Below are 57,671 nucleotides of genomic sequence, written 5' to 3' on the forward strand. Positions count from 1 at the left end.
ATCCGGCCCCCGCAACCAATCTTTAAAGCACCTTAACGGGTGTTTTTTTGTTTTTATCTTCCGTAAAACGGCGCAGCTTAGCGCTGTGCCAATGAAACCCCGCTAGCAAAATACTCTTTTATCCCCTGCAAGATCGCTGTTGCCATCTGGTGTTGATAACGCGTGGTGCGTAATCGACGCTCCTCCTCCACGTTACTGATAAACGCCGTTTCCACCAGAATCGAGGGAATGTCCGGTGCTTTGAGTACCGCAAACCCTGCCTGATCCACCGTGCGCTTATGCAGATGGTTAATCTTACCGATATGCTTTAACACCGCATGACCAAACTTCAGGCTGTCATGGACGGTCTGGCGCTGCACCATATCAAACATCGTATGGTCGAGATAACGGTCGCCGCTCAGACTGACGCCGCCAATCAAATCAGATTCATTCTGCGTCTGTGCCAGAAAACGCGCCGCCGCCGAGGTAGCACCTTTGGTCGAGAGTGCGAATACCGAAGAACCGCGTGCGGCACGACTGGTGAAAGCATCTGCATGGATTGAGACAAACAGATCGGCGCGCTGCGCGCGCGCTTTAGCTACCCGAACCCGTAACGGGATAAACACGTCGTCGCTGCGGGTCATATAAGCTTTCATATTCGGCTCACTGGCAATCAGCTTTCGCAGTTGCAGTCCGATCTTCAGCACGATGTCTTTTTCACGCGTTTTGTATTTGCCGTGCGCACCGGGATCTTCGCCGCCATGGCCAGGATCGATCATGATCACCAGCGGCCGATCTCGCCCTGCTTTGCCTGGTAACGGCGGCGGAACCAGGGCCTCCTTCTGCTCCAGCGCCCCCTGGTTATAGTCTTTCAGCAAAGCCAGCAGCGGATCGTCTTCGGTAGCCGCTGCTGACTGCTGCGGATAAAGATCCACCACCAGACGATGACGAATCCCGGCAACCGGCTGGAGAGTAAACACTTTGGGGTCGACCGGCTTTTTCAGCTCCAGCACAATACGCACCGTGTGGGCATCAAACTGCCCGACTCTGGCCGCCTGAATATAGGGATCATCCACGCGTACCAGCTTATCGACACCCCGCAGCACCGGATTGAGCTGGCTATTTTCAATATCCACCACCAGCCGATTGGGCCCGGACAGCATAAACTGCTTGTACTGAAGGGGGACGCTGGATTCCAGTGTTAAACGTGAATAGGTTGATGAAGGCCAGATGCGTACAGCCACAACATGACTACTGGCTGCCAGCCCCAGCGGACTGACACTCAGTAGCCATAATGCGCCGGTATACTTTAAAAACCGGCGTCGGGAGCAGCACTTATCTCTTGCACACATAGTCATCCACTACTGTATTGGGTAAATTTCAGTCATTTGCGAAAAAATGCGTCATCGCTTATTGCCTACAAATGAGTAACAACTTCAGCTAACTCACAGATAATGCAGGCTATTAGTTACTTGTTCACCTAAAAAAAAGTAAATTTTCGTCAACATTGCCCCTTGCAAAATGCGCGATAAAAGAATAAAAATACAAAAATTTCGAATAATCATTCACTGAGGATTTGCCGTGAAGGAACGTAGTACCGAACTGGTTCAGGGCTTTCGCCATACCGTTCCCTATATCAATGCGCATCGGGACAAAACGTTTGTCATCATGCTGAGTGGCGAAGCGATCGAACACGAGAACTTCTCTACCATCATTAATGATATTGGTCTCCTTCACAGCCTTGGTATCCGTCTGGTGGTGGTCTACGGCGCTCGCCCACAGATCGATGCCAGCATGGCGGATCGTCAGTTGGAACCGGTTTACCACAAACACACGCGCGTCACAGACAGCCAGTCGCTGGAGCTGGTCAAGCAGGCCGCAGGCAGATTGCAGCTCGATATCACGGCACGCCTGTCGATGAGCCTGAATAACACCCCACTTCAGGGCGCGCACATTAATGTCGTCAGCGGTAACTTCATTATCTCCCAACCATTGGGCGTGGATGATGGCGTTGACTACTGTCACAGTGGCCGCATTCGCCGTATCGATGAAGAGGCGATTCACCGTCAGCTGGATAATGACGCCATCGTCCTGATTGGCCCGGTTGCCGTTTCCGTGACCGGCGAAAGCTTTAATCTGACGTCAGAAGAGATAGCGACCCAGGTCGCGATTAAGCTAAAAGCGGAGAAAATGATTGGCTTCTGCGCCGAACAGGGTGTGACCAATCGGGAAGGACAGATCGTGTCTGAGCTGTTCCCTAACGAAGCACAGCAGCGCATTGATGAGATGGAAGGCGAAGGCGATTACCTCTCTGAGCCCGTCCGCTTCCTGCGCGGTGCCGTAAAGGCCTGCCGCAGTGGCGTACGTCGTAGCCACCTGATCAGCTATCAGGAAGATGGCACGCTGATTCAGGAGCTGTTCTCACGCGATGGCATCGGCACCCAGATTGTCATGGAGTCGGCGGAACAGATTCGCCGCGCCACCATCAACGATATTGGCGGAATTCTTGAGCTGATCCGCCCACTGGAGCAACAGGGTATCCTGGTGCGCCGTTCACGTGAGCAGTTAGAGATGGAGATCGATAAGTTCACCATCATCGAGCGCGATAATCTGACCATTGCTTGCGCTGCGCTCTATCCGTTCCCGGAAGAGAAGATTGGCGAGATGGCCTGCGTGGCGGTTCATCCTGACTATCGTAGCTCCTCCCGTGGCGAACTGCTGCTTCAGCGCGTGGCGCTACAGGCGAAACAGATGGGGCTGAGAAAGCTGTTTGTGTTAACCACACGCAGCATTCACTGGTTCCAGGAGCGTGGCTTCACGCCGGTTGAAATTGAGTCTCTGCCAGAGAGCAAAAAGAAAATGTATAACTATCAGCGCCGGTCTAAAGTTCTGATGGCAGACCTGACCTGATTAGCATGCAGTAGCTGCACCGCCTGCACTCCGGCCATGTTCAACCGTTACTGCTCAAGGCATCTAATGAAAAAAGCCCCTCACTGTTGAGGGGCTTTTTTTGTGCTCTGTTTACTGCACTCCGCTCTGCAACGGCAGAGACTTTTGCAAATTCGTCACCGACTGCCAGGTTTTCCATCCCGGCTGATGCGCATACTCAGTGGTGGATGCATTGCCAGAGATTTGCGATGTGATCGCCATTCCCTCTTGTTTCATCACCGCCTGATTAAAGAAGTGAGCCAGGGAAACCGGCGTCAGCTTCTCGATTTGCGCAATCACTTTCTGCCGGGTATCAAACTGGTAGTTCTGTCGAGTGAAGTCACGGCTGTAGCGCCCCGCTTCTTCATCCAGGGTTTGCGGCCGCTGGCTCAGATCGTTAATCATCGCCTGCTGGTACTGTGCAAAGTCGCTCGGCTTCATCTCGCGCAGACGTTTTTCTGCCTGCGGATAGAAAGCCTGATAGCGTTTCAGCAGATAGGCCGGTTGCTGCGTATTACTTTGCAACAGGAAACCAATCCCCCACTGTCTGCCTACTGGCATCTGGAAAGCAAAGACGGCATAACCTAACTGTTCCTGAGTACGTAACTGGCTGTAGAACCACGGTTGAACAATCTGGCTTAACAGGGTGCTGTTGGCCATACTTTGGTACTCACTGTAGCCCAGCGGAATGTACAGTGCCGCCAGCGCGGAGTCAGTGCTACTGCCTGCTTTCTCCAGATTCGCTTTGACCGGATGTTTAAACGCCACATACCGACTGTGCCAGTTCGCGTCTTGCTGGATCGCCAACTGTTGCGTCAGCGAGTGACCGAGTTTTTCGACCTCTGCCGCACTGAGGTTTCCCACCACCATCATTTCCGGCGTGGCATCACGGAGCAGGCTGTCACGGTAGGCCATAACCTGTTGCAGGGTCATGCTTTTTACCAGCTGACGCCGCGTATCACGTTGGGTATAGGGCACCTGAGAAACCAGTTGCAGCGGTTCAACCGCTTGTTCGTAGGCTTTGCCTTTGTCGGCGGCATCCAACCGCTCCAGATACCAGGACTTAGCCTGCTCAAGCTGCGTTTCAGTTGGCGTAAAACCGGCATAGCCTTCAATCAGTTTCTGGAACAGCGCAGGTAAGCGCTGCGTAAAGCCGCTGGCATTAAACACTAATCCTTCGTCTTCGCTGGTCGAGAAACTAATCCCCCCCACCGAGGCCTGAGAACTCAGCTGATCCAGCGCCAGGCTCGACAAATAGTCATTCAGCCCAAACAGCACCTGCTGTTGTGCATCACTGATAGCCCCTTTGTTACGCAGGGCCAGCGTAATGGTTGCCTTGGGTTCACTGGCATAATACTGACTTGGCATCCAGTAGAGCCGGATAGGATCGTTGCTTTTCAGCCGTTCCGGGTGGGCATATTTTTTGCCGTCCTGTGGGATCAGGCTGAAATCGTCCGGGATGTAGGGATTCAGCTCCGGCAAAGAGAGAGTGATTTGGCTGGCACGCTGCTGCCAATCGGCAAAGGTGGCAGCGGGAATACGGTCAACCTCATACGGTGCATGGACAAAATAAGCCTCTTTGTTGTGCGGTTCATCCGGGCTGATGTACCAGAGGCGCACGTTCTGCGGCGTCAGTTCCGCCAGGCGGCTCTGAATAGCCGCGGGGTCCCACTGGTCTGCCAGGTAGGGAGCATCGAGGGTGTGGGCGATTGGCGTACGCAGCATGGTATCTGCCAGCCACGAAATATAGTCCATATCGCGCGTAATAGAGGGGTAGCGGAAATCCAGCGCCAGCACATGGGAAACTTCATCAAAATAGTGCTGGTCAATGCCCTGCTGCTGTAACAGATGCAGGTAGCTGAAAATGGCCGCCACCACTTCGTCCCGTTGCGCCAGACCTTTATCCGTCAACGAAACCGAGATAGCAAACACGCCACTGCTGCGGTTGGTCATCGGATCGGCACCCGCGTTAATACCATCCGCCAGCCCCTGCTTTTGCAGCCAGTCTGACAGCGTATTTTTACTGCGATTACCAATCAGGTAGCTAATCAGCGTATCGGTTTTACTGCGGAACCGGTCGCTGTCATTCGCAATACGAAACTCCAGTCGCAGCTGCTTACGCGGCTGGGCAGGCACATAGTGAATGATGATGCCTTTCTGCGCATCGGTCACCACTGGCACGGTAATCGCAGGCACTGTGGCATTGTGATTAGGCACGCGGCCAAAGGTTTGTACCGCAATGGCGGCCATTTCTGGCAGTGGCTTGTTACTGTAAATCACCGCTTTCATCAGGTTGGCGGAGTAGTGCTGATGATAAAAATCCACCAGCGCCTGATGCAGATTACTACCCGGTTTATCGCTCAGCGTCTCTAAGTTACCCCCGGAATAGCGGGAACCTGGGTGGGCAGGATTGAGGGTTTCAGCACCGACCTGCGCCATGCGCAGCCCGTCGCGTGAGCGCGCCATGGTCAGTTCGGCATTCACCGCATTGCGTTCTTTATCCGCATTGGCTGGATCGAGCAGCGGCTCAGCAATGGCATCGGCCAGTCTGTCGACTGCGGGCATTAACGCGTCATTTTCTACTTCAAGGTAAAAAGCGGTGCGATAAGAAGCCGTGCTGGCATTGTGGCTCCCGCCGTGTTTCTTGAGGAACTCCGAAAAGTTTTCCGGCTCTGGATAGCGTTTTGATCCCATCAGGATCATATGTTCGAGGTAGTGGGCCAGGCCCAGTTGCTGATCGGGGTCGTCCAGCGAGCCAATGGGTAGAGTGAGAGCCGCCAGCGCTTTCTGCGCCGCACTGTCAGAAACCAGCAAGACCGTCATGCCGTTATCCAGCGTAATCGCCTGATACTGCCGCGGATCTTTCTCACTCTTGTGGATGATTTCATTCACAGGCTGCCAGCCTGCATCGTTTTGTGCTTGCGCACCGATCGCCGTCAGGCTCAGCACTATCGCTACCAGCCAGCTTGCGTATTTATGCATCTAATCACCTTGTCTTCTCTCTAACGGTAGCCGCTGGCGCATCCTGTGCACCTTATATTCAGCAACCGTCCTACTGCCTGCTATGCATCATCTTCACTCACTCACCGCCTTTAATACTGGCGATGAGCAACCCAATCACTCTACCTTGTCTCCTCAGGGATCGGAATAACGTAGCCACGTCAGCGTGCTTTCACGTTGCATTCCTCCCGATACGGTCACAGTTTCCCGACGGCAGGGGGCGTAACCCGGCTCAGTCACCACGTGGCTGCGCCAGCCTGCTGTTTCATGGCCCAGTAGACGGTCTGCAGCTACCTGCCCTGCTTCGCGCTGTAAGCGTTGCTGCACAAACCCCTGACTTAGCGCGCGGTGGTATCCCAACAACGCACTGACGCTTAGCGCCATCAGCAACAGGGCAAACAGCAATTCGGGCAAGCTAAACCCACGTTCACTGTGCATCTGGCTCACACCCCTGGCTTAGCGGACAGTAATCAATCCAGCCGTGCGGTAAACGGCTGATTTTTCCCTGTTGCCAACTGACCCAACGCCACAGCTGCAACTCACTGTTTACGCCCCGGCCTTGCAGCAAAAACCGCTGGTCTTTCACATGGCGCAGGCAGCTTTGCCACCCCGCTGTTGTGTCTTGCTGACATACCCAGCCCACGCTCTGCGGCCAGGTAAGATGTTCTGCCCATACCAGCGCGGACTGCGCTTGCCAAAATGCCGCTATCCGCTGGCGGTCATCCACGACGGTGGACATCCCCTGCTCCAGTAATAACCGGCTAAAGTGCAGAGTGCCAGCGCCCATCAGCAGCACCATCACGACCATCATCAAGGCACTGCTGCCTTGTTGTTTCATGGGTTTTCCCTCAGCACCCAGCGTTGTGCCGTGACCTGCTGCTGCCCGGACTGGAGCGTCAGGGATAAGTGAACTTGCGCCCCCCTCTGCTCGACGCCAAACGCCTGCACCGTCATGAAAGCGGGGTCGGTAACACGCTCCCAGCCATTGCCCTGACACTGTGAGACACCACGTTGCGCCTCAAGTTGCTGCTGACGCAACCGCCAGCCAAAATAGTCACTCGCGGCATGCTGTGGCCCTTCCCAACGCCCATTGCTGTTGTCATCCCAGCGCAATAAGAGACAGCGGCCACTGTCCGCGATGGTTAACGCCGGACCGGTACAATTACCATTGCAGTAACCCGATCGCCGTACCGCCTTTTCCAGCGCCAGCAGGAGCAGCTGCGCTTCCTGATAAAGCTGCGCCCGCTGAACCATGCGCGCATTCTCCTGCAATAACAGCGGTAAAAAGCGCCCGGCAGCCAGCAATAAAATCGCACTGAGTGCCAGCGCGACCAGGACTTCAGTGAGCGTGAATCCACACTGTTTCATTCGCAGCCCGCCTCTTTCGGTTGGCACAGCCTTACGCGCCCCCGCACTGAAATCACTACCCGTACCCGCCCGGCTGGGTTACTGAGTTCGATGTGGCCTGCTTTGGCCGTATCGCGCAGCCCATAAAAACCGGGTTCACCCCGCAGAGACTCAAGCCGAATGTCGTTAAAAGCCGGGATAAAATGGTGACGTGAGGGCTGATGGCATCCCTGTTGCCTTGCCCCTACGCCAATGCACCAGGGGGTTCCAGGTTCGCTCCACACGGTCAGATCCCGATTCAGTGCGTTGGCTTCCGCGCGCAGGCGTAGCAGCCAGGCCTGTAGCTGCTGGGCGGTTTGTTTGAGCTGCTGCTGCTGTTGCCAACGCTGCCAGCCGTGCATCCCGCTGGTGCTGAGAACGGCAATGATGGCGACCACAACCAGCAGTTCCAGTAAGGTAAATCCCTGATGTGTATTTTTCATGCAGGAAGCATGACAGGAGGGCATTTGCCCGACCAGAGACGTTACACCAGCGCGGAAACGGGTTAACAAAGTTTCCGCGTCGTTGCGCAGCTCTTGCCCCTCATCTGGGAGCGGCTTCGCAGTAACCTTCAGGCAACAGGCAAAAAAAAACGCCCCACAGAGGGACGTTTTCACTGACTGGCGAGAGACCGTTAAATCGCAACCGGTGCCTTGATGGCAGGATGCGGATCGTAACCTTCAATCTCGAAGTCTTCAAAACGGTAATCAAACAGCGAAGCGGGTTTGCGTTTAATCACCAGTTTTGGCAGCGGACGCGGCTCACGTGTTAATTGCAGCTGCGTCTGTTCCATGTGGTTGTTGTAGAGGTGTGTATCCCCTCCCGTCCAGACGAAATCACCCACTTCCAGCGAGCACTGCTGTGCCACCATATGCACCAGCAGCGCATAACTGGCGATGTTAAACGGCAAGCCGAGGAACACATCGCACGAACGCTGATAAAGCTGGCAAGAGAGTTTGCCATCGGCAACGTAGAACTGGAAAAACGCATGGCACGGTGCCAGTGCCATCTGATCCAACTCACCTACGTTCCACGCGGAAACAATAATGCGGCGCGAATCCGGGTCACTTTTCAGTTGCTCAATCACCCGGCTCAGCTGGTCGATTTTCTCGCCGTCAGGCGCGCCCCAGCTTCGCCACTGCTTGCCATACACCGGACCCAAATCGCCGTTCTCGTCCGCCCACTCATCCCAAATCGTCACCTTGTTCTCTTTCAGGTAACCGATGTTGGTTTCACCGTTCAGGAACCACAGCAGCTCATGAATAATCGAGCGTACGTGACACTTTTTGGTGGTGACCAGCGGAAAACCTTCTTGCAGGTTGAAACGCATCTGGTAGCCGAAAACGGAGAGCGTACCGGTGCCGGTACGGTCTGATTTTTGCGTGCCCTGCGCCAGTACATGGCGCATCAGGTCTTGATACTGCTTCATTATTTTACTTCTCCGGTACGCTTCTGCCCGTGACGCCAGTAGGCCCAGACAATCATCAGCAGGCCAATGACAATCATTGGTGTGGACAGGATCTGCCCCATACTGATACCGCCAGGGTAGAGGCCGAGCTGCGCATCAGGCTGGCGGAAGAACTCAATCACAAAGCGGAATATGCCGTAGCACATCAGGAACAGGCCTGATACCGCCCCCATAGGGCGCGCTTTGCGAATGAACAAATTCAGGATGATAAACAGCACTATACCTTCCAGTGCCAGCTCATAGAGCTGCGAAGGATGGCGCGGCAGAACCCCATAAGTATCCAGCAGGCTCTGCCATTCTGGATGCGTTGGGATCAGCGCTAAATCTTCGCTACGAGAGCCAGGGAACAACATCGCCCATGGGAGTTTCGGATCAACCCGGCCCCACAGCTCACCGTTGATAAAGTTGCCGAGACGACCCGCACCCAAACCAAATGGGATCAATGGGGCGATGAAGTCTGAAACCTGGAAGAAAGTACGCTTAGTGCGACGGGCAAAGATCAACATCACCACGATCACGCCAATCAAACCACCGTGGAACGACATGCCGCCATCCCAGACCTTGAACAGATACAGCGGGTTGGCCAGGAAGAGTGGCAAGTTGTAGAACAGCACATAGCCGATACGTCCACCCAGGAAAACCCCGAGGAAACCGGCATACAGCAGATTTTCAACTTCCTCTTTTTTCCAGCCGCTACCCGGTTGGTTAGCACGGCGAACCGCCAGCCACATGGCGAATACAAAGCCCACCAGATACATCAAACCGTACCAGTGGAGAGAGATCGGACCGATGGAGAAAATTACCGGATCGAACTGAGGAAACTGAATATAGCCGTTAGTCATCTTTCACCATTCAATTTTCTGCCCTGAAAAAAGGGAACTGTCGCTGGGGATGTTAAAGGCTGCGCATAATAGCACAGCCTAATTACGCTGACTGCGCGGAATGTGTAACGGTCAACGACCACCGCGGATCAAACCGCCGAGGCCACGCCGTTCCATAAAGGCAGACACCAGATGGCGTACTTCTGACGCCGTATTGGCCTCTCTGCACTGCCGGTTGAGCTTTTCTGCCTCTGCCCGATCGAGATGGCGCAGCAGGTATTTTACACGCGGAACGTTTTTGCCGTTCATGCTCAGATGGTAATACCCCATGCCGATGAGTATCGCTACACACATTGGGTCACCGGCCATTTCACCGCACAGGCAGAGTTGCAAACCTGCACGTTGCGCATCCTGCGCAATGCCATGTAATGCGCGCAGCATCGCGGGATGCAGCGGATCGTACAGATTCGCTACGCGGGTATTATTGCGATCAACCGCCAGTAAATACTGGGTGAGGTCGTTAGAGCCGACCGAAATGAAATCGACCCGATCCGCCAGATGAGAGATCATGTAGAGCATCGAAGGAACTTCGATCATCACGCCAATCTGCGGCTTAGGAATGATATATCCCAGCATGTCTTCGACTTCACGCGTGGCACGATCAATCAGACGTTTTGCATCATCAATTTCGTCGATTTGGCTGATCATCGGCAGCAAAATACTGAGATTTCCGCTGGCTACGTTGGCACGCAACATGGCGCGGACCTGCACGAGGAAAATCTCGGGCTGGTCGAGTGTTAAACGAATGCCACGCCAGCCGAGGCTGGGGTTTTCTTCGCTGATCGGCATGTACGGCAGCTGCTTATCGGCACCGATATCCAGCGTACGCAGCGTCACCGGTTTTTTATGGAACAGTTGCAGCATGCCCTGATACTGCGCCACCTGCTCCTCTTCAGAAGGGAAGCCATTTTGCAGCATAAACGGGATTTCGGTGCGATACAGCCCGATACCATCTACCCAGTTATCCAGCGTCTGCTCATGCTCCGGGCTTAACCCGGCATTCAGCATCACCGTCACCATCTCGCCGCTTTTCAGGGCACCGGGCTGTTCTACTACGCCTTCCGCCATCTTGCTCAGCGCGTTTTCTTCGCTGATCAGACGCTGATACTCCTGCACCAATACGGTTTCAGGATCGATCAGCAACTCGCCACGATAGCCATCCACAATCAGCAGGCGTTTATTCAAATGACTCGGCTGAATATCCGCGCCCATGACGGTAGGAATGCCCATGGCACGGGTCAGGATAGCGGCATGGGAATTTGAAGCACCATCACGCACCACGATGCCTGCTAAGCGCTCATGGGGAAGCTCTGCCAACGTGGTGGCCGTCAGTTCATCGGCGACCAGCACAAAACGTTCTGGCCAGGCATTGGTGCCGACCAGCGTATCATCGAGGTGAAACAGCAAGCGCTGCCCCAGTACACGCAGATCGCCTGCTCGTTCACGCAGATAAGTGTCTTGCAGGCTGGCAAACTGGGCAGCGAATTTTTCAATAACGGTTTTTACGGCCCACTCGGCAACGGAGCCGCGCTCAATCTCAGCCAGCAGATCTTTCTTCAGGCGCGCATCACTGAGCAGGTGGGAATAAAGATCAAAAATCGCGGCGCTCTCTTTCTGCACGCTGGCAGAAAAGCGCTTACTGAAACGACGGAACTCTGCGCCCGCTTCACTCATGGCGAGCGCGAGGCGCTCACGTTCACGCTGCACATCCAGCGTTGAGGCAGCCGTAACCTGATCGAGCAAGGGTTGCGTTTCATCCACCCAACCCGGTGCCACCGCTACGCCAGGCGCAGCGGCGATCGCTTTCACGCGCGTCTGACGGAATTGACCAAACAGCTGGCCCAGCTGTGATTGTGACAACAGTCCGGCCATTTGCGTGGCCAGCGTGACCAGAAACGACTCTTCACTTTCGTCAAACTGGCGGTGTTCACGCTGCTGAACCACCAGCACGCCCAATAGCTGGCGGCGGCTGATAATGGGAACACCGAGAAACGAGCGGTAACGCTCTTCTTTTACCGAGGGAATATATTTAAAGCTGGGGTGACTTTGCGCATCAGCCAGGTTTATCGGCTCCGCTAATCGCCCGACCAGCCCGACGATACCTTCATCAAATGCAAGCGTGATCGTGCGCCCGCGCGGCTTTTTTAGGCCGCGCGTCGCCATCAGGTAGTAGCAGCGTCGATCGTGATCGGCGAGGTAAACAGAGCAGACTTCGGTTTCCATCGCCAGACAGATTTCGCTGACCAGCAGGTCGAGTGCTTCATTCAGACGCGGAGCACTCGCGACTTTTTCGACGATTTCGCGTAACTGAGTAAGCATAAGTGGTGCGGACTATCCCCTTTTGCGTCGTTGAGCGGCGTTGTTACGCTGCCCGGAGCTCTCCTGCATAGACATCACCACGCCAGCGAATTCCTTCATCACGCGGCGATAAACATCGCGTTTAAAGGAGACAACCTGACGGACTGGATACCAGAAGCTCACCCAACGCCAGCCATCGAACTCCGGCGTACTGCTGTGCTGCACATTAATATCCGCGTCGCTGCCCATCAACTGCAGAAGATACCACTTTTGTTTTTGGCCAATACAAACCGGTTTTGTGTCCCAACGCACCAAACGTTTTGGCAACTTGTAGCGTAACCAGTTACGGGTAGAAGCAAGTATTCGAACATCTTTGCGATGAAGTCCCACCTCTTCGAACAGCTCTCGATACATCGCCTGTTCGGTAGATTCACCGGGATTGATGCCTCCCTGGGGAAACTGCCAGGAGTGCTGTCCAAAGCGTCTGGCCCACAACACTTGTCCTTGCCGATTACAAATTACGATACCAACATTCGGGCGGTAGCCATCATCATCGATCACCAGACTACCTCAAAGCAAAATTTGAATAGGATGATTGTTTCACACTCCTCACAGGCGGTAAACCACTGCTTAACAGCGGGTATAGCGGAACAACATGGCAGTAACTCACAGAGTTGGCCTTAGTTATAAACAGAGAGGGATCAAAAAACGCGATCTTATTCACGTTTTCTGTGGATAGCTTTGTGCAGAACACGGGAATTAACTGAATAACAGCCTGATTTCAGCGTGCGGACAACAAAAACTCATGGCGGAATTATAAATGATAATCAGTGATTTAACCAAGGATCAGCCACGGGTCATTTACCCTGTTCCCCCTCTGATTTACTGCACATCCGGCGATTGGCTAAAGATCCACCATCGGCGTTTTTATCCACAGATAATGCACTAACTCCAGGCACGATCGGTGAAAAACTGGGATAAAAAGGGAAAGTCAAGGCTGTAAATGAAAACAGTAGCCACTATGACTGTGGCTTATCCCACCTTTCTGTGGATAACTTAGTTTAAGATCCTGTTCATTAATCCTGGCAAGCTGGGATAACCTGCAGTTGCGCAAAATTCAAACGGCGAGGACGCGCTAAAAAGCCATGCTGAATCATGCTATTATCCGATCGGCGGCGAAAAATTTGCTGTGGAAAAGATCGCCACCTTCTAAGTTGTACATTTTTTACCCACCCGAGCTATTACGATGATCCTGCCGCAATTACCACCAGAAAACGAAGCTGAACTGATGGCCAGAGCACAGGCCGTTGCGGGCCTGACGTTAGCCGATGCCGCTGCACAAATTGGCCTCGCCATCCCGGCCAATTTGCAACGTGCCAAAGGCTGGGTGGGCACATTGCTGGAGCTACATCTGGGGGCCAGTGCGGGAAGTAAAGCCGAACAGGATTTTGCCCACCTCGGGATCGAGCTTAAAACCATTCCTGTGGATAGCCGTGGTAAGCCGCTGGAGACCACCTTTGTCTGCGTAGCGCCGCTCACCGGCAATAGCGGTGTCACCTGGCAAAGTAGCCATCTGCGGCATAAGCTTGCGCGTGTGTTGTGGATACCGGTTGAAGGTGAGCGCACTATTCCGCTGGCTGAACGCCGGATCGGTGCGCCTCTGCTTTGGACACCGAGCGCAGAAGAAGACGCGATGTTGCGCCATGACTGGGAAGAGCTGATGGATATGATTGTACTCGGCCAGGTTGAGCGCATCACAGCACGCCACGGTGAGTGGCTGCAAATACGGCCTAAAGCGGCCAACAATAAGGCATTAACCCAGGCGATCGGAGAAAATGGTCAGCCAATTATGACGCTGCCTCGCGGCTTCTACCTGAAGAAGAGTTTCACCGGACCTCTGCTGGCTCGTCACTTTCTGATTTGATCCCGCCCGCAATTTGTCAAGCAAGTCCAAACGGCTTTTGCATTTTTCAGATTGATGCAATAGCACTGTCATCAGAAGGATCTGATACTACACTTTTGCTGGTGTAGTCGCATATAGGGAGCGAAACGATGAAATTTCTGGCAGGGGTTGGCGTATTGCTGGCCGCAACGGTCATGCTGAGTGGTTGTAGCAGCGATTATGTTATGGCAACCAAAGATGGCCGTATGATTCTGACGTCAGGTAAGCCAAACATCGATAAAGACACCGGGCTGGTCTCTTACACCGATCAAAGCGGTAATAAGATGCAGATCAACGGTGACGATATCTCCACGATGATTGAACGTTAAGTGCTGAATTGACCCGCCTGCTGTGATTTCGCTTCCAGCAGGCAATTTCCCTGTATTTCCCCCTTCCTTCCCGCTTGTTTACCGCGTTATAGTCCCAGGTGAGACACCATTCCATTCCATGAAAAAAGGAAGCCGGCAATGCATTATCACCGTATCCCCCACAGTACACTGGAAGTTAGCCAACTGGGGTTAGGCACCATGACATTTGGTGAGCAAAACAGCGAAGCCGATGCTCATGCACAACTGGATTATGCCGTTAGCCGTGGTATCAATCTGATTGATACCGCAGAGATGTATCCGGTGCCGCCGCGCCCAGAAACACAGGGACTCACAGAAAAATATATCGGCAGTTGGCTGAAATCACGCGGCAACCGCGACAAAGTGATTCTCGCCAGCAAGGTCGCCGGTCCGGTGAGAGGTAATGATGCGTTTATCCGTCCTGGGCAAGCGTTAGATCGTAAAAACATTCGCGAAGCGCTGGATGCCAGCCTGAAGCGCCTCAATACCGATTATCTCGATCTCTACCAACTGCACTGGCCACAGCGTCAGACCAATTTCTTCGGCAAGCTCGGCTATCAATATGGCGAAGGCGCGGTTCCCGTCACCTTGCTGGAAACCCTGGAAGCCTTAACCGAACAGGTGCGCGCGGGGAAAATTCGCTACATTGGGGTATCGAATGAAACGCCATGGGGCGTCATGCGTTATCTGCAACTGGCAGAAAAACATGAGCTGCCGCGTATCGTCTCCATTCAAAATCCTTACAGCCTGCTGAACCGCAGTTTTGAAGTTGGCCTGGCGGAAATCAGTCAGCACGAAGGCGTTGAGCTGTTGGCTTACTCCAGCCTCGCGTTTGGGACGTTGAGCGGCAAATATCTTAATGGTGCCCAGCCTACTGGCGCACGTAATACCCTGTTCAGCCGCTTTACCCGCTACAGTGGTGAACAGTCACAGCTGGCGATTGCCGAATATGTCGCACTCGCGAAAAAACACCAGCTTGATCCTTCGCAACTGGCACTGGCGTATGTTCGTCAACAGCCGTTTGTTGCCAGCACGCTGTTAGGTGCGACCACGCTGGAACAGCTAAAGATCAATATCGATAGCTTCGACGTGACGCTGAATGAAGACGTGTTAGAAGGCATTGAAGCGATCCACCGTCGCTATACGTACCCAGCCCCTTAAAGTAAAAACCCCCAGCCTGTTGGCTGAGGGTGTAAGACAGACGATCCACCCTCACCGACAGCGTGAGGGTTTTTCTTTAGCGACCGCGCCACCAGAGTAAGCTAATCGCCAGCGCAAACAGCGCACCAAAGCCGATGCCGAGCGGCACCGGAGGCACACCCAGTTTCACCGCCAGCGTGTAAAGCCCCAGCATCACTAACATCGCGATATTTTCAATCAGGTTCTGCACGGCAATCGCATTACCGGCACCCACGGTCTCTTTACCGCGTTCCTGCAACAGGGCATTAAGCGGCACCACGAAGAATCCTCCTAGCGCACCAATCACCATCAAAATCAGATAGGCATTAGTGAGAGAATGTTGCAGTGCAAACACCACCACCATTACACCAATCAGAACGCCCGCAGGCATACAACGGCGTACGGTTTGTAACGTCACCAACCGCGCCGCAGCAGCGGCCCCGATCACGATGCCAATCGCCACCATCGCGTTCAGCGTGGTCGGGGTTTTGTTATCGCTGATCCCCAACGCCACCGGCACCCATAGCACCAGCAGGAAGCGCAACGTCACGCCTGCGCCCCAGAACAGGCTGGTCCCCAGCAGAGAGAAACGGGTTTCGCCACTGCGCCACAGCACGCTGCAAGCCTGCATGAAGCTGCTGAACATGGCACGGAAGTTCCAACTTTGCCCCGGACGTGCAGCAGCAAGGCGTGGAATCAATAAGTTAGCCACTACCGCTATCCCATAGGTTAGCGCACAGACAATCAGCGCCACCGACAAGTGCCAGTCCGCCAAAATGCCGCCCGCGACCGACCCTAAAAGGATCGCCGCAATGGTAGAGCCTTCCATCATCCCGTTGGCTTTCACCAGCCGGTCACCGTGGGTGATTTCACCGAGGATGCCATACTTCGCCGGTGAATAGGCCGCGGCTCCAATCCCCACTAAGGTGTAGCCGAGGAACGGGCTAAAGCCCGCGCAAATCAGCAGTGCGCCGATCAGCTTCAGGCTGTTGGCGAACATCATTACCCGCCCTTTCGCGAAGCTGTCTGCCATCTGTCCGACAAACGGTGCCAGCAGGATGTAGGTGCCCACAAACATCATCTGCAAGATGGGCTGGCTCCAGTCGGGATAGGTCAGATTTTTCAGCACCGCCAGCGTCACGAACAACAGCGCATTATCACCAAAGGCCGAAAAGAACTGGGCGGTCATCACCGCCAGCATACCGCGCGACAGCAGGGTGTCATTACGCGGTTGAATCACACTCATGCGGCATCCTCTTCAGCCATTTTTTTCAGGGTGACGTAGTCAGGTTTACCACTGCCCAGCAGTGGCAGCTGCTTCAGCCAGCGAATATCGCGCGGCAGTGCCAACTCCGGCGCGCCCAGCGCCAGTGCCGCCAGACGCAGTGGCTCACGGCTCAGCTCAGCATCCGTGGTGAACAACACCAGTGCTTCACCACGCGCGCCATCCGGACGGATTGACGCAGCATGTTGTTTCTCCGGGGAGGCTTTCAACGCGATTTGCTCGACAATCTCCAGCGAGACCATTTCACCGGCAATTTTGGCGAAGCGTTTTGCCCGCCCCTGAATCTGGCAGAACCCGCCTTCATCAAAGCTGACGATATCGCCGGTGTCATACCAGCCTGCTTCCATCTGTCCCTCGCCGTTATCGGCCAGCGGCACTTCCAGCACGCCTGGATTATCCACCCGCAGGTAGCCTTTCATGATGTTTGGGCCGCTCAGCTGCAGCAAACCGCCCTGCTCAATCCCCGGTACTGAGATCAACCGTGAATCCATGCCCGGCAAAATTCGGCCAACGGTGTGCGACTTCGCGGCCATTGGCACGTTGATCGCCACCACGGGTGCGCACTCGGTAACGCCATAGCCTTCAAGGATACGAATGCCGTATTTCTCTTGATAGAGCGTGCGCGTATTTTCCTGCAGTTTTTCCGCACCAGCCACCACATAGCGCAGACGGGCAAAGTCATACGGGCTGGCAAAACGGGCATAGTTGCCGAGGAAGGTTGACGTGCCAAACAACACGGTGCAGTTACGGTCATAGACCAGTTCCGGCACAATGCGGTAGTGCAGCGGGCTGGGGTAAAGAAACACCTGAGCACCGGTTAACAGCGGGGTAAACAGACCCACAGTGAGGCCAAAAGCATGGAACAGCGGCAGCGCCGACATAAAACGATCGCGCGGGGTGAAATCCGCCACGGTACGAATCTGTTCTACGTTAGCCAGCAAGCTTTTGTGGGAGTGCACCACCCCTTTCGGGTTCCCTTCGGAGCCAGAGGTGAACAGCACCATGGCGGCATCTTCCGGCTGCTGGGCCACCATCGCCTGACGCGGCATCAGGAGATGCGTCAGTATCCACAGCTTGTCTTGCAGCGTGACCGTTGATTTCAGATCTTCGAGATAGATCCAGTGCACCTCATTTAGCCCCTCAATCAGGTGGCCGAGGTTGCCCTTTTCAATAAACTGGCGTGAGGTGAAGACGGTTTTGATTTGCGCTGCTGTCAGTGCTGCGCGCATCCCGTTCACGCCGGCGGTGTAGTTGAGCATGGCAGGAATACGACCACGCATTGAAGCACCGAGGATCGCCGCCGCCGTCACCGTCGTATTCGGTAACAGCAGACCAATGTATTCGCTATGGCGGCTGTAGCGCTCCAGAATGCGCCCAACGCCGAGGGCTTTTTTCAGCAGGCCGTTGTAGCTGTCAGTTTTAAAATTGATATCTTCGATGCAAGGCTTGAAGGCGCCATAGCGGGTGCGCGCATTCAGGAAGGCTTCAAACAGGGTTTCCCGTGGACGCACCGCCATCCGGGCTTCCATCATGATGTGATGCAAATGCTCACCGGCTAACTGGCGACGTTCACGCGCCGTTTTTGCTTCCGGCATCGGCAAGGTGGTTGCGGGTAAGACTGTCAGGGTAATACGCGGGAACAGACGACGTTTAAAGACCCCAGCCAGACGACCAAATGGCGTAAATTCCGCGCCCTCAATTCTGACCGGCACGACGCTGGCACCCGATTTGGCTGCCACAAACCCAGCACCGCTGTAGATTTTCATCAGCGAGCCCGTCACGGTAATACGTCCTTCCGGGAAGATCACCACCGGGCGGCCACTCTCGACCATACGTACCAGCTTTTTCAGCGACATCGGCTGGGTAGGATCAAGCGGAACAAAGTCAATCAGCGGCTTTAACGCCTGCATGAACCACTTTTCGGAAATCGATGAATAGACGGCAAAAATCGGTTTTACCGGCAGGAACAGCGCCAACAGTACCCCGTCAATAAACGAGACATGGTTGGGGGTGATCAGCACTTTTTCTTTGTGCAGGGCAGGCAGATCGCCGCGCAGTTGAATACGCCATAGCAGGCGGAACATCCAGCGTAGTACTCGAAATAACATGCCAACTCCATAGCACGGGGAAAATGGCCTACAAAGATGCAATATCTCAGCCGTTTCGACAACCGGATTGTGACCGTGAAAGCCGTAAAAACCGGCTCTGATTTAATACCGAAGGGGGATAATTTTTGCTATGTGCCGAGCGAGACTGCACGCGTTTTAAAACCGTGAGAATCGGTTACGCCCGATTCACCCTGCATCTTGCTAAAACCACCGCCCTGTAGCTGAACAGAGCGGTGGTAGGCGTGGCTTACTGCGAGGCCTGCCAGCCACCGCCGAGGGCAGCAATCAGCTCGACGCTGGCCACCCATTGCGTGCTTTGCAGTGACAGCAAGCTCTGCTGCTGTGACAAGCTGGTATTTTCGGTTGAGGCGACATCCAGATAATCAATCATACCGGCTTCATACTGGTTGCGGGTAACGCGCGCGGACTCCTGCGCACCCTGTGCTGCCAGCTGTTGCGATACCATCTCGCTCTGTAGCGTATTCAGCTCCACCAGGTAATCTTCCACTTCCTGAAGTGCCGTCAGCACCGTCTGGCGGTAGGTCGCCACGCTGGCATCATAAGCCGCACGCGCTTGCTCTACTTTGGCGGAGGTTGCGCCGAAATCAAGCAGCGTACCGCTCAGCTCCGGTCCCAAAGACCAGACACGATTAGGCAGTGAGAACAGGCTATGCAAGGCGCTGGAGCTAAACCCACCGCTGGCGCTGAGCGTCAGATCCGGGTAGTAACCGGCAATCGCGACCCCCACTGCGGCATTATAGGACGCCACATTACGTTCAGCGTAGGCAATATCTGGGCGGCGCTGTAACAGCTGCGACGGTAACGTTTGTGGGATCGCAGGCAGCGTCGCCGTGAGTTTCGCCACCGGCAAGGTAAAGTCCGCTGGCGCACGCCCAATGAGCAGCGCAATCGCATGTTCGGTTTGCGCACGCTGCCACTGGTAATCCTGCGCGGAAGCGCGAGCGCTCTCAAGCTGGGTTTGCGCCTGCGCCAGCGTCGCACGGGATTCACTCCCGGCGTTGTATTTATTCTGAATCACCGTCAGATAGCGCTGATAGGCATTCACGCTTTGCTGATACAGCGCGATCTTCTCATCCATAATACGCAGCTGGAAGTAGTCCTGCGCCAGCGAAGATTGCGCACTGAGCGTGATATTCGCTAACTCGGCGGCACTCGCCTGAGCACTGGCTTTGTTCTCTTCGACGGTGCGGCGCAATTTGCCCCACAAATCCACTTCCCAACTGGCGCTTAACTCAGCCTGATTGCTGTTACTGACCGTACGCGTGCCGTTGCTGTGGCTTCCGCTGCGCGTGCCGGTACCGTCGTAGCTCACCGAAGGCAGTAAAGCCGCGCGTGACTGGGAAACCAGCGCCTGAGCCTGGCGGTACTGGGCGGCGTAAGTGGCGACGTTCTGGTTGTTAATGCTGACCTGACGCATCAGGCCATCTAACGTGGCGTCGTGATACACCGACCACCATTCGCCTTTGCTGACGTCATCCTGCGGTTTAGCCTGCTGCCAGCCGCTGGCCTCTTTATAGTGCAGTGGCATCGCCATATCCGGGCGCTTGTAGTCCGGCCCCACGGTACAGCCCGTCAAGACCAGCATCAGCGCCACGGGGGTAAAACGGAAAAGAGATTTCATCGATCAGGATCCTGTAGGGCGCAACCGGTGCCACTGGCGTTTCGTGGCGCGACTCAGGCGATCAAGCCAGAGATACACCACCGGTGTGGTAAAGAGTGTAAGAAGCTGGCTCAGCGCAAGGCCACCGGCAATCGCAATGCCCAACGGGCTGCGCAGGTCGGCATCCCCGCCACTGCCCAAGGCCAGCGGGAGAGCACCAAAGAAAGCCGCCAGCGTGGTCATCATGATTGGGCGGAAGCGCATCAAACAGGCCTGAGTGATCGCCTGCTGGGGCGTCATCCCCTCGGTGCGTTCTGCGTGCAAGGCGAAGTCGATCATCATGATCGCATTCTTTTTCACAATCCCGATCAGCAAGATAATCCCGATCAGCGCAATAATGGTCAGTTGGGTATTCGTGAGCAGCAACAGCAGCAGCGCGCCAACCCCTGCCGAAGGCAGCGTTGAAAGGATGGTCAGCGGGTGGATATAGCTCTCATACAACATCCCCAGCACGATATAGACCGCGCACAACGCAGCCACAATCAACCACGGCATCGTCGCTGTTAACTGAGTAAACGCCTGCGCCGTCCCGGCAAAGCCCGCCTGAATGGTGGAAGGTAAGCCAATCTGCGCCATCGCCTGCTTGATAAGCACCTGCGCCTGCTCCAGCGAAACGCCATCATTGAGGTTAAACGCGATGGTCGTGGTCGCTGATTGCCCCTGGTGCGCCACCGAAAGCGGTGCATTCCCGCCGCTAAAGGTGGCGAAAGCCGAAAGCGGCACGCGATCGCCACTGTCGTTAATCACATAGAGCTGTTTGAGCATCTCCGGATCGCGGGTGTAGTTATCTTGCAGGCCCATCACCACATGGTACTGATTCAGCGTGTGATACAACGTCGCCACCTGACGCTGGCTAAAGGCGTTATTGAGCAGAGTATCGATCATGTTGACGTTGATGCCGAAGCGCTTCGCCCGATCGCGGTCAATATTGATCACCACTTCCTGGCCGCCGGTTTGTGAGTCTGAATCCACGCTGTTGAGCTGGGGTATCGCACTCAGCGCCGCCTGCACCTTCGGTGACCACTGGCGCAGCAGATTAAGATCGTCCGCTTGCAGGCTGTACTGGTAGGTGGCATTGGCACTGCGCCCCCCCACATGCAGGTCCTGGGCCGCCATCAGGAACATCTGCGCCCCGGCAATATGGCTGGTTTTCATACTCAGCCGGTTCGCTACCTCGGTTGCGGTGGCATCGCGCTTATCAAAGTCTTTCAGGCGGACAAAGAAGTTCGCGCTGTTACGTGAGCCAAACATGCCGCTCCCCATCGAAGACATGACGGTCTCTACCGCCGGGTCGGATTCGATGATTTTAGTGAACTGCAACATCTTGGGTTTCATCGCCTGGAAAGAGATGTTTTGATCGGCACGCAGTGCCCCCATCAGCAGTCCGGTATCCTGATTCGGGAAGAAGCCTTTTTGCACCACCGAATAGAGGAACAAGTTCAGCACGATAGTCAAAAACAGACTAAACAGGGTGATTTTCTGGTGACGCATCACCCAATCCAGCCCGCTAGAGTAAGCCGCCAGCAGGCTATTGAGCTGGTTTTCAATCCACTGATAGACAGGATGTGGCCGCTGCGTCACCTTTGGTTTGCGCTTGAGCAGACGTGAACAGAGCATCGGCGTCAGGCTAAGTGAAACAAACATCGAGATCAGCAATGAGACAGTCAGCGTGACGGCAAATTCACGGAACATGCGCCCGACCAGGCTGCCCATCAGTAAGATCGGAATAAATACCGCCACCAGTGAAACCGTCATGGACAGCACGGTAAAACTTACTTCTCGCGCCCCGCGTACCGCAGCACGCACCGGGCTTAGCCCCCTTTCGATATGGCGCGTGATGTTTTCCAGCACCACAATCGCATCGTCCACCACAAAGCCGGTGGAGACGATCAACGCCATCAACGAGAGGTTATCAAGGCTGTAGCCCAGCAGATACATCACCGCGCAGGTGCCAATCAGGGAGACCGGCAGCGCCAGCGCGGGGATCACCACCGCCTGAAGATTACGCAGGAAAATAAAGACCACCGCAATCACCAACAGCGTGGCAACCAGCAAGGTTTCTTCCGTGTCATACAGCGAAGCACGTACCGTAGGCGAGCGGTCAACCACGATCTTCAACTGCGTATCCGCAGGCAGATCTTTCTCCAGCGCCGGAAGTTGCGCTTTGATTTCATCGATGGTTTCCAGCATATTCGCGCCCGCCTGACGCTTAATGCCAATCATCACCGAAGGGGTGGCGTTGAGAAAACCGGCCTGGTACTTATCTTCCACCGAGTCATAGACCGTTGCGATATCATGCAAACGTACCGCTTTGCCGTTGCTGTAGCTGACAATCAGATCCTGATACTGAGCGGCTTTATCTAACTGACCGTTGCTGTCGACCACCCAGGACTGGTTATTGCCCTGCAACATCCCTTTCGGTAAATCGGTGGTGCTGTTGGCAATCGCTGTGCGCACGGTATCCAGCGAAATGCCGTATTGGGTAAGCTTCATCGGTTGCAGATCGATGCGGACGGCTGGCAGGGCACTGCCCATCAGCGACACTTCCCCTACCCCTTTCACCTGCCCCATCGCCTGTTCGATTTTGCTTTCAGCCAGATCGTACAACTGGCCCGGCGTGCGCGAAGAGGAGGTCAGCGCCAGCATCACAATCGGTGCGTCGGAAGGGTTCGCTTTGCGGTAGGTGGGTAACGACTCCATGCTGCTCGGCAACAAGCTGCGGGCGGCGTTGATTGCCGCCTGCACGTCACGCGCCGCACCGTTGATGTCACGGTCGAGGTCAAACTGCAAAATCACAGACGTTGACCCCTGCGAACTGCTGGAGGTCATTTCACTGACGCCCGCAATCTGCCCCAGCGCCCGCTCCAGCGGCGTAGCCACCGTGGCGGCCATGGTTTCAGGGCTGGCACCGGCAAGGCTGGCGCTGACCATAATGGTGGGGTAATCCACCTGCGGCAGCGGCGCAACCGGCAGTAAGCGATAGCCCAGCACGCCCAGCAGCAGAATCGCCATCGACAACAACAGCGTGGTAACCGGGCGGAAAATAAACATACGCGTCAGATTCATTCTGCGCCTCGGGCCTGCTGCTGACGGCGTTTCACCCATGCGTTACCGCGCTGGGCAATCCCATCAAACCACAGGTAGATAACCGGCGTGGAGAACAGCGTCAGCACCTGACTGAACACCAATCCACCAACAATCACCAACCCCAGCGGTTGACGCAGCTCAGCACCAGAACCCGATGCCAGCATCAGCGGGAGCGCGCCCAACAGCGCCGCCATGGTGGTCATCAGGATCGGGCGGAAGCGCAACAGGCAGGCCTGATGGATCGCCTCGCGTGGGCTGAGATGCTGCTTATTCTCCGCTTCCAGCGCAAAGTCGATCATCATAATGGCGTTTTTCTTCACGATGCCGATCAGCAAAATCACCCCGATTAGCGCAATCAGGCTGAATTCGGTGCCGGACAGCAGCAGCGTCAGAAGTGCGCCTACCGCCGCCGAAGGGAGCGTAGAGAGGATCGTGACCGGATGAATAAAGCTTTCATACAGGATACCCAGCACCACATACATGGTGATCAACGCCGCCAGAATCAGCCACAGCGTGTTGCCGGTGGCGCTCTGGAACGCAGAGGTTTCCCCCTGATAACGCAGCGTGATGCTGGAAGGCAACTGCAACTGCTGCGTGACTTCCGCAATCGCCTTCTGCCCGTCTTCCAGCGAATAACCGTTGTTGAGGTTAAACGACAACATCACCGCCGGGAACTGGTTGAGGCGCATATGCATCAGCGAGCCGGTACGTTCATGAATTGTCGCAATCGACGTCAGCTTCACCATGCCTGTGGTAGTGGTGGTATCGCTGGTGCTGTCAGAACTGGTGCTGCTTGTGGTGCTGGTGCTGGTCGTCGAACTGGTGCTGCTCGTGGTAGAGCTGGTGCTGCTGCTATCACTGCTGCTGGTGGTGCTCTGCAAATAGATATCATCGAAGGAAGCGGGAGACTGCTGGTATTGCGGCTTCACTTCTAATACCACGCGATACTGGTTAGCCTGGGTAAAAATGGTGGAAACCAGACGCTGACCAAAGGCGTTATACAGCGCCGTATCCACATCCGAAGCAGTAATACCGTAGCGTGCGGCTTTATCGCGGTTCAGTTCCACGTAAGCCACGCGCCCCTGATCCTGCAAATTGCTCACAACACCGTTAAACTCCGGGCGTTTTTTCAATGCTTCAACCAGCTTCGGCGTCCAGTTAACCAGATTTTCACTGTCGGCATCATCCAGCGTGAACTGGTACTGGCTGGGAGAAACCTGATCGTTCACCGTCAGATCCTGCGCAGGCTGCATATAGAGCTGAATGCCTGCCACCTGCTCTGCCGCCTGCTGGAGCTGTTTGATCACCACATCGGCTTTATCATCACGCTGATCAAACGGTTTGAGGTTGATCTGCAAGCGGCCACTGTTCAGGCTGGTGTTGGTGCCATCAATACCGATAGTGGAAGAGAGATTTTCCACCGAAGGGTTCTGCAAGATAACCCTGGCCAGCGCCTGCTGCCGTTTCGCCATCTCACTGAACGAAACATCCTGCGAAGCCACGGTCACCCCCTGAATCAGCCCGGTATCTTGCGTCGGGAAGAACCCTTTAGGGATCGCCAGATAGAGGATGGCGGTCAGCGCAAAGGTTGCCAGCGCCACCAGCAGCGTCAGCTTCTGGTGGTTCAGCACCACCGTGAGCAGCCGGTCATAGACATCGACGATTTTGTCGAATACCGCTTCCCCCTTACGGGCAAAGCGCGACTGTTTCTCCGGTGGCACATGGCGCAGAAGATAGGCGCACAACATCGGCGTCAGGGTCAACGAAACCAACATCGAGACAAAGATCGACACCGCCAGGGTAATGGCAAACTCGCGGAACAGTCGGCCAACCACATCGCCCATGAACAGCAGAGGGATCAGTACCGCAATCAGCGAGAACGTCAGCGAGATGATGGTAAAGCCGATCTGCTGGGAACCTTTCAGCGCCGCCTGCATCGGCGTTTCGCCCTCTTCCAGTCGGCGGGTGATGTTTTCGACCACCACAATCGCATCATCGATGACAAAACCGGTGGCGATAGTCAGCGCCATTAAAGAGAGGTTATTGATGCTAAAGCCGGAAAGGTACATCACCCCAAAAGTGCCGACCAGCGACAGCGGCACCGCCACACTGGGGATCAGTGTCGCAGCGACATTGCGCAGGAACAGGAACGTCACCATCACCACCAGCGCAATCGACAGCATTAATTCAAACTGCACATCGCTGATAGAGGCGCGAATGGTCTGGGTGCGGTCAGACAGCACCGTCATTTTCACGCCGTCTGGCAACGCTGCCTGCAGCGTCGGCAGCTTGGCCTTGATGTCATCCACCACCTGAATCACGTTAGCACCCGGCTGGCGCTGCACGCTGATAATGATAGCCGGACTGTTGTTTGCCCAGGCAGACTGGAAGCTGTTTTCCGGCCCCTGTTCAATATGCGCAATGTCTTTGAGACGCAGCGCCGCACCATTTTTGTAGGTGAGAATCAGGTTGCCGTACTCTTCAGCGGTGCGCAGCTGGTCATTGGCATCGATGGTGACCGAGTGGTATTTGCCATCAAAGCCCCCTTTTGAACCGTTGACGTTGCTGTTGGTAATTAAGGTATCGACGTCTGCCAGCGTCAGCCCGTGGGCCGCCAGCGCTTTCGGGTCCATTTGCACACGAATTGCGGGTTGATGTCCCCCCGCCAGCGTAACCATCCCCACGCCGGAGATCTGCGACAGCTTCAGCGCCACACGGGTGTTAACCAGATCCTGCACCTGCGTCAGCGGCAAGTTATCGGAACTGGCCGCCAGTGTGATCACCGCAGTATCGGCCGGGTTGACCTTTTTGTAGGTGGGCGGATTAGGCAAATCGCTGGGCAGCAGGTTGTTTGCGGCATTGATTGCCGCCTGCACTTCCTGTTCAGCAACGTCCAGAGACAGATCGAGGCTGAACTTCAATGTAATGATAGAAGATCCCCCCGAGCTGGTGGAGGTCATCTGGCTTAAGCCCGCCATCTGTCCCAACTGGCGTTCCAGCGGGGAGGTAACGGAAGACGCCATCACATCCGGGCTCGCACCCGGATAGAGCGTGGTGACCTGAATGGTGGGATAATCTACCTGCGGTAGCGCCGAGGTAGAGAGAAACTGGTAAGCAAATATCCCCGAGATCAGCACCCCGATCATCAGCAGGATAGTGGCGACCGGGCGCAGGATAAACAGGCGTGACGGGTTCATTTGGCCTCGGTGGTTGCAGCGGTTTTGCTCTCATCGACCAGCGACACTTTACTGCCGTTGGTCAGGCGATCAATCCCCTCGGTCACCAGACGATCACCCGGAGAAACGCCCTGCAGAATCGCTTGCTTGTCTTCACCAAATGCGGGCCCCGTGGTCACGGCTTTACGCGTAACGGTATTATCTTTGTTGATAACAAACACAAAACTCCCGTCGCTGCTGAGCTGCAACGCCTGGGCCGGAATCACCGTGGCCCCTTTCAGGATTGCGGTTTGCAGGCGCAAATTCACAAACTGGTTGGCAAACAGCGCATCATCCTGATTAGCGAAGATCGCTTTCAGTTCCACCGTGCCGGTGCTGGTATCAATTTGGTTGCTGAGGAACTTCACTTCACCCTGTGCTAAGGCGGTGGTGTTGTCTTCATCAAAGGCGGTGGCGGCCATACTCTGGTCATTGTGCAACGCTTTTACCAGCGTCGGAATATTGCTCTGTGGCACGCTGAACGTCACAGCCGCTGGCTGCATTTGGGTGATCGTCACGAGGCCCGTGGTACTGGAAGATTGCACCATATTGCCAGGATCGACCAGACGCAGGCCCACGCGGCCACTGACCGGGGCGGTAATGCGTGAATATTCAATGCTCAGCTTCGCACTGGCGATTTGCGCTTCATCCGCCGCAACCGTACCGCGATACTGACCCACGGTCGCCACCTGCGTATCCAGGTCCTGTTTCGCCAGGGAGTCCTGCGCATACAGCTTGCGGTAGCGCGCCAGCGTCAGTTCGGCACTTTTTAACAGCGCCTGATTCTGGCTCAGGTCACCCTGATACTGTTGCAGCGTGGCTTCATAACTGCGCGGGTCAATCTGCGCCAGCAGTTGCCCGGCCTGGACTTTTTGTCCTTCAGTAAAGAACACTTTCATCAGTTGACCATCAACCCGGCTGGTTACGGTGACGCTGGCATTGGGCACCACGGTGCCAAGGGCATTCAGGTACACCGGCACATCCGCCGTGGTGGCCACGCCACTGTGAACCAGTGTCGCACCGCCCATCATCATCGCCATGCCCGGAGGGCCGCCAGCACCACCGCGATGTCCACCTCCCGGACGTCCCCCCGGTGGCATTCCGCCGCCCGGCATTCCGCCATGCGGCAACAAACGCCACACCACGCCCGCCGCAATCAGCAGAACAATCAATAACAGCAGCCATTTCAGCCAGCGGGAACGAGATTTGTGGGGGGAGTTAATAGTCATCGAACTCTTCAGGTTACTGGATAAATGGAAAATCCCCTGTAATGACAGGGGATTATTTCAGTAGCAGATCATTACTGCTGGTATTATCGGCTGAAGTGCCATGGATTTTCCATGGAGAAACCGTAAGGGTAACGTTAAAAAAATCAGGACTTCCAGCCGCCTCCCAACGCCTCATACAGCGTGATTTTCTGGTTCAACTGCCCCAGATGCGCGGTAATCTGCGACTGCTGGGCAGTATAAAGAGAACGTTGGGCCACTAACACATTGAGATAATTGTCTACGCCTTGCTTATAACGCAATTCAGAATAGTCGTAATCGCGCTGATTTGCTGCTACCTCTTTTTGTAGTGCCTCCACCTGATCCTGCCAGGTGTCCTGACCGGCCAGCGCATCATTCACCTCTTTGAAGGCGGTTTGAATCGTCTTCTCGTAGTCAGCAATTTCAATGCGTTTCTCAATATGCGCGATATCAAGATTAGCCGAATTGACCCCGCCATCAAAAATAGGCAGGGAGAGGGTCGGCACAAATGACCAGGCACCGGTGCCGCCGTCTAGCAGATGGCCCAGTGAACTACTGGTAGAGCCACCAGATGCGGTCAGGCTGATATTCGGGAAGAAGGCAGCCCGCGCCGCGCCGATATTGGCATTCGCCGCTTTCAAGGTATGTTCTGCCGCCATGATGTCTGGACGGCGCGTCAGCAGATCAGAGGGGAGTCCCGCTGGCGTTGCCGGGAACTGCCAGTTCTGATTGAGCGTGGCATGTGCAAGCAGCGTGGCAGGCAGTTCAGTGCCCACCAGCAGGCGCAACGCATCCACATCCTGACGCACCTGACGGGTGTAGCTCGCCACATCCGCCTGAGCCGCGCGTACCGTACTTTCTGCTTCCGCCAGATCCTGATCGCTGCTGACGCCTCCGGCGTAGCTGAGTTTCGTCAGGCGATAGCTCTCTTGCTGGCTGGTGACGGTGTTTTCCGCCAGGTGCAGCAGGTCGTTATCGGAGCTGAGGGTCAGCCAGTCCGAGGCCACTTCCGCAATCAGCGAAATGCGGGTAGCACGCTCGGTTTCCGCCGTGGAGAGGTAGGTTTCCTGCGCCTCATCCTTCAGGCTGCGCAGGCGTCCCCAGAAGTCCAGCTCCCACGAGGTGACGCCCAGACCGGTGCTCAGCTCATGGTAAGTTTCTGGCGTGTTACCGGTGTTATACAGCCCGGCAGGCTCATGCGCCGAAGTCTGGCTCGCGGTAGCATTGATGGTGGGCATCAGGGCGGCACGGTCAATCTGTACGCTGCCCTGTGCTTTTTGCACATTCAATGCCGCGACGCGCAGGTCACGGTTATTGTTCAACGCCAGCGTAATCAGGCTGCGCATTTGTGGGTCGTTGAAGAAACTCTGCCACGGCAAATCGGCGACGTTGCCCACCGCAGTGGGTTGATCGTAGTGAACCGCCACCGGCATAGCCGGACGCTGGTATTTGGGCTCCATGGTACAGCCGGTCAACGCGATGGCGGTGGCCAGGGGTAACACGCCCCAGGAGAAAGCCTTAGTTATCATTGTGTACCACCTCGGTCGCTGCGGATTTTTTCTTGCGCGAGAAGAACTGCGAAACCACCACATAGAACATCGGCACAAAGAAGATGGCGAGGAAGGTCGCCGTGATCATGCCACCGGCTACCGCAGTACCAATGGAGTGCTGGCTACCCGCACCCGCGCCGTTGGAGATGGTGAGCGGGAACACGCCAAGAATAAAGGCCATGGATGTCATGATGATGGGACGAATACGCAGACGAGCAGCTTCTACGGCAGCGTCCACCAGACTTTTACCTTCGCGTTCATGCAGCTCTTTGGCGAACTCCACAATCAGAATGGCGTTCTTCGCCGCCAGCCCCACCGTGGTCAATAGCCCCACCTGGAAGAAGACGTCATTTTGTAGCCCGCGCAGCAGTACCGCACTGATAGTCCCCAGTACGCCCAGCGGCACCACCAGAATCACCGAGAACGGGATCGACCAGCTCTCATACAGCGCGGCCAGACACAGGAACACCACCAGAATTGAGATCATATACAGCTGGGTGGTCTGGTTACCGGAAGCCTGCTCCTCATAGGAGATGCCATACCACTGCACCCGGAAACCGTGCGGCAGTTGCTTCGCCAGCTCATCAACCGCCTTCATCGCCTCACCGGTACTCAGACCCGGTGCCGGAGAACCGAGGATCTCTTCCGCCGTCAAACCATTGAAGCGTTCAAAGTGTGGAGAACCATAGACCCACTTGCCGGAAGCAAAGGCGGAGAATGGCACCATGGTGCCGCTGGTGTTACGGAAGTACCACTTGTTGAGATCGTCTGGCGTCACGCGGGAGTCCGCTTTCCCCATCAGATACACTTCTTTCACACGCCCGTTATACATGAACTGATCGATGTAGCTCGAACCCCATGCCACTGAAAGGGTGTCATTGATATCGCTCATGCTCAGGCCCAGGGCACTGGCTTTCTCGTCGTTGATCTCCAGTTGATACTGCGGCTCATCTTCCAGGCCATTCATACGTACCTGCGTCAGACGCGGATCTTTATTGGCGAGGTCAATCAGCTGGTGTGTCGCATCCATCATCTGCTGATGGGTGTGTCCACCGGTATCCTGAAGATAGAGGTCAAAGCCGGTGGCGTTACCCAATTCCATTACCGCTGGCGGCACCAGGGCAAAGATCTTCGCGTTTTTGTAGTTGGCGAAGTGGGCCATAACGCGGTTAGCCAGATCCTGCACGCTTTGTCCGCTGTGGGTACGTTCGCCCCAGTCTTTCAGGCGCACAAAGGCCATCGCATTGTTCTGCCCACGACCGGCAAAGTTAAAGCCTGATACGCCAAAGTTGGTAGTGACAATCGAAGCTTCGTTTTTGTGCAGATAATCATTCAGGTCGTTGATCACCTGTTCTGTACGCTGGGAAGAGGCGTTTACGGGCAGCGTCATCTGCACCATCATCAGCCCCTGATCCTCTGCGGGCAGGAAGGTGGTTGGCACGCGCGTAAACAGATAACCGGTTACGCCGACAATCACCAGATACACCACCAGGAACAGGCCACGGCGTGAAATCACTTTGCTGACGCCATTGGTGTAGTGCAATGTGCCACTGTCGAACTTGCGGTTAAACCAGCCAGCAAATCCGGTGGTTTTATGCTCCGCCGCGCTGGCTTTCAGCAGCGTGGCACAGAGCGCTGGCGTAAAGATCAACGCCATGATCACAGACAGCGCCATCGCCGAGACAATGGTGATAGAGAACTGACGATAGATAACCCCGGTTGACCCGGAGAAGAAGGCCATCGGCAGTAAGACCGCTGACAGGACTAGCGCGATACCAAACAGCGCGCCCTGAATCTGCTCCATCGATTTAATGGTGGCGGTTTTCGGATCGAGGTGTTCATCGTGCATCACGCGCTCGACGTTCTCCACCACCACGATGGCGTCATCCACCAACAATCCTATCGCTAGCACCATCCCGAACATCGTCAGGGTGTTAATGCTGTAACCAAAGGCAGAAAGAATACCGAAGGTACCCAACAGCACCACGGGCACCACCAGCGTGGTGATCATGGTGGCACGCAGGTTCTGCAGGAACACCAGCATAACGATAAACACCAGCACAATCGCTTCAATCAGGGTTTTCACCACTTCTTCAATCGAGGCGCTGACCACCGGAGAGGTGTCATACGGATACTGGACTTCAACGTTATCGGGCAGAGAATCTTTCAACGCCGCCACAGTGGCGCGTACCGCTTTCGCAGTATCTAACTGGTTAGCCCCTGTTGCCAGGCGCAGCGCAATACCGGCGGCAGGTTTGCCATCCATGGTGGCATCAATGCCGTAGCTTTGCGGGCCCAGTGCGACGCTTGCCACATCTTTCAGACGGATCTGCGAGCCATCGGTGTTGACCTTCAGCAGCACATTCTCAAACTGCTTCACGGTAGTGAAGCGCGTTTTACCCAGAATGGTGGCCTGGGTTTTCGCCCCTTGAATGGTCGGCAAGCCGCCGAGTGAACCGGATGAGACCTGCACGTTCTGATTATCAATCGCGGTGGAAACATCACTTGGCATCAGGTTGTATTTATACAGCTTGGCCGGATCGAGCCAGATGCGCATGGCATATTCCGATCCCAACACCATAAAGTCACCGACACCCGGCGTACGCGAGATCGGGTCTTCCAGTTTTGAAACCAGCATGTCGGCTAAATCGCCGTTGGTCAGCTTGCCATCTTTCGAGATCAAGCCGATAACCATCATGAAGTTCTTCTGGTATTTACGGATGCGGATACCCTGCTGGGTCACATCGGTCGGCAGTTGGGATTCCGCCAGTGACACGCGGTCCTGTACCTGAACTTGCGCAATGTCCGGGTTCACGCCCTGGTTAAAGGTCGCGATGATCTGAGCACTACCATCACTGGCACTGCTGGATTCCAGATAACGTAAGCCATCCAGGCCATTCAGCTGCTGTTCAATCACCTGTACCACGGTATTTTGCGTGGTCTCAGCACTCGCACCTGGGTAAGTGACCGAGATGGAGACCGCCGGCGGGGAGATATTGGGATACTGGTTGACTGGCAGGCTTATCGCCGCAATCGCACCGACCAGCATCACAATAATGGCGATCACCCAGGCAAAAATCGGGCGTTCAATAAAAAACTTAGACATGACGCCTCCTTATTGTGCCGCTGAATCGGTCATGGAGAGGCTGACAGCATTGGCATCAGGCGTATCGTTGGTATTCGCAGCGGTGGTAGTGACTTTGGTACCGGCATGAACGCTTTGCAGATTGTTCACCACCACTTTCTCGCCCTCTTGCAGACCGCCAGTCACCAGCCACTCGGCTTTCACCATTTCACCGGTGGAGATGCTGCGCTGCTCGATGGTGTTGTCGCTTTTCACCACATAGACATACGGCTGCCCTTTGGTGTCATGCATGATGGCTTCTTGTGGCAGCAAAATGCCCTGCTGCTGAATGCCCTGCGGGAAGCTAGCGTGGACGTACATCCCCGGCAGCAATTCGCTGTTCGGGTTCGGGAACACCGCACGCAGCACCACGGTGCCGGTGGTGGTATCCACATTCACTTCAGAGAAGGCCAGCTTCCCTTCCGCACCATACTTACTGTTATCTTCCAGCGTCAGGCCAACGGCGGCGGTGTTATCCCCCACCTTCTCAATTTTGCCGCTGGCTAACGCACGGCGCAGACGCAGGAGATCGGTAGACGATTCGCTGACATCAACGTAAATCGGATCAAGCTGAGTGATGGTGGCGAGGTAATCGGTTTGTCCGTCAGTAACCAACGCACCGGCGGTGTATAACGAGCGGCTGATATGACCGGAGATCGGCGCTTTCACCAGCGTGTAATCAAGGTTCACTTTCGCGGTTTCCACATCCGCCTGCGCTTCACGCGCTGCGGCTACGGCATCATCGTAAGTTTGTTGGCTGATGGCATGGGCCGCGGCCAGGGGCTGATAACGCTTCACCACGGTGGCGTCATTTTGCCAGGTCGCGAGCGCTTTATCATAGGCCGCTTTGTAAGTGGCAGGATCGATCTGATACAGCGGCTGCCCCTCTTTCACTTCTCCCCCTTCGGTAAAGAGGATTTTCTGGATCACACCGCTGACCTGCGGACGGACCTGAGCGGTACGAACTGCGGTGGTACGGCCAGGCAACTGGATTAACAGCGTTACGGGTTCGGCTTTCAGTGTGACAACACCGACCTGCGGTGTGGCAGACGCGGCAGGTGCGGCTCCACCCTGGTCACACGCAGCCAGTAAAAACACCACGCTGGCAGAAAGTAATTTCAGGCGCATAGTTTTTCTCAACAAGATGGGGAGACAGTAATGAGAGTGATTACTCTCATCAAAAATTGCATTGTAGGGAGGCCGATCATTTACAGCTGTTAAGGTTGCGTAAAATATATTTTCGAAACGAAACCGGTAATCTTTTCGTGCGCTATTTGCCAAAATTCTTTAGCCATTTGCGCCATTTAGCGGGAATTTTCAGCCTTTTGGCTCGATACCACGACGGCGCAGTTCGCGTCTGGCAAGGTCTTTCAGCCAGCAGGAGAGCGTAATGTTCTCGTCATTGGTCACATCACGCAGTTGGTCATGTAGCTCGGGATGAATGCGGATCTGGAAAGCAGCCGACTTGCCGTCACCTCGCGGCGTTCTGTCTTTGGTTTTTGGCATGATGTCGTCACGTTATTCAGAGTTAACTGGAGCGCCCCTTGCAGCGCTACCAACACAGTAAGGGGCTGGCGACCGGTACGGAATGCAACATAGCGGAGCGTTAGCCGTAAGCTAACTGATTGGCTTTTTTTTTGTTGGCGGGAATTCGTTAAGAGGTGGTTAAGAGGTGTATACAGGTTACGAATTTATTTCACTAAGGGCAGATGACAGGCAAAAAAAACCCACGCATCCGCGTGGGTCAGTGCATCAGAACATGGAGATATCCCATCGGGAAGAATACGGATATCAGTTCTTTACACCCATCAATACCTCTGGGATGGGTATAGTCGCACTGATAGCGGGGAGAAAAATAGCGCGAAAACGCTACGGAGTTCGGTGAAATGCAACGAGGTATGAATATCTCCATACCCCGTTAACAGGCTGAATTATCCCGATTTGCCTCGATGACAATGAAGCCCTGTCATCGAGGCATCTCCGTAATACGCGACAAACCTGCACCTGGTCAGGTTTGCCGCAATCGCCAAAATTAACGTAAAACCTGGAAGAGAAAATCAATGACATTCTCTCTCCCCAGACGAGCAAATGGGTTATGCGGATTTGCGATCTCCCAAGGGGTAGGTTTATCCTCTAAAAATGCCTTTAACGATTCGCCAGTGGCGTCGTTTTTTATCGCATTGAAGAAAGCGAGTACCTGTGTTAAGTCATTAACATCCAGGTAATCATCATCACCAAAATAGAGTTTTTCCAGCGGCCTCAGCTGTGCCAACGCATTATCATCATTATTTAATAACACAGCCATAAGGGATGCCACTTTGCTAATAATAAAACTCACTTTTTCAGAAACTTCATCTTTTGTTAGTGTCAGAGTTGGCTCCTCAGTGGATGTCTGGCTTACAGGTTCAATGTCTGGTTTTTGCCCGTCTGTTGTGGCACCAGGCGAATCAAAATCCCCCCGGAGGTACAAAATCACCACCGCAAAGACTGACGCATAAATTACTACTACGGCGTTGAAGCCAAGCAATTTTAAGGCCGTTTTAGGGTGTTCCTGAGCGTGTTGCAGAGCCCTTTGCATAATAGGCCCCCCTCCTTGGCCGATCGGAGAGAGTGTATTGTACAAGTCTTTCCCTCTGAGCCGACGCCCTCCGGTTCTGTTTCCATTTCCCCTAATCGACCCGATCCCGGTTTGTTCTGTATATGGCCTGGAGGGTCTTGCTCGTATATATCGACTGGACGCTCCTGCACGCGTATTTTTGTTTGCGAACAGCGAGGCTATCCAGCCGCCACGACAAGCATTAACATCCACTACGGCCTCGCCGGTGCTTGAAACAGAAGCAAAGTCCTCAACCAGCGTTGATAATTTAAGGGCTTGCTTTTTATCAATTGTGACTAACCCACCAGGACGTGGCGTTGCAGGTACTAACGAAGGATTCTGTGAGCTGGTTTGTTTTTCCAGATTCCACATATCCATTGCCCTGTATGGGTTATCATCCTCGAAATGGGATAATTTAACGTCTTTATAATGGCCTGCCTTAGAAGTTCCGGTGAATCTTATTCTCTCTTCCAGCGTCGCAGTTCGCCAGCTCTCAATTTCGCCATTTTTAATAATGGGAACTTCTGTTACAGGTTGATCAAGTTGATTGTATTTTACCCGAGCCGAAGGTAACATTTTTCTGCTTTCTAACCCATTATCATCAAGCAACTTTCCATGCTCGCCATAGAAATTAATAGTGGTTTTCTTTGGACAGGCAACCGTATTTGTACCAATAGTATTCCCATGTCCTGAGACCATGAAACGGCCTGGCCTGGCATCCTTACCTTCGGGAAGGTATATTTTGTAGCCATCATACTGCCGATAACCATATGATTTTCCATTACGTATTACATCTTTTTTGTTAAAAAGCCTTCTTCCTTCATCAATCCCTCTTGCCCCCGGCCACGGGGTAGAATTAGGCGTTACCCCGTTCAATTCCCATGTCAGATCGCCTTGAGTGCCGATGCCATAAGTACCATCAGGATTAGGATTCCTTCTTACGGCCCCTGTAAGCGGTTGGTTATAAGCAGATTCACCAAGCCCTGGCCTTACGCCTCCTCGCACTTCCAACGGCAAACGTGCGCTATGCGCATTATTTGTTCTGACTGTGCTCGTTTGTCCCGTAGTTTGTCTGATACCTTCTGTTGTTGCGAAATCTGAATTCCTAAAACGATCCAGCAGGTTATTCACGTCAGCACGCAATTGCTCCATTCTTGTTGCCCCATTATTGAGCTGAGCGCCAGAATTGACATGGGTCCCGCCAACAGATGAGCGGCTACCTGAAGCCAGGCTTTGTGTTTGTTGTCCTCCGTGAGAGGTCGTTCCCGTCATAGAGCTTCCTGACTGGTAACCTGAAGAACTTGTTTCGCTTGAATGGCTCAAATCGACTGCAGGATTATTTGATCCACCAGTGTTGACCGAATGACTTGAAGAAAGGCTGGTTCCGTCAGATGAACCAGCTCTGGAAGATATGGTGCTTGAGGTATCCACACCTGCCATTAGTTCATTATGTCGACCTTCAGTAATAACGCCCTCAATGAATCCTTCGTCAAGAACCTGTCTGGAATAATCAGCTCTGATATTTGCATCTGATATTCCTCTTGAAATAATCTCATCGGCATTTGGTGCATACTTGATTTTATCAACAAATTCGTTTGATTTTCTTACTACAGTTATAAATTCCTGATGATTGCTAGTGGCATAACGCAATAAACCTTTTACGTCAGCCACGGAAAAAACAGCAAAAAGTATCGACCCAACTAAGATATCAGCTTTCGCCTCAATAAATTCTTTTCCGCGGTCGGAATTATATAACTTGAGCACACTTAAACCAATATCCCCCGATTCGGCTAACGCACTAACCAACAGTGCAGCCACTTGTACTTGGCCGCTAGCAGTTGCAGCGGCTGCACCTGCGACTAAAGCCATCCCTCTAAGTACAGCCTGCCCGTAGCTCACCAGCCGTTTTGTCTTATGCTCACCCGGCGTAAAGATATCGTAATCCAGATCGCTGCTTAACCTGTCTATTAATCCATCATAAAGACTGTCCAGTAGTGTCTGGGTATTATTTGTAACATTACCATAGCTCAGCGACCAACTTAGCCAGGGTTTGTACCCAGGAATAATACCATCACGATCTTTTTTCGAGAGGCTATTCTGTATATCAATCGCAAGTTCACGTCCTGGTACCATCCCAGCCCTCATAATATAGCACTTACCACTTCTGAGGGAGATGATAATTTTTAGATCCCCCTTAGTTATCGCCATCATTTCCGAAACAGGATGCTGTGCATCACTAATTTCCATACCTAAAGCTTCCCAAGGCATATTTACGCTAACAGTTTGTAGCGCAGCCTTGCCTGACAAATAGTCATTGACTAAAGCAGTCACATCATCGTTTTTAGGCGTTAATAAAAATTTCAATAAGGCTGTATTAATGGCTTTCTGATAGATAACAGATACAGCCGACCGCAAGGGTGAAGAAGATTTCAACGCTTCAATTTTTTCTTTTATTTCCCTCTCAACATGATTAATTATCTTACGCAACACATCCTGACTCATCCCGGATATGCCACTTACATTATTCACATCCGAAACAGAATTTAATGTAAAATCTTCATCACGATAAAGATTACCAGAAAGGATATCTCTTAACTTATATTTCTTGATATAAAGTTTCTGTGTTGGAGCGATGAAGTTTGCCGAACCATAGTTATTATTCGTGAGTGTTTCAAAGGTAACAGAATATTCTGCATCCAGGTCAGCCTGAGCAAAAGTCATTCCCTGGCTGGCCGCAGATTTTAGTAGAATGCTGTCAAGCTGATCGTTAACACTAAGTTGCTTATGCACTGATATATCTGAGGAAGAACCTGTCGATGCGCTGGTGTTTTTCTCGATGCTGCCTTCACTATCAACAAACTCGAAGTTGGCGCTTTCTACCAGACTGTGTTCATTAATAACAAATACATTCAAATCATCATCGCTCGCTCCTGAACCGATCTTTGGATTGCTCGATAACGCCTTTTCAATATGTGATACGGAGATACGATTTCTCTCATCCTGAAGCAGCATATCTGCTTGTATCTGCGATAAAATATTCGTTTTCCATTTATCAGAACTTTCATAACCATCTTGAGGATGATATATCTTTGCAAAAACAACTTCGCCAGCACTATTTTTTAGGGTAAATTTAAATCCCTTACCGGCAGGAAACCCCTCTCTGGATTTATTTATTTCCTGGTGTAACACCCCTACAATTCTATTTTTATCCTGAATATCGTCTGGCCATATTCCTATAGCCTTAGACAAGGCTGAAAAATACGAACTTCCTTTTACCATACTATCGTAAATATAATATTTCTCTGACAAATATATACGTAAGCGCGTTTTATCATCATCAGGGAGTTTGCTCTCGTTAAACCATGCTCCCCTTTCGACAGGAGACATAATCGCTAACAGAGAAGCCAATGAAGAATACGCTTCCCTCGACGTAATTTCTGGTAAAGACAAAGTACAACTCTGATCAACAAACTGGAAATTGGCGCTTTCTACCAGACTGCTATCCTTAACCACAAACACATTAATATTATCATCACTCGATCCTGAAACCACCTTGGGTGCACTGGTTTCTTCGCCGTTAATATGTGATACAGAAATACGATTCACCTCATCATGAATCAGCATATCTTCTTCTATCTGAGATGCAATATCCGCCTTCCACGCACCAGAACGTCCACTACCGGGTCGTGGATAATAAATTTTTTCAAAAATAACCCCACCACTGTTATTTTTAAGTGTCAGTTTAAATCCTTTACCGGCGGGAAAATCCCCCGCCAACACGGAGTCTGGCAGTCGTAACACTCCCACGATACGGTTTGTACTCTGAAAATCCGCTGGCCATGTTTTGTGACGACTTTGCACATATTTAAAATAATCGCTTCCCTTAACCATATGATCGTAAATATAATAGTTTTCGGCGAGATATATACCCAGATTTCTTTTGAGGTATGCGAATAATGCGCTCCGTTGAAACCAGACATCTCTTTCGGTAGCAGACATTTTGGCCAACTGTGCAGCCAGTGCCGCCCCTTCTGCAGAGGTCGAAAGGCTACGTTTAGACAAGCTACTGTCCTGATCGACAATCTGGAAATCGACGTTTTTCACCTGACTATTTTCACCGGCAACAAATACATTTACCTCAGTGTTTTTTGCTCCCGATATCACTACGGGATTACTGTATATATAACGATGAATATGATCTACAGAAATGCGATTATTCTCATCCAGAAGCAACATATCCTCTTCTATTTGAGATGCAATATCCGTTTTCCAGGCACCATTTCTCTCTGAAACAGTTCGTGGATAATATACTTTCTCAAACATCACCTCGCCGCTACTGTTTTTAAGCATCAGTTTAAATCCTTTATTAGTGGGAAAACTTCCCGCCAACACGGGGCTCGGCAGTCGTAACACTCCCACGATACGGTTTTCACTCTGGAAATTACGTGGCCATCGAGGATGAATACTTTGCACCCATGTAAAATACTCACTCCCCGTCACCATTCGATCGTAAATATAATAATTTTCCGCCAGGTAGATACCTAGATCTTTTTTATAACTTGCAGTTAGGCTGCTATTCGCAATCCATTCATTCCTGTCTGAACGGGACATAGCGGCCAGCTCAGAAACTAATGAATTTTTTATTGCACCGCCGGGAATAGAGGTTGCTGTTAAAGGCAACGCATTGCACTCAACTCGCCTATTACGGTTTGGATTTGTATATTGGCTATACATACGGCCTTGCGCAGTTCCATAATACGTCTGCTGCTCACCTTCCATCTCTTCTGCCACTGGTGTTGCCATAATGGCATCACTTAGTCCTAACGCATGCGTTAGCGCGCTTTCCTGCTCGGCTTCCAGTCCCAGCAGTTCACACAACATATCCAGCACGCGCAGCAGCAGGCTCCATCCATTCACATCTATACTCTTGAGAAAAGCCGTAAACTCTGAATCTCCGGAATACAACCCGGCAATAAATTCGTGCGGACTGTGCAGATAATACACAGTGGCAGCATCTTTCCCTCCCTGTTCCTGATAAGCCTGTTGTGCACGCTCGCGAAGTGCATCGAGTTGCTGTACTTTGTACCCCAGCTCACTTGCTGGGTTCTTCAATCCTGCTGCCACTTGATGTGCGGATAAAGCATGAGCAATTTCATGCAAGATCTCTTCGTCAGTCGCATCCGCACTTAATCGTATTTCTCGCGTTGACATTTTATAATGGCTGAAGGCATACTCTTCTGACTGTATTATACCGAAACTATCAATGAATTTATTATTAAGTAGGCTTTGGGATAATTTCGCTTGCCGTAAATCCCCCCCCTGAGATATGCGAAATATTTCTTCACGAACTTTGAGATTTTTAACGCTGCTCGCTATCGATTTTGCTGCTTTATCTTTTGCATGGGTCTGTTTTAAAACACTGTCAAAAAACTTGCTGATTTTCTCTTGCTCATTAATTTTTTTTTGTTGCATCGCTTCTGCACTGTTCGTCACAACTTTGTTTATCGCCACAAAAGGCAGCTCGGAAACCAACTGCTTAGCCACATTTTTTGCAGCGTCCCTGGCATTGCCTTTATAAATGTCTTCCCAAAGAAATGCCCCACCGATAGCATGAGAAGCAAAGGGTAATGTGCCTACACCAATCTTAATTGCCAGCTGTTCAAATGCATTTTTTCTGTACTTACTGGCTTCCAGCTCACTGCTGCCTTCACCCAAACGAACGGCTTTCCCCCCTTTATCAATAACAAAGGTCACAACAGCATGGGTGACGAGGCACTTAATCGCAATACGTAGCGGTAAAGAGGCGAGTGATGGCATTATGCTGAAAGAACCCAATGATGCGTAGAGGCTTTTTCTAATCAGCCGCCTGACGGACCAGCTTTTAAACATCTCATCCGTACTTTTCTGAGCCATCAAAATTTCTGCCATGGTAGTGGGATAGTTAACTTTACCCTCAGCGGCATTTTTCATTTCTATTTTAAGACGATTCATCAATAGTTCACCACCACCCACTTTTTGTTTGGCAATAAATGGCAGATAGTTTCTGATATATTTTAGAAATGCAGCATCATATTCTTCTTCTGCTTTAATCCTGCTACTTCCAGAATGTTTCGCTAACCAGCTTTTTTTTCTTTCCTGATGTGATTCAGCAATCCCTTTCGCTAACATACCAGTACGCGAGAAGCTCGCGGGTTCCCAACCGGTTAAGTCCGTTATTTCTATATTAAGATAACTCCTTACAGCCTGAAGTTTTCGTATCCATTCTTTAATTTCATCAGAAAATGAATCTCTGGCATCCGGGTAATCACAAAGTTTATCCGGGATAGTCTTCATCCTTGTTTCACATTTGACAATATAGTCAGTAAACTTACTTAGTTCGATAAAGTAATCGTTAATGGCTTGTTGTGATTTACCGGTATGTGTATCTGCCATTAAAATATCAGATATTTCTAGCAACACTGATGCCTTCTGCCTCCTTTTAGATAAATCCATTTTACTGTTAACAAGGTCAGCTAATTTTCTTTTTTCCTCAACAACAACCTGTTGCCAAAAAACCTTATTATTTTCCAGTTCATTTATTAATATTTTACTTATAGAGGAAGGATTTTGTTTTTCCAGTAGCCATGTAACCGCATCAAAGCGTTGAAGGGCAAAACGTAATGTGCTGGATGCCTGATTTATCTGCGCCAGACTAATCAGAGTTTGCTGGATTTTATCCTTGACTATCACGCCTGTGTGCAAAATTGCAGCTATCTCTTGGGCAGAAAAAGACTTCGTCTTTCGGGTAATTATGCCAGTCAACTTACGTTCTATCTTAAGGTGAGCTGACTCTAAAAATCGTGGTACAAGAGGGAGGCTAGCTTTGAATGAGGCGGCCGGTTTTTTAGTAGGGGAAATGAATTCCTTTTCCGCTTCATACAGTTTTTCAATAACTCCCTGAGATGCTTTATCGTTTAAAGCTTCCTTAGAGGGCTGAACTTTTTTCACTTCATCCATTAACTGTATGAGAATAATATTTAATTTTTTACAGGTTAACAAAATCATCTGAGTGAAAGCGTAGCTCTTTTCTTCACGAGGGTTTACTTCATTTGACGATAAAATTCTCTGTGCAGCTTTTTCTGTAAGACTTACACTTTGTAGCAGAAGTTCAAGGGAATAATCTATTCCATCTGACTGACTCAGTGCAGTTCTTGGTATATCTCCACTTATCTCGCTAACGTCCGCGATGCCTTCCGGATCGGAGAGATCAATAGTATTACTCTCCCCATTCTGCGGTGCTATTCCCCATAAACTTTCCCGGTATTTCTTTTCATTCCATAACTGAGCATTAACAAGGCTATTTACCTTCATTATTTCAACGGGGTCTTTTTGCAATTTGACACGCCGTTCACCAGTGCTAATTGACTCGCCGGATTGTTCCAGCCCAGTGATATTCACCGTGGCATAAAAAAATGCTTCACGCTTTCTGTTTTCAAATTCTTTCCAGGAGAGCCATGACTCCGGTTTCATTTGTGCAAGACTGTCGATCATTGCAAAGGTCTCAGAGAGAGCATTGATTAAGCGTGAAGCCAGTAAGTTCAGCGTGTCATTTATTTTATCAATTCTTGTCTGCACATTTTGTTGTGTTTGATGTGTGTAGAACATAGCTGCCTGGGGTATTCTGTTATCTTTGTAGCTTTCCTGTTTGAATTTAATAAACGACTCAATAAATGAGTTAAAATAATTTATACCTTTATAGCTGTTCACCGCCCCAATTTTTTTTCTTACACTATCGGGCAATGTGCTGTTATTTTGAGCACTGACAACACCCTCCCGAATATTATGATGGGTATGGCTATCGGGTAGTTCATCTCCAGGGAAATCATGATCCGGGAAATCGGTATAGCCAAAATCACTTTTTAATGAATCAACATCAAGTAAAGAGTGAGTACTAATAGATTCCTGCATTCTTTTTTGCAGTACTCTAAGATCAGGGATAGTAATGTTGTTTTTTTGATAGCCCAGCTGGGAATATTCAATCAGATCAGGCAACTGGCTTTCAATCCCTGAAATTATATGTCGACTAAAATCAGGATCGAAAAACGAACTCTCTTTATGTTTTTTATATTCCTGATGCGATGAGGATGTGATACCCAGGTCACTATCCGTTTTATTTTCATCTACCCTGGAAGATTCAGAATCATGAATTGACATATTCACTCCTGATTAAAACTGAGAAGAGATAATGGCTACGAGCAAAATTAATTTAATCAGTCCGTTTAATAAAAAATATAAATTCAAGACCAAATGGGTCATTTTATTTTTTGGATTAATATAAAATTCAAAGAGATAGCGTAAAACAAATTTTCACGGGGAAAAGCCCACACGTCAAGGTATAGGTTTGATAGTCAATACTGTCAACTTTTCGCCAGAAAATGTTGTGGTGTCATCACAGATGAAAATCCCGGACGCCTGGTGAAATGCAACGAGGTATGAATATCTCCATACCTCGTTAACAGGCTGAATCAACCCGCTTTTGCGTGCGCGGGAGCAGGTGTAGGCGCGGGGGTTGGCACGGCATCTGGCGCAATGTTCATATGCTTCAACACCGGTCCCATAATGTTGCCGAAGATGGGGGCCGCTACCGAACCACCAAAGTGATCCCCTGCGGTGGGGTGGTTAACCATCACCACCAACGCCACTTCAGGATGGCTTGCTGGGGCAACGCCTGCGGTGTAGTTAATATAGCCGCCATCATATTTTCCGCTGGTCCCCATTTTCTCCGCCGTACCGGTTTTGGTTGCCAGACGATAACCCGGTACCGCAGCACGCAGACCGGAACCGCCCGGTAATACGTCACTCTCCATCATGTGGACCACAATTTCTGCCGTTTGCGGGTTCGCCACCTGAGTGCCGAGCACCGGCGGTGTCACTTTCGTGATCGACAACGGACGATAAACGCCGAAGCTGCCCAGCGTGGCGTATTCGCGGGCAATTTGCAGAGGGGTGACGCGTAAGCCGTAGCCGAACGCGAAGGTGGCACGTTCGATATCCGCCCAGCGCTGACGATGCAGAGGGAAATAGCCTACGCTCTCCCCTGTCAGCCCCAGCCCCGTGGGTTTCCCCAGGCCAAACGCATGATAAGTCTGCACCAGTGCATCCGCTGGCATCGCCAGTGCGATGTGTGAAGCCCCGGTGTCACTGGATTTTTGCAGGATGCCGGTCACGGTCAGGCGCGGCCAGTGGCCAACGTCACGGATAATATGGCCGTTAATGGCATAAGGCGCGGTATCCAGCACGGAATCAGGCCGAATTAGGTGACGCTCCAGACCTTCCAGTACCACCAGCGGTTTCACCGTCGAACCAGGTTCGTAGCTGTCGTTGATAGCCGTGTTACGCATCTGAGCAGGCGTCGCCCCTTCATAATTATTGGGGTTAAACGACGGGTAAGACGCCATACCGAGGATTTCACCGGTATCAATTTTTACCAGTACCGCAGCCCCGGAGTCGGCTTTATTCAGCAACACGCCATCGCGCAGTTTGGTGTACATGGTGTACTGGTCAAACTTATCGATACTCAGTTGTACCGTTGGCGGCTGCGTGGGGGGCTTATAGTCAATCATCGAGATGATTTTCCCTTCACCATCCTGACGATAAACCTCTTTCCCCGGCTCGCCCTGCAACAGTTTATCAAACCCCTTTTCCAGTCCGTTCAGCCCGACATTATCCGCACCGACGATACCAATTAGCGTCGCGGCGGATTCGCTCATCGGATAAAAGCGGCTGTCGTCATACACCGAACTGATGCCTTTCAGGTGCAGCTCGCTGATATCTTTGGCGATACTCAGTTCAACTTTACGTCCGAGATACAGGAATCGACGTTTAGGATTGGCGGTAATATCCGCCGCCATTTGTTGTGGCGTGGTATCCAGCGCCGAGGCGAGGTAAGCCCATTTGGGGCTGGTGAAATCCGGATTATTCTCCAGCACGCGCATCGGATCGGCGATGATATCGCGCGAAGGTACGCTTAACGCTAGCGCATCACCGTTGCGATCAAGCAAGGTGCCCCGGCTGGTAGGCAGTTCCACCGTACGTAGCGAACGCTGGTCGGCTTCATGCTCCAGCATCGGGTGATTAATCAGTTGGAGATCCGCCACGCTCGCCAGCAAAAAAGCCATACAGGCGAACACGCCTATACAGATCAGCCGAAAGCGGAAAGGATTAAAAGAGGTTTTGATCTGGTCTTTTCCCAGTAGTTTTTTTATTTGTGGCATAGCTATCCGCAGCAATGAAAGAAAATACGTTTCAATGCAGCAGTTATAAATAATGCCGTGGCGGGATAACAGGAAAACTATGTTTCAGTTCATGATTGCGGGGTGATGGGCAAAAAAAACCTGCGCATCTGCGCAGGTCGGTGTAATCAATAAATTTTGATGTTCACCCATCAATACCTCTGGGACCTTGACTGTAGCAAGCAGGGCTTGCGCCCTGCCATCCTGCAAACGCAACAGTTGGCCGTAAAATGTAACCAGCCATGAGTTTCTTACGCTGTTTTGCAAAGCTGATGTTTTTTGATTTCCACCAGACAACTCATTGCGTTAGGTCCCTGGGTTAATGATGAGGTGCCGATATCCAGCGTCAGGGTATTGGGATTACCGGCGCGATCCCACGCATCCCATTTCCCGCCGAAGCCAGGGTTAAACCAGGCCCCGGTCGCAATAATCACCACGCCCGGCGTCAGGCCATCCGTTATCTTCACCCCTGCCAGCATTCGACCACGCGCGTTGCTGACCTCAATTTCATCTCCGTCCGCAATCTGGCGGGCTGCCGCGTCCTGCGGGTGCATGTACAACGTTTCACGTCCGGCGGTTTTATTGGCCTGAACACTCGGCGTAGCATCTAACTGGCTGTGCAGGCGGTCTGAAGGCTGAATGGAAATCATATGCAGCGGGTAATCCGCGCTGATTTCTGCCCCCAGCCACTCCTGTGGTTCACGCCATTCGGGGTGTCCGGCAAAGTCATCCAGCTTAAAGTCGGCAATGGTCTGACAGAACAGCTCTATCTTGCCGCTGGCCGTCTGGATCGGATGGGATATCGGGTCTGCGCGGAACTGGTCCATAAAGACAAAGGGCTTACCACCTTCCGGGATCTCCACAAAGCCGCGCTGCCAGAACTCTTCAAACTCCGGGAAATGAATCTCTTTGTGCGCATGGGCGACAGCGCACTGTTGATACAGATATTCAATCCATTGCATCTCGTTGCGCCCTTCGGTGAAGGTGTCACGATAGCCGAGGCGCTCTGCTAAATCAGCGAAGATATCAAAGTCATGACGCGCCTGATGCTGTGGCGCAATCGCCTGATGCATCGCCAGCACAAAGCGATCGCGGGATGAGCCGCCAATGTCATTGCGCTCCAGCGTGGTGGTTGCTGGCAAGACGATATCGGCCATCTGGGCCGCGGGCGTCCAGACGATGTCCTGCACCACCACCGTGTCCGGGCGCTGCCAGCCTTCCACCAGGCGATTGAGCTGTTGATGATGATGGAACGGATTGCCCCCCGCCCAGTGCACCAGGTGAATATCCGGATAGTGCAGCGTTTCGCCCTGGAAGGTATAGGGCTGGTTCGGTTGCAGCAGCATGTCACTGATGCGCGCGACGGGAATGGACAAACCGGACGGGTTTGGCCCGGTCGACATCAGCGGCGCTGGCCCTTCCTGGCGTGGATTGCCCACGCTGTTCATGGAACCATGACCAAAGGAGAATCCCGCACCTGGCAAACCTGGCTGCCCTAACATGGCGGACAGGGCAATCATCATCCAGTAGGGCTGTTCACCACGATGCGCACGCTGCACCGAGTAGGAACAGGTGATGAAGCTACGCTTGCCGCACAGCTGTTGCGCCAGCAGAACAATACGTTCAGGCGGGATCCCGGTGATGCGGCTGGCCCAGCCCGCGGTTTTGGCAACGCCATCGCTCTCACCGATCAAATAGCTTTTCAACTGTGGCCAACCGGTACAGTGCGTGGCAAGGAACTGTTCATCTGTCCCGTTGCGCTGCATGATTTCGTAGCCCAGCGCCAGCATCAGCGCCACATCGGTATTGGGCCGAATCGGGATCCACTCCGCCTTGACGAATTCCGGGCAGTCATCGCGCATCGGGCTGATGTTAATCACCGGTGTGCCTTTCGCCGCCAGTTGTTCTAGCGCCGGTTTCAGGCTGTGCTGACCCGCCCCGCCGGAGGCAACCTGAGAATTTTTCAGCGCCAACCCACCAAACGCCACGAAGATGTCGGCATGTTCGACCACTTCCGGCCAGTCAGTGACGCGGCCGGTAAGCGGCATATAGGTGCCAATCACATACGGCAGGAAAAACTGCGCTGCGCCCCAGCTGTAGTTGCCCTGCTGATCGACCCCGCCACCGCCTTTAAAGTAGAAACGGCGAATCAGCGTGCGCGCATGGTTCACGCGTCCGGCAGACGACCAGCCGTAGGAGCCGTTGAAGATACCGCTGGCACCATAGCGCTCACGCACGCGCCGGTTCTCTTCCGCCACCAGATCCAGGGCCGTTTCCCAATCCACCGCCACAAAGTCTTCGCGGCCACGCAGAGTACGATCGCTGTTCTCACGGGATTTGAGCCATGAACGGCGCACCATCGGCTGACGGATGCGTTTATCAGAGTAGACCAACTCCGGGATGGTACCCAGCATTGGCGATGGATCGGCATCAGCAAAAAACGGTTCGCACCCGGTCAGTCGACCATTTTCAGTGACAGCAGTAAAAGCGCCCCAGTGCGCCAGATGTGGCACGCGTATCTTCATAGTGGTTATTCGGCCCGGCAGGTTAATGTCAGCCCTCAGCATATCACGACCACACATTGAGATTTAACTGGGCTGATTTTCCTCATGTTTGCGATCGGCATGGCGTTATGGCGGGTTGATGTAGCCCGGCTTTTCCGTAACACTGAACAGATGTGTAAACGTTTTCCCCGGAAGCAGGTAAACGCATGGCTACAATAAAGGATGTTGCCCGACTGGCAGGCGTGTCGGTAGCGACAGTCTCACGCGTCATCAATCACTCCCCCAAAGCCAGTGAAAGTTCGCGCCAGGCCGTCAATGAGGCGATGGCAGAGTTGCAGTACCACCCAAATGCTAATGCCCGTGCGCTGGCACAGCAGTCCACAGAAACCCTTGGGCTGGTGGTAGGCGATGTCTCAGATCCCTTCTTTGGCGCGATGGTGAAAGCCGTTGATGAAGTGGCTGGCGCGACCGGCAATTTTTTACTGATTGGTAACGGTTACCATAATGAGCAGAAAGAACGGCGCGCGATTGAACAACTGATGCGCCACCGCTGCGCGGCGCTGGTGGTGCATGCCAAAAAGATCCCGGATGCCGACCTGGAAGTCTTAATGAAACAGATGCCAGGCATGGTGCTGTTAAACCGTCTGCTCCCTGGATTCGAACAGCGCTGCATCGCGCTGGATGATCGCTACGGTGCGTGGCTGGCGACGCGCCATTTAATTCAGCAGGGGCACCAAAATATCGCCTTTATCTGCTCGACCCATGCCATTTCCGATTCTGAAGATCGCCTACAGGGCTATCATGATGCGCTGCGCGAGCACGGCATTGCCAGCCAGGATCGACTGATTGCCCTGGCCGAACCGGATGAGAGCGGTGGCGAGCAAGCCATGACCGAGCTGCTGGGGCACGGTAAGCACTTTACTGCCGTGGTCTGCTATAACGACTCCATGGCCGCAGGGGCACTGGCGGTACTGAGTGATAACGGGATTCGCGTGCCGGAAGAGATGTCGCTCACTGGTTTTGATGACGTATTGGTGTCGCGCTACGTGCGTCCAAGGCTGACCACGGTGCGTTATCCCATCGTGACCATGGCACAGCAGGCGGCTGCACTGGCACTGGCGCTGGCAAACGATCAGCCGCTGCCGGAGGTGACAAACATGTTTAGCCCGACGCTGGTGCGTCGGCATTCGGTAAGCGGGCCGGGTTAAAGACCGGATCGACCAGGCATCGGTGCCTGGTCGATGAATCACGCTTAGCCCAGCTCCAGCGCCAGCAGCTCCTGGATAGTCTGCGCACGGCGGATTTCACGTACCTTGCCACCATCAAACAGCACTTCCGGGATCAGCGGACGGCTGTTGTAGTTGGAAGACATCGATGCACCATAAGCCCCGGTGTCGTGGAAGACCAGGTAGTCACCGATTTGCGCTGCTGGCAGGGCGCGGGTTTCCACTTTACCGCCCTCCTGCTGGGTAAACACATCACCAGACTCACACAGTGGGCCTGCAACCACGCTCTCGACGGTGTGGGCTTCATCCAGCACTCGCTCATCACCTGCCAGCACGGAGATATGGTGATAGCTGCCGTACATGGAAGGACGCATTAAATCGCTGAAACCGGCATCCACCAGCACAAAGTGGCGGCTCCCCATCTCTTTTACGGCACGCACCTGAGAAACCAGCACGCCAGACTCTGCGACCAGGAAACGACCCGGCTCAATTTCCAGCTTCACCGGATGCCCGAGATGCGCGGCAATACGCTGACGCGCACCGTCCCACAGGCCAAAATAGTGTGCGGTATCGATATTTTCCTGACCGTACTGATAAGGAATCGATAAACCACCACCGGCGGAAATGGCTTCCAGATCCTGACCAAATTCCACCACCTGATTGACCATCGCATCACACACCTGCTGCAGATGACCGTAATCCACACCCGAGCCGATATGCATATGCAGGCCCACCAGGTGCAAACCGTACTGGCGCAGTGCGGCCAGTGCCAGCGGCAGGTCGCTATGCCAGATGCCGTGCTTGCTGTTCTCTCCCCCGGTATTGGTTTTCTGGCTGTGGCCATGACCAAAACCCGGATTGATGCGCAACCAGACTTTATGACCCGGAGAGATCGCGCCTAACTGATGCAGCATATCCACTGAACCGGCATTCACCGGCACTTTCAGCTCAGCAATGCGTGACAGCGTTGGTGCGTCCAGCACGTCTGCGGTAAAGACAATCTCATCGCCACCCGCAGTGAATCCCGCCGCCAGCGCACGCTCCACTTCACCCAGTGAAACCGAATCCACACGCACACCCTGTTCACGCATCAGGCGCAGAATGTGAATGTTAGAACAGGCTTTCTGCGCAAAGCGAATCACATCGAAATCACGCAGCTGCGCGATGCGCTGACGGATAATTTCAGCATCGTAGGCCCAGAACGGCCCCTGATACTGACGCGCCAGCGGCAGCAGGTTAGCGCCAGTCAGCGCAGTTTCGGTGTTATTGAGTGGGCGTGGCATGGGTAGATCCTCGAATAGATGTTCAGCCTCTATTAAAGCAGAGCGTTTCCATAGCGGAAAATATCCATTTTCACGTATGCTATTCATCTTTGATATGGCAGACACGACAATGGCAAAGATTAACTGGCGGCATATTGAGATTTTCCATGCCGTGATGACCAGCGGCAACCTCACTCAGGCCGCAGAGATCCTGCACACCTCGCAGCCCACGGTCAGCCGGGAGTTAGCGCGGCTTGAGCAGCAACTCGGGCTGGAGTTATTTCAGCGGGTGCGAGGACGGCTGCAACCCACAGTGCAGGGGATCCGGCTGTTTGAGGAAGTACAGCGCTCGTGGTATGGCCTCGATCGTATCCGGGAAACCGCAGAAGGCCTGCGTCAGTTCCGCCAGGGCGAGCTGTCTCTGGCTTGCCTGCCCGTGTTTTCGCAGTCATTGCTCCCTCCCCTCTGCCACAGCTTTTTACACTCCTATCCCGATGTCAGCCTGAATATTATTCCGCAGGAGTCACCGGTCTTAGAGGAGTGGCTGTCAGCACAGCGTTATGATTTAGGCCTGACCGAAACACAACACGCGCCGCCGGGTACAGAAAGCTTGCCCTTACTGACCTGTGACGAAGTCTGTGTCTTGCCGCGCCATCATCCACTGTGTCAGCGCGAGGTGATTACGCCACAGGATTTTCACGGTGAAAGCTATGTCAGCCTGTCGCACAGCGATAGCTATCGTCAGTTGCTGGATGCCCTGTTTCATGAGCATGGCGTGGCACGTCGCATGGTGATGGAAACACACAGTGCGGCTTCCGTCTGTGCGATGGTAAAAGCCGGGGTAGGAATTTCGGTGGTGAACCCGCTAACGGCGCTGGATTATGCCGACAGTGGTGTGGTGATGCGGCGCTTTAGTATTGCGGTGCCCTTTACGGTCAGCTTGATTCGACCGCAGCACCGCCCGGCTTCCGCACTGGTTGATGCCTTTGTCCACCACCTGCAACAGCAGGTGGTGGCGTTTAGCGAGCGCATTAACGCTCAGCTCAATCAGGCACGGACAGGAGAAGACTGACCCCCGGTTTTGCGGAAGTTGATCAGGCACAGTACCAGACCAATCACCGCCAGTGCTGCCGCAGAGACCGGCACGGCGGTTAAACCGTAGCCTTTCTCAATCACAGCACCACCGACCCAGGCACCCAACGCATTACCCACGTTAAACGCGGCAATGTTCATGGTGGAGACGAGGTTAGGAGCATCTTTACCGTGACGCACCACGTTAATTTGCAGCCCGGGAACAATCGCAAAGGTCGCCATCGCCCACAGGAACAGCGTCACTTCCGCCAGCATGAAGGAGTGGCTGGTCCAGCTGAACAACAGCGAAAACAGCGCAATCAGGGCAAAGGAGAGGATCAACGCCACGGAGACTTTCCAGTCCGCCAGCTTGCCGCCTAAAATGTTCCCCACGGTCAGGCCAGCACCAATCAGGAACAACGTCCAGCTCACGCCACGGTTGCTGATGCCCGTCACCTGCAACAGCATCGGTGCGATATAGCTAAACAGCGCGAACATCGCCGCCGCAAAAAACACCGTCATCGCCAGTGATAACCACAGCTTGCCGTTACCCAGCGCACCAAACTCACGCGACAGATCGACCGGCTTTTCATCTTTGTTGGTCGGCAAGCTCATGATCAGGCTGATAAAGGCCAACACCCCGATGATTGCCACGCCCCAGAAGGTGGCGCGCCAGCCAAACAGCTGACCAAACCAGGTGCCCAAGGGCACGCCAAGTACGTTCGCCAGGGTCAAACCGGTGAACATCAGCGCTACAGCGGAAGCCTGCTTTCCTGGTGCGACCAGGCTGGCCGCCACCACCGAGCCGATACCGAAGAAAGCACCATGACACAGTGCCGTGACGATGCGCGCCAGCATCAGCAGGTTATAGCTATACGCGATAGCACACAGAATGTTGCCGACAATAAAAATCGACATCAGCAGCACCAACGTGCGTTTACGTGGCAGCTTCGCCGTCAGCAACGCCATGATCGGTGCGCCAATCGCCACGCCCAGCGCATAGCCGCTGATTAACCAGCCTGCGCTGGGAATCGAAACGTTGAGATCGCCAGCCACTTCTGGCAGCAATCCCATGATGACAAATTCGGTGGTGCCGATGGCGAATGCACTCATCGCCAACGCCAATAGTGCTATAGGCATAACCCAGTCTCCCAATACAGATGAATAACGCACCGGACGGCGCGCTGAGGCCACATCAATGTGTTGATGGTTGTTAAAATTTGAACTCCGTCACAGGCGCTATTAAATCACAGCAATTAATCAACATATAGCCTACTGGCGGCAAGGCTATCTTGCCTGCCAGGCAATAATTCAGTGGGCTAATTCAGTCAGAGGCAGATAATCCGCGGCCTGCGCGGCAAAAAAAAGCCCGACGGTTATCCACCATCGGGCTTTTTAACCGGAACTGAGAGGCTCAGTTCCGCACAGAGTGCTTACTTGCTGCCAGGACGCAGTGCCGGGAACAGGATAACGTCACGGATAGTGTGGCTGTTGGTGAACAGCATCACCATACGGTCGATACCGATGCCCAGACCCGCTGTTGGCGGCAGACCGTGTTCCAGAGCCGTTACGTAGTCTTCATCGTAGAACATCGCTTCGTCATCACCGGCATCTTTCGCGTTGACCTGCTGCAAGAAACGCTCAGCCTGATCTTCTGCATCATTCAGCTCGGAGAAGCCGTTACCGATTTCACGACCACCAATGAAGAATTCAAAGCGATCGGTGATTTCTGGGTTCTCATCATTACGACGCGCCAACGGAGAAACTTCCGCTGGGTATTCGGTGATGAAGGTCGGCTGCATCAGGTGCGCTTCCGCCGTCTCTTCGAAGATCTCAGTGACTACGCGGCCCAGACCCCAGCTCTTTTCGACTTTGATATGCAGTGACTGTGCAATCGCCACGGCTTTATCGAAATCGTCCAGATCGGCCAGATCGGTTTCTGGACGGTATTTCTTGATCGCTTCACGCATGGTGAGCTTCTCGAATGGCTTACCAAAGTCAAAGGTGTGTTCACCGTAAGGCACTTCGGTTTTGCCCAGAATGTCCTGTGCCAGGGTACGGAACAGGCTTTCGGTCAGTTCGATCAGATCTTTGTAATCCGCGTACGCCATATAGAGTTCCATCATGGTGAACTCTGGATTGTGACGTGGCGAGATACCTTCGTTACGGAAGTTACGGTTGATCTCGAATACGCGATCAAAACCGCCCACCACCAGACGCTTCAGGTAGAGTTCTGGCGCAATACGCAGGTACATATCGATGTCGAGCGCATTGTGATGGGTGATGAACGGACGCGCAGAAGCTCCGCCCGGAATCACCTGCATCATTGGCGTTTCCACTTCCATAAAGTCACGGTTCACCATGAACTGACGGATACCCGCCATGATCTGTGAACGGACTTTGAAGGTGTTACGTGAGTCATCGTTGGCGATCAGATCGAGGTAACGCTGACGATAACGGGTTTCCTGATCGGACAGGCCGTGGAACTTATCCGGCAGCGGACGCAGTGCTTTGGTCAGCAGACGCAGTTCGCTGATGTGAATCGACAGCTCACCGGTTTTCGTCTTGAACAACTTACCGCGGGCACCGAGGATATCGCCCAGATCCCACTTTTTGAACTGCTCGTTGTAGACGCCTTCTGGCAGATCGTCGCGTGAAACGTAGATCTGAATCTGGCCGCCAACATCTTGCAGGGTCGCAAACGAGGCTTTACCCATGATGCGGCGAGTCATCATACGACCGGCAACGCTGACTTCTACGCCGAGCGCTTCCAGCTCTTCGTTGCTCTTCTCATCATAGCTGGCGTGCAGCTTGTCAGAGGTGGTGTCACGACGGAAATCGTTGGGAAACGCCACGCCCTTTTCACGCAGCGCGCTGAGTTTTTCGCGACGGGTTTTCAGTTCGTTGTTTAGCTCAAGTGCGGCATCAGCGCTGTGCGGTTGTTGTTCAGACATGTCGGTTCCTTATAGCCCGGCTTTTAAACTTGCTTCAATAAATCGGTCGAGGTCGCCATCCAACACCGCCTGGGTGTTGCGGGTTTCTACGCTGGTACGCAGATCTTTGATGCGCGAGTCGTCAAGTACGTAAGAACGGATCTGGCTGCCCCAGCCAATGTCCGATTTGTTATCTTCCGCAGCCTGCTTGTCGGCATTTTTCTTCTGCATCTCATATTCGTACAGCTTGGCGCGCAACTGCTTAAAGGCCTGATCTTTGTTTTTGTGCTGTGAACGGTCGTTCTGGCACTGCACCACAATGTTGGTCGGCAAGTGGGTAATACGCACCGCTGACTCAGTTTTGTTAACGTGCTGACCACCCGCACCCGAGGCGCGGTAAACATCGATACGCAGATCGGCAGGGTTGATATCGATATCAATGTTGTCATCCACTTCCGGGTAAATAAACACGGAACTGAATGAGGTGTGGCGACGGCCACCGGAGTCAAACGGGCTCTTACGTACTAGGCGATGTACGCCGGTTTCAGTACGCAACCAGCCAAACGCATAGTCACCGATGATTTTGATGGTGGCAGATTTAGTGCCTGCAACTTCACCATCGGACTCTTCGATGATCTCGGTTTTGTAGCCCTTGGCTTCCGCCCAACGCAGGTACATACGCAGCAGCATGCTGGCCCAGTCCTGCGCTTCTGTACCGCCGGAACCGGCCTGGATATCCATGTAGCAGTCGGCGCTGTCGTATTCGCCAGAGAACATGCGGCGGAACTCAAGTTCGCCCAGCTTCTTCTCCAGACCGTCCAGTTCGCTTACCGCTTCGTTGAAGGTCTCTTCGTCGTCGGCTTCCACCGCCAGCTCCAGCAAACCTTCTACATCTTCGAGGCCCTGACGCATCTGATCCAGCGTTTCAACAATCGCTTCCAGCGAGGCGCGCTCTTTGCCCAGCGCCTGCGCGCGGTCAGGTTCGTTCCAGACGTCCGGCTGTTCCAGCTCGGCGTTAACTTCTTCTAAGCGTTCTTTCTTGGCATCGTAGTCAAAGATACCCCCGAAGAACGTCGCTGCGCTCACTGAGGTCTTGAATACGGTTTTTGACCGGGTTGATTTCAAACATGGCGATAGAATCTTTCTTTGCGATCGGTAAGATGGGATAAAAAGTAACGCGCTAGTCTACCTGAAACTGCTCCAGGTTTATAGCGCTGTTACCGTCTGCCAGGCGTTATACTGGCCAGATATGATCAATGATCAGCTGGACCGAGCGATTGCCGCGAAATTCATTAATATCCAGTTTATAAGCCAGTTCCACTTCGCGCACGCTGCTATCGGGCCAGAGTTGCGTATCGACGTTAAACGCAATCCCATCCAGCAGCGGGCCACCGTGTACCGGTTCGATCATCACTTTTAAATGCTTCTGTCCGACAATGCGCTGTTGTAACAACTTGAAGCGCCCATCAAACAGCGGTTCCGGGAAGTTTTGTCCCCATGGCCCCGCTTCGCGCAGCAGCTCGGCGGTAGGAATATCCAGCTCAGCAGGCGTGAGCGCCCCGTCAGACCAGATAATGCCCTGCGGCGCTTCGCCATCCAGCCATTCGTCGATCACTGCCGCAAACTGCGTACGGAACAGCGCAAAGTTCTCTTCTGGCAACGAAAGCCCTGCCGCCATGGCATGACCACCAAATTTCAGGATCAGCCCTGGATGGCGGCTGTCGATGCGCTCCAGCACATCACGCATGTGCAGACCTTGCACCGAACGCCCCGATCCTTTCAGCGTGCCGTCACCGGCAGGCGCAAAGGCGATCACCGGGCGGTGGAAGCGCTCTTTAAGGCGCGAGGCAAGAATACCCACTACGCCCTGATGCCATTCGGGATGATAAAACGCCAGCCCCAGCGGCAGATCCTGCGATTCGCGCACCAGCTGGTCACACAGCGTCATGGCTTCGCTCTGCATGCCCTGCTCAATCTCTTTCCGCGTCTGATTGAGGGCATCCAGCTCGCTGGCAAGCATCCGCGCCTGAGCCAAATCCTCCGTCAGCAACAGCGCCACCCCGACCGACATATCATCCAGCCTTCCGGCGGCATTAAGGCGCGGGCCAAGGGCAAAACCAAGGTCGCTGGCGACGAGCTGACGTGCATCGCGGTTAGCAATTTCCAACAGGGCGCGAATGCCCGGACGGCATTTGTTGGCGCGAATGCGGCTTAGCCCCTGCCATACCAGAATACGGTTGTTGTGATCGAGTGGCACCACATCCGCCACCGTACCCAACGCGACCAAATCCAGCCACTCCGCCAGATTCGGTTCTACGCGCTGTTCGCTAAACCAGCCCAGCGAACGCAGATGCGCGCGTAGTGCCAGCATCAGATAAAACGCGACCCCAACCCCGGCCAGCGCACTGGAAGGGAACTGACACTCGCTGAGATTGGGGTTGATGATCGCCGCCGCCAGCGGCAGTGAATCGCCGGGCAGGTGGTGATCGGTGATTAATACCGGGATGCCATGCCCGTTGGCGCATTCAACGCCCGCATGGGAGGAGATACCGTTATCCACCGTCAAAATCAGCTGTGCGCCACGCGCTCGCGCCTGCTCCACCACTTCGGGGCTCAGGCCGTAGCCATCATCAAAACGGTTCGGCACCAGGTACTGAATATCCTGACCGCCCATGCTGCGCAGGGCCAGAACGCTCAGGGCAGTGCTGGTGGCTCCGTCGGCATCAAAATCGCCCACCACCATAATCCGCCGCCCATCTGAGAGCGCCTGATGCAGCAGCGCGACTGCCGTATCAATGCCCGCCAGCGACTGGAAAGGCAGCAGGCTGCGCAGCCCGCGTTCCAGTTCACTGGCGTGCTGCACATTACGTTGTAAATAGAGGCGACGCAGCAGCGCGTGCATATCCGCCGGGAGATCGGTGTCGGTCTGGACTTTACGCCGCCGCAATTCAATCTGTTTCATCACCGGTGCTTAACCGCCCTGCTTCTGGCCATCAAGCGTCTGTTTCAGCTCTTGTGGGCTTTGGTAACCAGGGATCACCAGACCGGTGTCGGTGAAGATGGCAGGCGTGCCTTGGATGCCATACAGCAGGCCGAGTTGGTA

35 protein-coding genes (1 of these 35 running past the window's edge) are annotated in these 57,671 nt (G+C 53.3%); 6 read left to right on the forward strand and 29 right to left on the reverse strand.

Features of this window, described 5'->3' with window-relative positions; genetic code table 11:
- Positions 1-77 precede the first annotated feature (77 nt).
- On the reverse strand, positions 78-1,331 hold the full coding sequence (gene amiC / locus B880_RS0119995; RefSeq protein ID WP_026042799.1) for an N-acetylmuramoyl-L-alanine amidase AmiC: 1,254 nt from the start codon (positions 1,329-1,331) through the stop codon (positions 78-80).
- 229 nt (positions 1,332-1,560) lie between these two features.
- Between amiC and argA the strand changes: the two genes are divergently transcribed.
- On the forward strand, positions 1,561-2,889 hold the full coding sequence (argA, locus tag B880_RS0120000) for an amino-acid N-acetyltransferase (protein ID WP_017349241.1): 1,329 nt from the start codon (positions 1,561-1,563) through the stop codon (positions 2,887-2,889).
- 111 nt (positions 2,890-3,000) lie between these two features.
- On the opposite strand, the gene ptrA is transcribed toward argA, so the two are convergent.
- The 9 genes from ptrA to rppH form a co-directional block, all read right to left on the reverse strand.
- A complete protein-coding gene (gene ptrA, locus B880_RS0120005) occupies positions 3,001-5,889 on the reverse strand; it encodes a pitrilysin (RefSeq protein ID WP_017349242.1) in 2,889 nt (962 codons plus the stop codon).
- Positions 5,890-6,042: 153 nt separating this feature from the next.
- Complete coding sequence (locus B880_RS0120010) at positions 6,043-6,345, reverse strand: prepilin-type N-terminal cleavage/methylation domain-containing protein (RefSeq protein ID WP_017349243.1); 303 nt, start codon at positions 6,343-6,345, stop codon at positions 6,043-6,045.
- Positions 6,335-6,745 carry a DUF2509 family protein gene (locus B880_RS0120015; protein WP_017349244.1) on the reverse strand — a complete coding sequence of 137 codons (411 nt, stop codon included), beginning with the start codon at positions 6,743-6,745 and terminating at the stop codon, positions 6,335-6,337. The genes B880_RS0120010 and B880_RS0120015 overlap by 11 nt, the downstream gene beginning before the upstream one ends.
- Entirely contained in the window at positions 6,742-7,275 is a 534-nt protein-coding gene (locus tag B880_RS0120020) for a prepilin peptidase-dependent protein (RefSeq protein WP_017349245.1), read from the reverse strand. Before B880_RS0120020 ends, B880_RS0120015 begins: the two co-directional genes overlap by 4 nt.
- Positions 7,272-7,736, reverse strand: coding sequence for a prepilin peptidase-dependent protein (locus B880_RS0120025; RefSeq protein WP_026042800.1), 465 nt, complete (start codon positions 7,734-7,736; stop codon positions 7,272-7,274). The genes B880_RS0120020 and B880_RS0120025 overlap by 4 nt, the downstream gene beginning before the upstream one ends.
- Positions 7,737-7,927: 191 nt before the next feature.
- Positions 7,928-8,722: a thymidylate synthase gene (gene thyA / locus B880_RS0120030; RefSeq protein ID WP_017349247.1), complete on the reverse strand. Its 795-nt coding sequence runs from the start codon at positions 8,720-8,722 to the stop codon at positions 7,928-7,930.
- Positions 8,722-9,603: a prolipoprotein diacylglyceryl transferase gene (gene lgt, locus B880_RS0120035; RefSeq protein ID WP_017349248.1), complete on the reverse strand. Its 882-nt coding sequence runs from the start codon at positions 9,601-9,603 to the stop codon at positions 8,722-8,724. Before lgt ends, thyA begins: the two co-directional genes overlap by 1 nt.
- A 111-nt stretch (positions 9,604-9,714) precedes the next feature.
- Complete coding sequence (gene ptsP / locus B880_RS0120040; protein WP_017349249.1) at positions 9,715-11,961, reverse strand: phosphoenolpyruvate--protein phosphotransferase; 2,247 nt, start codon at positions 11,959-11,961, stop codon at positions 9,715-9,717.
- A gap of 12 nt (positions 11,962-11,973) precedes the next feature.
- A complete protein-coding gene (rppH, locus tag B880_RS0120045) occupies positions 11,974-12,501 on the reverse strand; it encodes an RNA pyrophosphohydrolase (protein ID WP_017349250.1) in 528 nt (175 codons plus the stop codon).
- A 685-nt stretch (positions 12,502-13,186) separates the two neighbouring features.
- Between rppH and mutH the strand changes: the two genes are divergently transcribed.
- From mutH to B880_RS0120060, 3 genes are all read left to right on the forward strand, one after another.
- The gene (gene mutH / locus B880_RS0120050; protein ID WP_017349251.1) at positions 13,187-13,864 is read left to right on the forward strand and encodes a DNA mismatch repair endonuclease MutH; all 678 of its coding nucleotides are present in this window, start codon (positions 13,187-13,189) and stop codon (positions 13,862-13,864) included.
- A 128-nt stretch (positions 13,865-13,992) separates the two neighbouring features.
- Positions 13,993-14,211, forward strand: coding sequence for a YgdI/YgdR family lipoprotein (locus tag B880_RS0120055; protein ID WP_017349252.1), 219 nt, complete (start codon positions 13,993-13,995; stop codon positions 14,209-14,211).
- Between the two features lie 138 nt (positions 14,212-14,349).
- Positions 14,350-15,390, forward strand: a complete 1,041-nt coding sequence (locus B880_RS0120060) for an NADP(H)-dependent aldo-keto reductase (protein ID WP_017349253.1) — start codon at positions 14,350-14,352, stop codon at positions 15,388-15,390.
- A 76-nt stretch (positions 15,391-15,466) separates the two neighbouring features.
- Here B880_RS0120060 and lplT read toward each other — a convergent pair whose 3' ends face one another.
- The 13 genes from lplT to B880_RS0120125 form a co-directional block, all read right to left on the reverse strand.
- Positions 15,467-16,654 (reverse strand): lysophospholipid transporter LplT, encoded by a 1,188-nt coding sequence (gene lplT, locus B880_RS0120065; protein ID WP_017349254.1) that lies wholly within the window; start codon positions 16,652-16,654, stop codon positions 15,467-15,469.
- A complete protein-coding gene (gene aas / locus B880_RS0120070) occupies positions 16,651-18,801 on the reverse strand; it encodes a bifunctional acyl-ACP--phospholipid O-acyltransferase/long-chain-fatty-acid--ACP ligase (protein ID WP_026042801.1) in 2,151 nt (716 codons plus the stop codon). The genes lplT and aas overlap by 4 nt, the downstream gene beginning before the upstream one ends.
- 247 nt (positions 18,802-19,048) lie before the next feature.
- Positions 19,049-20,443: an efflux transporter outer membrane subunit gene (locus B880_RS0120075; RefSeq protein ID WP_017349256.1), complete on the reverse strand. Its 1,395-nt coding sequence runs from the start codon at positions 20,441-20,443 to the stop codon at positions 19,049-19,051.
- Positions 20,444-20,446: 3 nt separating this feature from the next.
- A complete protein-coding gene (locus B880_RS0120080; protein WP_017349257.1) occupies positions 20,447-23,548 on the reverse strand; it encodes an efflux RND transporter permease subunit in 3,102 nt (1,033 codons plus the stop codon).
- Complete coding sequence (locus tag B880_RS0120085) at positions 23,545-26,766, reverse strand: efflux RND transporter permease subunit (protein ID WP_017349258.1); 3,222 nt, start codon at positions 26,764-26,766, stop codon at positions 23,545-23,547. The genes B880_RS0120080 and B880_RS0120085 overlap by 4 nt, the downstream gene beginning before the upstream one ends.
- Positions 26,763-28,013 (reverse strand): MdtA/MuxA family multidrug efflux RND transporter periplasmic adaptor subunit, encoded by a 1,251-nt coding sequence (locus B880_RS0120090; protein WP_017349259.1) that lies wholly within the window; start codon positions 28,011-28,013, stop codon positions 26,763-26,765. Before B880_RS0120090 ends, B880_RS0120085 begins: the two co-directional genes overlap by 4 nt.
- A gap of 143 nt (positions 28,014-28,156) precedes the next feature.
- Positions 28,157-29,560, reverse strand: coding sequence for an efflux transporter outer membrane subunit (locus B880_RS0120095; RefSeq protein WP_017349260.1), 1,404 nt, complete (start codon positions 29,558-29,560; stop codon positions 28,157-28,159).
- Positions 29,550-32,687, reverse strand: coding sequence for an efflux RND transporter permease subunit (locus B880_RS0120100; protein ID WP_017349261.1), 3,138 nt, complete (start codon positions 32,685-32,687; stop codon positions 29,550-29,552). The genes B880_RS0120095 and B880_RS0120100 overlap by 11 nt, the downstream gene beginning before the upstream one ends.
- A 9-nt stretch (positions 32,688-32,696) precedes the next feature.
- Complete coding sequence (locus tag B880_RS0120105; RefSeq protein ID WP_017349262.1) at positions 32,697-33,833, reverse strand: efflux RND transporter periplasmic adaptor subunit; 1,137 nt, start codon at positions 33,831-33,833, stop codon at positions 32,697-32,699.
- A 189-nt stretch (positions 33,834-34,022) separates the two neighbouring features.
- Positions 34,023-34,211, reverse strand: coding sequence for a hypothetical protein (locus tag B880_RS0120110; RefSeq protein ID WP_017349263.1), 189 nt, complete (start codon positions 34,209-34,211; stop codon positions 34,023-34,025).
- A 526-nt stretch (positions 34,212-34,737) separates the two neighbouring features.
- Positions 34,738-43,494: a putative adhesin gene (locus B880_RS0120115; RefSeq protein WP_017349264.1), complete on the reverse strand. Its 8,757-nt coding sequence runs from the start codon at positions 43,492-43,494 to the stop codon at positions 34,738-34,740.
- 311 nt (positions 43,495-43,805) lie between these two features.
- Positions 43,806-45,554: a penicillin-binding transpeptidase domain-containing protein gene (locus tag B880_RS0120120; protein ID WP_017349265.1), complete on the reverse strand. Its 1,749-nt coding sequence runs from the start codon at positions 45,552-45,554 to the stop codon at positions 43,806-43,808.
- A gap of 269 nt (positions 45,555-45,823) precedes the next feature.
- Complete coding sequence (locus tag B880_RS0120125) at positions 45,824-48,097, reverse strand: molybdopterin guanine dinucleotide-containing S/N-oxide reductase (protein WP_026042802.1); 2,274 nt, start codon at positions 48,095-48,097, stop codon at positions 45,824-45,826.
- 185 nt (positions 48,098-48,282) lie between these two features.
- Between B880_RS0120125 and galR the strand changes: the two genes are divergently transcribed.
- Positions 48,283-49,284 carry an HTH-type transcriptional regulator GalR gene (galR, locus tag B880_RS0120130; RefSeq protein WP_017349267.1) on the forward strand — a complete coding sequence of 334 codons (1,002 nt, stop codon included), beginning with the start codon at positions 48,283-48,285 and terminating at the stop codon, positions 49,282-49,284.
- A 44-nt stretch (positions 49,285-49,328) separates the two neighbouring features.
- Here galR and lysA read toward each other — a convergent pair whose 3' ends face one another.
- On the reverse strand, positions 49,329-50,585 hold the full coding sequence (gene lysA, locus B880_RS0120135; protein ID WP_017349268.1) for a diaminopimelate decarboxylase: 1,257 nt from the start codon (positions 50,583-50,585) through the stop codon (positions 49,329-49,331).
- A 109-nt stretch (positions 50,586-50,694) separates the two neighbouring features.
- On the opposite strand from lysA, the gene B880_RS0120140 reads away from it, so the two are divergent.
- The gene (locus tag B880_RS0120140; RefSeq protein WP_017349269.1) at positions 50,695-51,636 is read left to right on the forward strand and encodes a LysR family transcriptional regulator; all 942 of its coding nucleotides are present in this window, start codon (positions 50,695-50,697) and stop codon (positions 51,634-51,636) included.
- Here the strand turns inward: B880_RS0120140 and B880_RS0120145 are convergent.
- The 5 genes from B880_RS0120145 to dsbC form a co-directional block, all read right to left on the reverse strand.
- Positions 51,612-52,775, reverse strand: coding sequence for an MFS transporter (locus B880_RS0120145; protein WP_026042803.1), 1,164 nt, complete (start codon positions 52,773-52,775; stop codon positions 51,612-51,614). The two genes, B880_RS0120140 and B880_RS0120145, sit on opposite strands and share 25 nt — an antisense overlap.
- A gap of 293 nt (positions 52,776-53,068) precedes the next feature.
- Positions 53,069-54,589, reverse strand: a complete 1,521-nt coding sequence (lysS, locus tag B880_RS0120150; RefSeq protein ID WP_017349271.1) for a lysine--tRNA ligase — start codon at positions 54,587-54,589, stop codon at positions 53,069-53,071.
- 9 nt (positions 54,590-54,598) lie between these two features.
- Positions 54,599-55,697 (reverse strand): peptide chain release factor 2 gene (gene prfB / locus B880_RS26225; protein ID WP_157060595.1). Its coding sequence is split into 2 segments (ribosomal slippage): positions 54,599-55,621 and positions 55,623-55,697, totalling 1,098 coding nucleotides; the frame shifts between segments, so codons are not numbered across the junction.
- A gap of 105 nt (positions 55,698-55,802) precedes the next feature.
- Complete coding sequence (recJ, locus tag B880_RS0120160; protein WP_017349272.1) at positions 55,803-57,530, reverse strand: single-stranded-DNA-specific exonuclease RecJ; 1,728 nt, start codon at positions 57,528-57,530, stop codon at positions 55,803-55,805.
- 9 nt (positions 57,531-57,539) lie between these two features.
- A protein-coding gene (gene dsbC / locus B880_RS0120165) for a bifunctional protein-disulfide isomerase/oxidoreductase DsbC (RefSeq protein WP_017349273.1) crosses the window boundary here: on the reverse strand, positions 57,540-57,671 show its final stretch. 582 nt of this gene lie beyond the right edge of the window; the window shows 132 of its 714 coding nt (coding positions 583-714); its start codon lies off the right edge, out of view; the stop codon is at positions 57,540-57,542.

The organism is Pantoea sp. A4, from assembly GCF_000295955.2.
Lineage (GTDB): Bacteria > Pseudomonadota > Gammaproteobacteria > Enterobacterales > Enterobacteriaceae > Pantoea > Pantoea multigeneris.

Coding starts and splice junctions, on each gene's coding strand:
- amiC (WP_026042799.1), bottom strand. CDS start 1,331: ATGTGTGCAAGAGATAAGTGCTGCTCCCGACGCCGGTTTTTAAAGTAT.
- ptrA (WP_017349242.1), bottom strand. CDS start 5,889: ATGCATAAATACGCAAGCTGGCTGGTAGCGATAGTGCTGAGCCTGACG.
- B880_RS0120010 (WP_017349243.1), bottom strand. CDS start 6,345: ATGCACAGTGAACGTGGGTTTAGCTTGCCCGAATTGCTGTTTGCCCTG.
- B880_RS0120015 (WP_017349244.1), bottom strand. CDS start 6,745: ATGAAACAACAAGGCAGCAGTGCCTTGATGATGGTCGTGATGGTGCTG.
- B880_RS0120020 (WP_017349245.1), bottom strand. CDS start 7,275: ATGAAACAGTGTGGATTCACGCTCACTGAAGTCCTGGTCGCGCTGGCA.
- B880_RS0120025 (WP_026042800.1), bottom strand. CDS start 7,736: ATGAAAAATACACATCAGGGATTTACCTTACTGGAACTGCTGGTTGTG.
- thyA (WP_017349247.1), bottom strand. CDS start 8,722: ATGAAGCAGTATCAAGACCTGATGCGCCATGTACTGGCGCAGGGCACG.
- lgt (WP_017349248.1), bottom strand. CDS start 9,603: ATGACTAACGGCTATATTCAGTTTCCTCAGTTCGATCCGGTAATTTTC.
- ptsP (WP_017349249.1), bottom strand. CDS start 11,961: ATGCTTACTCAGTTACGCGAAATCGTCGAAAAAGTCGCGAGTGCTCCG.
- mutH (WP_017349251.1), top strand. CDS start 13,187: ATGATCCTGCCGCAATTACCACCAGAAAACGAAGCTGAACTGATGGCC.
- B880_RS0120055 (WP_017349252.1), top strand. CDS start 13,993: ATGAAATTTCTGGCAGGGGTTGGCGTATTGCTGGCCGCAACGGTCATG.
- B880_RS0120060 (WP_017349253.1), top strand. CDS start 14,350: ATGCATTATCACCGTATCCCCCACAGTACACTGGAAGTTAGCCAACTG.
- lplT (WP_017349254.1), bottom strand. CDS start 16,654: ATGAGTGTGATTCAACCGCGTAATGACACCCTGCTGTCGCGCGGTATG.
- aas (WP_026042801.1), bottom strand. CDS start 18,801: ATGTTATTTCGAGTACTACGCTGGATGTTCCGCCTGCTATGGCGTATT.
- B880_RS0120075 (WP_017349256.1), bottom strand. CDS start 20,443: ATGAAATCTCTTTTCCGTTTTACCCCCGTGGCGCTGATGCTGGTCTTG.
- B880_RS0120080 (WP_017349257.1), bottom strand. CDS start 23,548: ATGAATCTGACGCGTATGTTTATTTTCCGCCCGGTTACCACGCTGTTG.
- B880_RS0120085 (WP_017349258.1), bottom strand. CDS start 26,766: ATGAACCCGTCACGCCTGTTTATCCTGCGCCCGGTCGCCACTATCCTG.
- B880_RS0120090 (WP_017349259.1), bottom strand. CDS start 28,013: ATGACTATTAACTCCCCCCACAAATCTCGTTCCCGCTGGCTGAAATGG.
- B880_RS0120095 (WP_017349260.1), bottom strand. CDS start 29,560: ATGATAACTAAGGCTTTCTCCTGGGGCGTGTTACCCCTGGCCACCGCC.
- B880_RS0120100 (WP_017349261.1), bottom strand. CDS start 32,687: ATGTCTAAGTTTTTTATTGAACGCCCGATTTTTGCCTGGGTGATCGCC.
- B880_RS0120105 (WP_017349262.1), bottom strand. CDS start 33,833: ATGCGCCTGAAATTACTTTCTGCCAGCGTGGTGTTTTTACTGGCTGCG.
- B880_RS0120110 (WP_017349263.1), bottom strand. CDS start 34,211: ATGCCAAAAACCAAAGACAGAACGCCGCGAGGTGACGGCAAGTCGGCT.
- B880_RS0120115 (WP_017349264.1), bottom strand. CDS start 43,494: ATGTCAATTCATGATTCTGAATCTTCCAGGGTAGATGAAAATAAAACG.
- B880_RS0120120 (WP_017349265.1), bottom strand. CDS start 45,554: ATGCCACAAATAAAAAAACTACTGGGAAAAGACCAGATCAAAACCTCT.
- B880_RS0120125 (WP_026042802.1), bottom strand. CDS start 48,097: ATGAAGATACGCGTGCCACATCTGGCGCACTGGGGCGCTTTTACTGCT.
- galR (WP_017349267.1), top strand. CDS start 48,283: ATGGCTACAATAAAGGATGTTGCCCGACTGGCAGGCGTGTCGGTAGCG.
- lysA (WP_017349268.1), bottom strand. CDS start 50,585: ATGCCACGCCCACTCAATAACACCGAAACTGCGCTGACTGGCGCTAAC.
- B880_RS0120140 (WP_017349269.1), top strand. CDS start 50,695: ATGGCAAAGATTAACTGGCGGCATATTGAGATTTTCCATGCCGTGATG.
- B880_RS0120145 (WP_026042803.1), bottom strand. CDS start 52,775: ATGCCTATAGCACTATTGGCGTTGGCGATGAGTGCATTCGCCATCGGC.
- lysS (WP_017349271.1), bottom strand. CDS start 54,589: ATGTCTGAACAACAACCGCACAGCGCTGATGCCGCACTTGAGCTAAAC.
- recJ (WP_017349272.1), bottom strand. CDS start 57,530: ATGAAACAGATTGAATTGCGGCGGCGTAAAGTCCAGACCGACACCGAT.